Origin of the sequence: Neotabrizicola shimadae (genome assembly GCF_019623905.1) — a bacterium.
GTDB lineage: Bacteria > Pseudomonadota > Alphaproteobacteria > Rhodobacterales > Rhodobacteraceae > Neotabrizicola > Neotabrizicola shimadae.
In genome coordinates this window covers 1624382-1681430 of record NZ_CP069370.1, presented here as the reverse complement: position 1 = coordinate 1681430, position 57049 = coordinate 1624382, and the positions used below count along the sequence as shown (strand labels likewise).

Annotated in this window: 50 protein-coding genes and 1 tRNA gene (2 of these 51 cut by a window edge); 23 read left to right on the top strand and 28 right to left on the bottom strand. The window is 67.4% G+C overall.

Translation table 11 applies throughout. The features are described 5' to 3' along the window. The 6 genes in view from JO391_RS08085 to JO391_RS08060 are tightly spaced (at most 5 nt apart) and all read right to left on the bottom strand, a layout consistent with a single transcriptional unit that may run on beyond the window. On the bottom strand, nucleotides 1-681 hold the 5' portion of the coding sequence (locus JO391_RS08085; RefSeq protein WP_259444858.1) for an aromatic ring-hydroxylating oxygenase subunit alpha. It extends 537 nt beyond the left edge of the window; only the first 681 of its 1218 coding nucleotides appear in the window; the start codon lies at nucleotides 679-681; its stop codon lies off the left edge, out of view. Beyond that, nucleotides 678-1817, bottom strand: coding sequence for an aromatic ring-hydroxylating oxygenase subunit alpha (locus JO391_RS08080; protein ID WP_220663980.1), 1140 nt, complete (start codon nucleotides 1815-1817; stop codon nucleotides 678-680). Before JO391_RS08080 ends, JO391_RS08085 begins: the two co-directional genes overlap by 4 nt. Further along, on the bottom strand, nucleotides 1817-3001 hold the full coding sequence (locus JO391_RS08075; RefSeq protein WP_220663979.1) for an aminomethyl transferase family protein: 1185 nt from the start codon (nucleotides 2999-3001) through the stop codon (nucleotides 1817-1819). Before JO391_RS08075 ends, JO391_RS08080 begins: the two co-directional genes overlap by 1 nt. Nucleotides 3002-3006: 5 nt before the next feature. Beyond that, a complete protein-coding gene (locus JO391_RS08070) occupies nucleotides 3007-4557 on the bottom strand; it encodes a phytoene desaturase family protein (protein WP_220663976.1) in 1551 nt (516 codons plus the stop codon). After that, a complete protein-coding gene (locus JO391_RS08065; protein WP_220663974.1) occupies nucleotides 4544-6160 on the bottom strand; it encodes a phytoene desaturase family protein in 1617 nt (538 codons plus the stop codon). Before JO391_RS08065 ends, JO391_RS08070 begins: the two co-directional genes overlap by 14 nt. Beyond that, complete coding sequence (locus tag JO391_RS08060) at nucleotides 6157-7509, bottom strand: aspartate aminotransferase family protein (protein WP_220663972.1); 1353 nt, start codon at nucleotides 7507-7509, stop codon at nucleotides 6157-6159. Before JO391_RS08060 ends, JO391_RS08065 begins: the two co-directional genes overlap by 4 nt. Before the next feature lie 127 nt (nucleotides 7510-7636). On the opposite strand from JO391_RS08060, the gene JO391_RS08055 reads away from it, so the two are divergent. Continuing rightward, on the top strand, nucleotides 7637-8302 hold the full coding sequence (locus tag JO391_RS08055) for a TetR family transcriptional regulator C-terminal domain-containing protein (protein WP_220663970.1): 666 nt from the start codon (nucleotides 7637-7639) through the stop codon (nucleotides 8300-8302). A 102-nt stretch (nucleotides 8303-8404) separates the two neighbouring features. Here JO391_RS08055 and JO391_RS08050 read toward each other — a convergent pair whose 3' ends face one another. Continuing rightward, nucleotides 8405-8749: a hypothetical protein gene (locus JO391_RS08050; protein WP_220663968.1), complete on the bottom strand. Its 345-nt coding sequence runs from the start codon at nucleotides 8747-8749 to the stop codon at nucleotides 8405-8407. 318 nt (nucleotides 8750-9067) lie between these two features. On the opposite strand from JO391_RS08050, the gene xseA reads away from it, so the two are divergent. Beyond that, complete coding sequence (gene xseA / locus JO391_RS08045) at nucleotides 9068-10636, top strand: exodeoxyribonuclease VII large subunit (protein WP_220663966.1); 1569 nt, start codon at nucleotides 9068-9070, stop codon at nucleotides 10634-10636. 3 nt (nucleotides 10637-10639) lie between these two features. Here xseA and JO391_RS08040 read toward each other — a convergent pair whose 3' ends face one another. Then, nucleotides 10640-11041 carry a hypothetical protein gene (locus JO391_RS08040; RefSeq protein ID WP_220663964.1) on the bottom strand — a complete coding sequence of 134 codons (402 nt, stop codon included), beginning with the start codon at nucleotides 11039-11041 and terminating at the stop codon, nucleotides 10640-10642. A gap of 49 nt (nucleotides 11042-11090) precedes the next feature. After that, complete coding sequence (locus JO391_RS08035) at nucleotides 11091-12134, bottom strand: alkane 1-monooxygenase (RefSeq protein ID WP_220663962.1); 1044 nt, start codon at nucleotides 12132-12134, stop codon at nucleotides 11091-11093. Between the two features lie 159 nt (nucleotides 12135-12293). Between JO391_RS08035 and ftsY the strand changes: the two genes are divergently transcribed. Then, nucleotides 12294-13304 (top strand): signal recognition particle-docking protein FtsY, encoded by a 1011-nt coding sequence (ftsY, locus tag JO391_RS08030; protein WP_220663960.1) that lies wholly within the window; start codon nucleotides 12294-12296, stop codon nucleotides 13302-13304. Between the two features lie 32 nt (nucleotides 13305-13336). Here the strand turns inward: ftsY and JO391_RS08025 are convergent, their stop codons facing one another. The 5 genes from JO391_RS08025 to JO391_RS08005 are packed head-to-tail and all read right to left on the bottom strand — an operon-like array spanning nucleotide 13337 to nucleotide 17403. Then, nucleotides 13337-14515 (bottom strand): molybdopterin molybdotransferase MoeA, encoded by a 1179-nt coding sequence (locus tag JO391_RS08025; protein ID WP_220663958.1) that lies wholly within the window; start codon nucleotides 14513-14515, stop codon nucleotides 13337-13339. Then, nucleotides 14515-14991, bottom strand: a complete 477-nt coding sequence (gene moaC, locus JO391_RS08020; RefSeq protein ID WP_220663956.1) for a cyclic pyranopterin monophosphate synthase MoaC — start codon at nucleotides 14989-14991, stop codon at nucleotides 14515-14517. Before moaC ends, JO391_RS08025 begins: the two co-directional genes overlap by 1 nt. Beyond that, on the bottom strand, nucleotides 14991-15803 hold the full coding sequence (gene trpC, locus JO391_RS08015) for an indole-3-glycerol phosphate synthase TrpC (protein WP_220663954.1): 813 nt from the start codon (nucleotides 15801-15803) through the stop codon (nucleotides 14991-14993). Before trpC ends, moaC begins: the two co-directional genes overlap by 1 nt. 8 nt (nucleotides 15804-15811) lie before the next feature. Further along, nucleotides 15812-16825, bottom strand: a complete 1014-nt coding sequence (trpD, locus tag JO391_RS08010) for an anthranilate phosphoribosyltransferase (protein ID WP_220663953.1) — start codon at nucleotides 16823-16825, stop codon at nucleotides 15812-15814. Further along, on the bottom strand, nucleotides 16822-17403 hold the full coding sequence (locus JO391_RS08005; RefSeq protein ID WP_220663952.1) for an anthranilate synthase component II: 582 nt from the start codon (nucleotides 17401-17403) through the stop codon (nucleotides 16822-16824). The genes trpD and JO391_RS08005 overlap by 4 nt, the downstream gene beginning before the upstream one ends. A 136-nt stretch (nucleotides 17404-17539) precedes the next feature. Here JO391_RS08005 and JO391_RS08000 point away from each other — a divergent pair, with 136 nt between their 5' ends. Further along, entirely contained in the window at nucleotides 17540-19450 is a 1911-nt protein-coding gene (locus tag JO391_RS08000; protein WP_259444857.1) for a divergent polysaccharide deacetylase family protein, read from the top strand. A gap of 96 nt (nucleotides 19451-19546) precedes the next feature. On the opposite strand, the gene trpE is transcribed toward JO391_RS08000, so the two are convergent. From trpE to fabI, 7 genes are all read right to left on the bottom strand, one after another. Continuing rightward, a complete protein-coding gene (trpE, locus tag JO391_RS07995) occupies nucleotides 19547-21058 on the bottom strand; it encodes an anthranilate synthase component I (protein WP_220663951.1) in 1512 nt (503 codons plus the stop codon). Nucleotides 21059-21065: 7 nt separating this feature from the next. Then, nucleotides 21066-22943, bottom strand: a complete 1878-nt coding sequence (locus JO391_RS07990) for a peptidyl-prolyl cis-trans isomerase (RefSeq protein WP_220663950.1) — start codon at nucleotides 22941-22943, stop codon at nucleotides 21066-21068. Nucleotides 22944-23154: 211 nt separating this feature from the next. Next, complete coding sequence (locus JO391_RS07985) at nucleotides 23155-24336, bottom strand: aminotransferase (RefSeq protein WP_220663949.1); 1182 nt, start codon at nucleotides 24334-24336, stop codon at nucleotides 23155-23157. Between the two features lies 1 nt (nucleotide 24337). Continuing rightward, nucleotides 24338-24829 (bottom strand): DUF2127 domain-containing protein, encoded by a 492-nt coding sequence (locus JO391_RS07980; RefSeq protein ID WP_220663948.1) that lies wholly within the window; start codon nucleotides 24827-24829, stop codon nucleotides 24338-24340. Continuing rightward, complete coding sequence (gene gpt / locus JO391_RS07975; RefSeq protein ID WP_220663947.1) at nucleotides 24829-25335, bottom strand: xanthine phosphoribosyltransferase; 507 nt, start codon at nucleotides 25333-25335, stop codon at nucleotides 24829-24831. The genes JO391_RS07980 and gpt overlap by 1 nt, the downstream gene beginning before the upstream one ends. Nucleotides 25336-25347: 12 nt before the next feature. Next, on the bottom strand, nucleotides 25348-25962 hold the full coding sequence (locus JO391_RS07970; protein WP_220663946.1) for a LysE family translocator: 615 nt from the start codon (nucleotides 25960-25962) through the stop codon (nucleotides 25348-25350). Next, nucleotides 25959-26789: an enoyl-ACP reductase FabI gene (fabI, locus tag JO391_RS07965; protein WP_220663944.1), complete on the bottom strand. Its 831-nt coding sequence runs from the start codon at nucleotides 26787-26789 to the stop codon at nucleotides 25959-25961. Before fabI ends, JO391_RS07970 begins: the two co-directional genes overlap by 4 nt. Nucleotides 26790-26898: 109 nt before the next feature. On the opposite strand from fabI, the gene pdxH reads away from it, so the two are divergent. The 3 genes from pdxH (at nucleotide 26899) to JO391_RS07950 (ending at nucleotide 28612) form a co-directional block, all read left to right on the top strand. Continuing rightward, nucleotides 26899-27516 carry a pyridoxamine 5'-phosphate oxidase gene (gene pdxH / locus JO391_RS07960; RefSeq protein ID WP_220663942.1) on the top strand — a complete coding sequence of 206 codons (618 nt, stop codon included), beginning with the start codon at nucleotides 26899-26901 and terminating at the stop codon, nucleotides 27514-27516. 113 nt (nucleotides 27517-27629) lie between these two features. After that, nucleotides 27630-28160, top strand: coding sequence for a cold-shock protein (locus tag JO391_RS07955; protein WP_220663941.1), 531 nt, complete (start codon nucleotides 27630-27632; stop codon nucleotides 28158-28160). Further along, nucleotides 28130-28612: a DUF192 domain-containing protein gene (locus JO391_RS07950; protein WP_220663940.1), complete on the top strand. Its 483-nt coding sequence runs from the start codon at nucleotides 28130-28132 to the stop codon at nucleotides 28610-28612. The genes JO391_RS07955 and JO391_RS07950 overlap by 31 nt, the downstream gene beginning before the upstream one ends. 565 nt (nucleotides 28613-29177) lie before the next feature. On the opposite strand, the gene JO391_RS07945 is transcribed toward JO391_RS07950, so the two are convergent. Next, nucleotides 29178-29852 carry a class I SAM-dependent methyltransferase gene (locus JO391_RS07945; RefSeq protein ID WP_220663939.1) on the bottom strand — a complete coding sequence of 225 codons (675 nt, stop codon included), beginning with the start codon at nucleotides 29850-29852 and terminating at the stop codon, nucleotides 29178-29180. A gap of 891 nt (nucleotides 29853-30743) precedes the next feature. On the opposite strand from JO391_RS07945, the gene JO391_RS07940 reads away from it, so the two are divergent. Continuing rightward, nucleotides 30744-30820, top strand: a tRNA-Pro gene (locus JO391_RS07940). Nucleotides 30821-31025: 205 nt separating this feature from the next. Here JO391_RS07940 and JO391_RS07935 read toward each other — a convergent pair. After that, nucleotides 31026-32402, bottom strand: a complete 1377-nt coding sequence (locus JO391_RS07935; RefSeq protein WP_220663938.1) for a M20/M25/M40 family metallo-hydrolase — start codon at nucleotides 32400-32402, stop codon at nucleotides 31026-31028. Nucleotides 32403-32572: 170 nt separating this feature from the next. Here JO391_RS07935 and JO391_RS07930 point away from each other — a divergent pair, with 170 nt between their 5' ends. The 4 genes from JO391_RS07930 to ispG all read left to right on the top strand — a co-directional run bounded on the left by JO391_RS07930 (nucleotide 32573) and on the right by ispG (nucleotide 37066). Then, nucleotides 32573-33133 (top strand): 5-aminolevulic acid synthase, encoded by a 561-nt coding sequence (locus tag JO391_RS07930; protein WP_220663937.1) that lies wholly within the window; start codon nucleotides 32573-32575, stop codon nucleotides 33131-33133. A 141-nt stretch (nucleotides 33134-33274) separates the two neighbouring features. After that, entirely contained in the window at nucleotides 33275-34501 is a 1227-nt protein-coding gene (hemA, locus tag JO391_RS07925) for a 5-aminolevulinate synthase (RefSeq protein WP_220663936.1), read from the top strand. A gap of 118 nt (nucleotides 34502-34619) precedes the next feature. After that, on the top strand, nucleotides 34620-35867 hold the full coding sequence (locus tag JO391_RS07920) for a helix-turn-helix domain-containing protein (RefSeq protein ID WP_220663934.1): 1248 nt from the start codon (nucleotides 34620-34622) through the stop codon (nucleotides 35865-35867). A 71-nt stretch (nucleotides 35868-35938) separates the two neighbouring features. Beyond that, nucleotides 35939-37066, top strand: a complete 1128-nt coding sequence (ispG, locus tag JO391_RS07915; protein WP_220663932.1) for a flavodoxin-dependent (E)-4-hydroxy-3-methylbut-2-enyl-diphosphate synthase — start codon at nucleotides 35939-35941, stop codon at nucleotides 37064-37066. Nucleotides 37067-37158: 92 nt separating this feature from the next. Here the strand turns inward: ispG and JO391_RS07910 are convergent, their stop codons facing one another. After that, complete coding sequence (locus tag JO391_RS07910; RefSeq protein WP_220663930.1) at nucleotides 37159-37899, bottom strand: DsbA family protein; 741 nt, start codon at nucleotides 37897-37899, stop codon at nucleotides 37159-37161. Nucleotides 37900-37979: 80 nt separating this feature from the next. On the opposite strand from JO391_RS07910, the gene JO391_RS07905 reads away from it, so the two are divergent. The 5 genes from JO391_RS07905 (at nucleotide 37980) to JO391_RS07885 (ending at nucleotide 45383) form a co-directional block, all read left to right on the top strand. Next, nucleotides 37980-39125: a pyridoxal phosphate-dependent aminotransferase gene (locus JO391_RS07905; protein ID WP_220663928.1), complete on the top strand. Its 1146-nt coding sequence runs from the start codon at nucleotides 37980-37982 to the stop codon at nucleotides 39123-39125. A 62-nt stretch (nucleotides 39126-39187) separates the two neighbouring features. Further along, on the top strand, nucleotides 39188-40405 hold the full coding sequence (locus JO391_RS07900; protein ID WP_220663926.1) for an N-acetylmuramoyl-L-alanine amidase: 1218 nt from the start codon (nucleotides 39188-39190) through the stop codon (nucleotides 40403-40405). Nucleotides 40406-40550: 145 nt separating this feature from the next. Further along, on the top strand, nucleotides 40551-43112 hold the full coding sequence (locus JO391_RS07895) for a penicillin-binding protein 1A (RefSeq protein ID WP_220663924.1): 2562 nt from the start codon (nucleotides 40551-40553) through the stop codon (nucleotides 43110-43112). Nucleotides 43113-43327: 215 nt separating this feature from the next. Continuing rightward, nucleotides 43328-44455: a peptide chain release factor 2 gene (gene prfB, locus JO391_RS07890; RefSeq protein ID WP_220663922.1), complete on the top strand. Its 1128-nt coding sequence runs from the start codon at nucleotides 43328-43330 to the stop codon at nucleotides 44453-44455. 154 nt (nucleotides 44456-44609) lie between these two features. Next, nucleotides 44610-45383 (top strand): DUF2189 domain-containing protein, encoded by a 774-nt coding sequence (locus tag JO391_RS07885; RefSeq protein WP_220663920.1) that lies wholly within the window; start codon nucleotides 44610-44612, stop codon nucleotides 45381-45383. Nucleotides 45384-45440: 57 nt separating this feature from the next. Here JO391_RS07885 and JO391_RS07880 read toward each other — a convergent pair whose 3' ends face one another. The 4 genes from JO391_RS07880 to JO391_RS07865 all read right to left on the bottom strand — a co-directional run bounded on the left by JO391_RS07880 (nucleotide 45441) and on the right by JO391_RS07865 (nucleotide 48792). Next, on the bottom strand, nucleotides 45441-45974 hold the full coding sequence (locus JO391_RS07880; RefSeq protein WP_220663918.1) for a bactofilin family protein: 534 nt from the start codon (nucleotides 45972-45974) through the stop codon (nucleotides 45441-45443). Next, nucleotides 45964-47295 (bottom strand): M23 family metallopeptidase, encoded by a 1332-nt coding sequence (locus JO391_RS07875; RefSeq protein WP_220663916.1) that lies wholly within the window; start codon nucleotides 47293-47295, stop codon nucleotides 45964-45966. The genes JO391_RS07880 and JO391_RS07875 overlap by 11 nt, the downstream gene beginning before the upstream one ends. 193 nt (nucleotides 47296-47488) lie before the next feature. Further along, a complete protein-coding gene (locus tag JO391_RS07870) occupies nucleotides 47489-48319 on the bottom strand; it encodes a ferritin-like domain-containing protein (RefSeq protein WP_220663914.1) in 831 nt (276 codons plus the stop codon). Continuing rightward, entirely contained in the window at nucleotides 48316-48792 is a 477-nt protein-coding gene (locus JO391_RS07865) for a peroxiredoxin (protein WP_220663912.1), read from the bottom strand. The genes JO391_RS07870 and JO391_RS07865 overlap by 4 nt, the downstream gene beginning before the upstream one ends. Nucleotides 48793-48952: 160 nt before the next feature. Between JO391_RS07865 and JO391_RS07860 the strand changes: the two genes are divergently transcribed. From JO391_RS07860 to JO391_RS07835, 6 genes are all read left to right on the top strand, one after another. Beyond that, on the top strand, nucleotides 48953-52312 hold the full coding sequence (locus JO391_RS07860) for an AsmA-like C-terminal region-containing protein (protein WP_220663910.1): 3360 nt from the start codon (nucleotides 48953-48955) through the stop codon (nucleotides 52310-52312). After that, nucleotides 52309-53340, top strand: a complete 1032-nt coding sequence (queA, locus tag JO391_RS07855) for a tRNA preQ1(34) S-adenosylmethionine ribosyltransferase-isomerase QueA (RefSeq protein ID WP_220663908.1) — start codon at nucleotides 52309-52311, stop codon at nucleotides 53338-53340. The genes JO391_RS07860 and queA overlap by 4 nt, the downstream gene beginning before the upstream one ends. A gap of 224 nt (nucleotides 53341-53564) precedes the next feature. Then, complete coding sequence (locus tag JO391_RS07850; protein ID WP_220663906.1) at nucleotides 53565-54815, top strand: MFS transporter; 1251 nt, start codon at nucleotides 53565-53567, stop codon at nucleotides 54813-54815. A 57-nt stretch (nucleotides 54816-54872) separates the two neighbouring features. Then, nucleotides 54873-55442: a DUF924 family protein gene (locus JO391_RS07845; protein WP_220663905.1), complete on the top strand. Its 570-nt coding sequence runs from the start codon at nucleotides 54873-54875 to the stop codon at nucleotides 55440-55442. A gap of 96 nt (nucleotides 55443-55538) precedes the next feature. Beyond that, nucleotides 55539-56936: a dihydrolipoyl dehydrogenase gene (gene lpdA / locus JO391_RS07840; RefSeq protein WP_220663904.1), complete on the top strand. Its 1398-nt coding sequence runs from the start codon at nucleotides 55539-55541 to the stop codon at nucleotides 56934-56936. 95 nt (nucleotides 56937-57031) lie between these two features. Further along, nucleotides 57032-57049, top strand: partial view of an MFS transporter gene (locus tag JO391_RS07835; RefSeq protein WP_220663903.1) — the 5' end (the start) only. Its footprint extends 1143 nt past the window's final position; the window shows 18 of its 1161 coding nt (coding positions 1-18); the start codon lies at nucleotides 57032-57034; the stop codon falls past the right edge of the window.

The window sequence follows — 57049 nt, the reverse complement described above, 5'->3', positions numbered from 1 at the left end:
ATCGCGGTAGTCGCGGCCATACAGGTCCTGCAGCGCCGGGTGAGCAAGGGGGACATGATAGCCCTCGTTGTCCACGTCGCGGATGGACTTCCAGTTGACCGGCAATTCGGTCGTCCAGTCCGGCACATCGACCGGAAGAAGACCCTCGCTGCGATAGGCCGCAAAATCCGCGTCATAGGGCGCCAGAAGCTCGGCCACCTTAGGTTGGGGGCCGGGGTGGAACCGGATGAACAGGAAGCCGTGGAAGATGTCCAGCTCCACCGGCTTCAGCCCGAACTTCGCCTTGTCCAGGTTCGAGAAGGTGGCGGGCTGCGACACGCCGCGCAATGTGCCGTCGGTGTTGTAGACCCAGCCGTGGAACGGGCAGACCAGAGCGCCCCGGCAATGACCCTGCACCCCCTCGACCACCCGCGCGCCCCGGTGGCGGCAAAGGTTGTGGAAGGCCCGGACCACCCCGTCCTGGCCACGCATCACGATGGCGCGTTCGCCCAGAAGCTCGAACCCCAGCCAGTCGCCCGGCGCAGGGATGTCGTTCTGATGGCCCGCGACCTGCCAGTGGGTCAGGAACAGCTTCTGCTTTTCCAGCTCGAACAGGGCAGGGGAGTGATAGGTCCAGGCCGGAAGTCCCCGGCGGTCCCAGTCATTCGGCACGGACAGGCCCTGCATTGGGTGGTCGGTCATGGCGACGTCTCCATTTCACGCAGCACCCAGCGGTCGAAATCGCGGATCGCGTATTCCTCTGGCATCAGGCGGCCGGCGCTGTAGGCAGGCGAGTGCAGGCCGCGCTGGTTCAGTTCCACCACCTCGGCATCCTGCGCCAGCACGATCTTGGCGAAGGCCGCCACTTCGGCGGCGTCAAAGCGCGGCTGATCCAGGGTTTCCTGCGGGAAGTACCATTCCGCCGTGACCCGGGTCAGTTCCGGCCCCAACGGCTCGAACGCGATGGCGCGAACGTAATCGACATGGGCGACGATGAAGACGGTGGGGTAGAGAGTCACGAACAGGAAGCCCGCCTCACGCTGCGACCGCGTCAGGCCGGGGAATTCCGGCCCGCAGGGCGCGCCCGACAGAGTCCATGTCGCGGCACCGGGGCGCAGCGTCGGGCGCAGATCATCCTCGGGCGTCCAGTCCGGTTCCTCGTTCTGGCTCATGATGCCCTTCTTGTAGATCGGCACCAGGTCGCTGAGTTCGAGGTGAATGCTCGCGCAATGCAGGCATTCGTTGTAGTTCTCCCAGAGTATCTTCCAGTTCCCCCTCACTTCGTTGACCGAGCGGTGGCCGGTCACCAGGCTGTCCATCGGCCAGTTGTCCAGCGCGGAAAGCCCGGTGTCGGGCTCAAGGTCGCCTGCCTGCGGATCGAGGTTGAGGAACATGAAGCCGTTCCAGACCTTCACCGAGACCGGCGCAAGGCCATGCTTCGAGCGGTCGAAATCCTGTGTCGGGTTTGCATGGCCAACCGCCACCAGGCGACCGTCGCGGGCGGCATAGGCCCAGGAGTGATACTTGCAGGTGACAAGCTTGCCCATCGGCTGCTCGGCCTTCGCGCAAAGCTCGGCGCCGCGGTGACGGCAGACATTGTGGAAGGCCGACACATCGCCCTCGGCCGTGCGGCACAGGATGACGCTCGCCTCGCCCACTTGCCGGCGCTGCATCGTTCCGGGTTTCAGGTCGTTCAGGCGGCCGGCCCAGACCCAGTTGCGCGCCCAGATCGTGCGCAATTCGCGTCGGTACCAGTCCGCGTCGAAATAGGCATGGGCCGGCAATGTTGCCGGGCAGTGATCCATGATCGGCGATTGCGGATGTCGGTGCTCGGTCATCAGAACCTCCCCGGCGGTGTGGAGCGCTTGCGGTCGGGGTTGAAGAACGGCCGCTCGACAATCGTCACCGGCAACATCAACTTGACATATTGCAGCTCGCGCAGGGCGTAGATTTCAACCCAGAGATTTCCGCCCGCCAACCACTTCCGTTCCACATGCGCCAGCGCCAGGTTACGCTTGGTGATGGGCGACCAGGCGGCGGCGGTGATGAAGCCCGCTTCGGTCTTCTTGTTGTGATAGATCAGCGAACCCTCGGCGCTGACATTGCCCTCTATGTCCAGGCCCACCAGCGCCCATTTCGAGGACTTGGCCTCCTTCTCGGCCAGAAGCGCGCGCTTGCCGGTGAAGTGCCCCTTGGTCCAGTCGATCATCCAGTCCAGCCCCATTTCCAGGGGCGAGCGCACGCGATCCTCGCGAACCGCCTGGTGGGCAGGCACGAAATCCATGTTGGTGATGATGAACCCGGCCTCGATCCGGGCCAGGTTCAGCGCATTGGTGCCGATGGGCCGGATGCCCCAGGGCTTGCCTGCCTCGAACAGGTGATCCCACAGCTTCAGCGCCAGTTTCGGCGCAATCCAGAGTTCATAGCCCAGATCGCCGGTAAACCCGGTGCGCGAAACCGTGAGCGTGCCGCCCTCGAAGTCGAAGGAGGCCATGCGGAACGGCTTCAGGGTCCAGACCGGAAACCCCGCCGCCTCCAGCACGGCCGCCGTGCACGGGCCTTGCAGGGAAAGCGCCGCGATATCTTCGGTTTCCTCGACGATCTTCACGTCAAACCCGAAGGCGGAATCCAGCAGCCACGGCAGATGCCGTTCCTGGCAGCAGATGCGGTAATCGTCTCGCCCCAGCCGGAACAGGGTCCCGTCATCCACCAGTTTTCCGGCATCGTCACACCAGACGGTGTAATGCACCCCGCCCACCGACAGCTTGGCCGCGTTCCTGACCGTCAGGCGGTTCAGGTAATCGGCCGCATCCGGCCCGGTGATACGGTACTTCACCATCGGGCAAAGGTCATAGACCGAGGCCGCGTTGCGGATGGCGGTGTATTCCATCGCCTCGTCGTCGTAGACCAGCGCGGTGGTATAGCCCGCCCAGTGCCCCCACTCGTTCAGCTTGTTCGCCGCCGCTGTGCGCGCATGGAACGGCGTCTGCAGCAGGGGGGTGCGGAAATGTGTCTTGGCCATGGGTTTCATGCCCGCACCTCGCGGATGATGCGCTCGGCGGCGTTCCAGCCCGCCGCGCCGGAAATGCCGCCGCCGGGATGGCTGCCGGCCGAGGCCAGCCACAGGCCGGGAAGCGGAGTCTGATACTGCGCGATGCCCGGCACCGGGCGCAGGAACAGCATCTGCTCCACCGCCAGCTCGCCATGGTGCCAGTTGCCGCCAATCATGCCGAAGCGCTCCTCGATCTCCCAGGGCATCAGGAATTCGACATGGGCGATGCTGTCGCGCAGGCCGGGGGCGTGGTCTTCCAGCACCGCCAGAGCGTTCTCCAGCATCGCCGCCTTCGCTGCTGCCCGGTCCTTCGGATCATGCGGCGCGAACTGAACCACGGCCGACAGGACATGTCCGCCCTCGGGGGCATGGCCACTCTCGAAGGCAGAGGGCACCACCACCTCCATCACCGGCCTGTCGGGCACCTGCCCGTATTTCACCGGGTTGAACGCCAGTTCGACGGCGTTCAGCGTCGGCGCCAGCACAAGCCGCGACCGCAGGTCGGCACCGCGGAAGTCGGGCTTGGCGGTCAGCGCCAGATGCAGCTTGGCAGCGGCACCCCGCGATTTCTGGTGGCGCACATCGTTGATGAGGCCAGTGTCCAGATGCCGCGGCCCGGCCAGATGCAAGAGCGTGGTCTTGGGACTGATGGCCGAAACGACCAGCCCGGCGTGCAGCACCTCCCCATTCGACAAGCGCACCCCCGCGACCTGTTCCGCCTCGAACACCAGGCGTTCAACCCGCGCGTCGCGCAGCACCGTCACACCCTTGGCGGCCACCGCCTTGGCCATGGCTTCGGCAACGGAACCCGTGCCACCGCGCGCCCAGGCCAGCGCCGCTTTCTGCCCGTTCACCTCGCCCGCCAGCCGGTTCAGCAGAAGGATCAGCGAGTTGGGCGAGCGCGGCCCCATCCAGGCGCCAAGCGTCGCGTCAAACCCCAGCACCGCCTTCAGCCGGTCGTCGGTCAACTCGTCCTGCGCCACGTCCCAGATGTTGATCAGGATCATGCGAAGGAATTCGCGGAACTGGTCCTTGCCCAGCATCCGCACGCCCAGGCCCAGCTTGGCCAGCTTGGCCCAGTCATTGCCGCCATTGGCCGACAGCCGCGGCGGGGGCAGGGCCTTGAATGGCTCCAGCACACTGGCAAAGGCCATCAATTGCGCACGAAGCGCCTCCCAGGCCAGGCGGTCCTGGGCGCTGACGTCGCCCGTCAGCCGCGCGCCATAGGCGCCCTCCATCACCAGGTGGTCGCCCGTGCCCGATACCGCCGTTGTGGCGATGGGCAAAAGGCTCAGGCCCTGCGCCGACAGGTCCATCGCCCGTGCCACCCGCGCATCCAGCAAGTTCACCAGATGGGCCAGCCCCGGCGCACGGTAGCCCGGTGCGAAGTTCCAGCCCGCCGCCCCGCCACCAAGGGCGCCCGAAGCTTCCAGGACGGTCACCTTGCGGCCCGATCCGGCCAGCCGGAAGGCACAGGCGAGGCCGTTGGTGCCCCCGCCGATCACGATCGCATCAGAGGACGGCATAGGCTTCACTCATGTCTTTGGCAGGCGCGTGCATGTCGCGCAGAATCTCGGCCGCAGCGTTGCGCCCCGGCGCCCCCATGACCCCGCCGCCCGGATGGGTGGAGGACCCGCATATCCACAGATCCTTGATCGGACTGCGATATTGCGCATAGCCAGGCACCGGCCGGTTGAAGAGCAACTGGTCGAAGGTCAGCTCGCCCTGGAAGATGTTGCCCTCGGTCAGCCCGACTTCGGCCTCCAACTCGCGCGGGGTGCGCACCTCGACGTGCAGGATCGAGTCCCTGAACCCCGGCGCATACTTCTCGATCTGGTCGATGCAGGTCTTGCCAAAGGCGTCGCGGTCCGCATCCGTCCAGTCGTTCCCCTCGATCTTGGGCGGGGCATACTGCACGAAGCACGACATGAAGTGCTTGCCCGGCGGGGTCATCGTCGGGTCGATCATCGTGGGGATCATCATGTCCTGGAACGGATCGGCGCTGAAATGCCCGGCTTTCCAGTCGTCATAGGCGCGTTCCATCTTCTCGATGGAATCGGTGAAATGCAGGTCGCCCCGGATGTTGGGTGCGCCTTCCGGCAGGGCCGGGAAATGCGGCGCCCGGTCCAGCGCGATGTTCAGCTTGCCCGAGGACCCCCGGATCTTGAACGCCTTGACCCGCTTCACGAAGGACGAGGGCAGTTCCCGTTCGTCCACATGTTTCAGGAAGGTCCGCTTCACATCCATGTTGGACACGATGCGCTTGCCCCTGATTTCGTCGCCATTGGCAAGCGCCACGCCTACCGCGCGACCGTCCTTCACCAGGATCTGCTCCACGCCCGATCCGGTGCGGATCTCGCCGCCCTTGGCCTTCAGGCTGGCCGCCAGCGCCTTGGTGATCGACCCCATGCCGCCCCGGGCAAAGCCCCAGGCGCCGACGTTGCCATCCACGTCGCCCATGTAGTGATGAAGCAGCACATAGGCCGACCCCGGCGACATCGGACCCAAGGCGGTGCCGATGATGGCCGAAACCGCGAGATAGGCCTTGATCACCGGATGCTCGAAATAGCCGTCCAGGAAATCGCTGATCGACATGGTCCAGAAGCGGATGGTGTCCTCCATCTGCCGCTCGGACATGCCGAACAATTGCTTGCCCAGCCAGGCCAGTTCGGAAATGTCGCGCGGGCGGAAGCTGGACGGATCGGCGGGCGTGCGCAGCAGGGTGGGGCGGATGAACCGGCAGTGCCGCAGCACGTCGCGGGAATAGCGGTCATAGGCTTCAGCATCGCGCTTCGAATGGCGGGCGAATTCCCGGCGGTTCGCGTCATGGTCGCGGAACATGCCCAGGTAGTCGCCACCTTCCATGAACACCGCACCGCCTTCATAGGGCAAAACCTGCAGCCCATATTTCGGCAGTTCCAGATCCCGCATGATCTCGGGGCGGAACAGGGACGACACATAGGAACAGTTGGAATAGGTGAAGCCCGGATACAGCTCGCGCGAAACCGCCGCGCCGCCGATCCAGTCGTTCTTCTCCACCACGCAGACCTTCAGCCCCGCCCGCGCCAGGTAGCAGGCCGCGACAAGGCCGTTGTGCCCCGCGCCCAGGATCACCGCATCATAAGTCATTCTGCCGCCGTGTCCTCGATGTGCTGGAGCGTCAGGTCCACCGCCATGTCGACCGCCTTCAGCGTGTCGGTCAGGCAGGTTTCGTCCAGGCCATGCGCCTCGCACATGAACCAGGGCTCGCGACTGTCGGGTTCGCAGATCACGCCCAGATCGTGCAGATAGTACGCCATCTGGTCGTAGAACGAGTAGTCCGAGGTCTTCCAGTCGCGGTAGTTGTCCGGTGGGGTTTCCGCGAAGAACAGGCCGAACATCGAGGGATGCCCGGTATAGGAATGCACGATCTTGCGCGCGTTCAGGATGTCGGAAATCCCCGCCTTCAGCCGCTCGCCGTAGTTGGCAAGCGTCTCCAGCGCCGGGGTTTCATCCAGGATGCGCAGGCATTCTTCCGCCGCCGCCAGCGAAACCGAATGGGCCGTGTACGTTCCCCCGTGCGAGGCCCCGCCATAGCGGAACGTGCGCATCACCTCTTCGCGCCCCGCCACGACCGAGATCGGATAGCCGTTCGCCACCGCCTTGGCGAAGGTGGTGATATCCGGTGTCACCCCCATGATGCCCTGGATGCCACCCTTGCCGACGCGGAAGCCCGACTTCACCTCGTCGATGATCAGCATCACGCCATGCTTCGTGCAAAGCTCACGCGCCAGTTGCACATAGGCAGCCTGCGCCATGATCGAACAGCAATTTCCCTGGATCGGCTCGATCAGCATGGCGGCGAATGTGTCGCCATGGCGGGCGAACACATCCTCCAGCCGCTGGAAATCGTTCATCGGTGTGATGTGGGCCAGCTTCTTCACCGTCTGGGGAATGCCCTTGCCGTAAGGAACAAGCTCCGGGTCGGTGTTCGACCCCAGGTCCCATTCCTCCATGTTCGACATCCACATCGCAGCGTCGAACAACCCATGATAGCCGCCTTCCACCAGCAGATAGCTCTCGCGCCCCGTATAGGCGCGGGCCAACCGCAGCGCCGCCATCACCGCCTCGGTGCCCGAGTTCGAGAATCGTACCAGCTCCGCCGCCGGCACCATCTTGGAAATGCGGTCGGCCACGATCAGCTCGCGCTCGGTCGACAGGGCAAAGACCCCGCCCACTTCCATCCCCCTGCGCGCCGCCTCGTCCACGCGGTCGTCGGCATAGCCCAGGATCGCCGGGCCGTAACCCAGCCGGTAATCGACATAATTGTTGCCGTCGATGTCCCAGGTCCGCCCGCCCTTGCCGTGATGGACATAGATGGTCCGGTCGTCGCCCCAGTAGCGGAAGGTCGACGACACCCCCAGGGGCAGCCGCTTCACGGCGCGCTGGAACTGGGCGTTGGACTTCGAAAGATCGCGGTGCGGGATGGGCATTGCCATGTCAGGTCCTCCTGGATTCAGGGTCGCAGGGTTTTGACTGGTCTGTCAATCAGGTTTTCGCTGGCCCTTCCCAACGTCACAGATTACGCTACATGTCAGCGCGCCTTCCGTTTGTGCAGGACTGTTCATGGACATCGCCGCCGAGAGTGCCGAAAAGCCCGAAGCCCCGCCGCGCAAGGCCAGCCGCGAGGCGCGTCGCGTTCAGTTGATCGAGGCGACGATCGAGGTCCTGGCCTCGAAGGGCTATTCCCGAATGACCTTGACCGACGTGGCCAAGCTGGCCGGCCTGAGCCACGGCCTTGTCAACTTCCACTTCGAGACCAAGGAAAAGCTCCTCGCGGAAACCTTGCGCTATCTTTCGGACGAGTATCGCGAAAACTGGATGGCCGCCCTTGCCGGGGCAGGGCCGGGGCCCGCGGAACGCCTGCACGCCATCCTCGCGTCTGACTTCAACTCGGCGATCTGCACCCCCGCCCGCCTGGCCGCCTGGTGCAGTTTCTGGGGCGAGGCGCAGAGCCGGCCGATGTATCAGGAAACCTGCGGCGCAAAGGATCTGGACTACGATGCGCATCTCGTAGCGCTTTGTACCGAGATCTGTGCCGAGGGCGGCTACAGCTGCGACCCGGTTCGCGCCGCTCGTGTGCTTCGCCTGTGCACCGAGGGTGGCTGGCTCGACCTGATGACGATGGTCACGCCCTATTCGCAGGCCGAGGCGCAGGCGACCGTGATGGCCGCGGCGGCGGCCTTCTTCCCGCAGCACTTCACGGACGCGGGTCTGAAGCCGGGCGCCTGACGGCGCACCGCCGGAGCATCGGCAAAACAACAGGCCCGGCCCCCGCAAGGGGACCGGGCCACAGGCCGCGCGCGAGGCAAGCCTTGCCGCGCGCGGAAGGCATCAGTTCGACAGGCCGAGGATTTTGTTGATGTCGGCCTTGCCAGCCGGCGTCGTCGGGTCGACGCACATCAGCTTGACCAGTTGGTCCAAGGTCAACGTGGTCACGTCAAAGTCGCCGTGGCCATAGTCGCTCAGCATCACGTGGGCCTGCTCCTGAAGCTGCCCCAGGGGCGTGTTCGGGCACTGGTTGATGTCGAAGTGCGTATCCTGGGCGAAACCGACGGTGGCGGCCAGGACAAGCGCGGCAGCAGCAATGATGGTACGCATCTTCTTCTCCCTCTTGTTGCGCGATTTCTCGCAAGGCACACATTGCTCCATAAGTTCGCAAAGTGCCTTGATCTGCATCACCAATCCCCCATAAATGCCTTGATTGTAATCATATTAATAAATCAGAATCCGTGATAACGAGGCGCGTGGTAGGCGCGAATCACCTTCAAGTAATTGATAAAAGTAGGAAAATCATGGCTCGGCGCCCAAACTCGCCGCGCCACACCCATTTCTGTCCCACGCAACGCGCAAGCCCGCTGCCTCAGGTCGGATCGGCGGCAGGCAAAACCCAGACCGGTCGCGTCGGCGCCGCCAGGCTCAGGTCCGGCCCACACCGGCTTGGCCTTCCCGGCCGAACCTCTTAGTCTCTGCGCCGGAACCTTGTCGGCGGTATCAATGGCCCTTTTCGAAGACCCCATCCCGCATGAGCCTTCTTCGGGCAACCAGCCGGAATTCACCGTCTCCGAGCTTTCCGGCGCCGTGAAGCGGGTCATCGAGGGAGAGTTCGGCCTTGTCCGGGTGCGCGGCGAAGTCGGGCGCGTGTCAAGGCCGAGTTCGGGCCATCTCTACTTCGACCTCAAGGACGGCCAGGCCGTTCTGGCCGCCATCGCCTGGAAGGGCCAGGCCACCCGTCTGCGCCAGCCGCCGGAAGAGGGGCTGGAGGTCGTGGCGACCGGGCGGCTCACCACCTTCCCCGGCCAGTCCAAATACCAGATGATCGTCGAGGATCTGGCATTGGCCGGCGCTGGCGCGCTGATGGCCATGCTGGAAAAGCGCAAGGCGCAACTGCAGGCCGAGGGCCTGTTCGATCCCGCCCGCAAGAAGCCCATCCCCTACCTGCCGCGCGTGATCGGGGTCGTCACCTCGCCCTCGGGTGCCGTGATCCGCGATATCCTGCACCGCCTGCGCGACCGCTTCCCGCGCCCCGTGCTCATTTGGCCGGTGGCCGTACAAGGCGCGAATTGCGCGGCCGAGGTCGCCGCCGCCATCCGCGGCTTCAACGCCCTGCCCGAGGGCGGCCCGATCCCGCGTCCCGATGTGCTGATCGTCGCGCGCGGCGGCGGCTCCATCGAGGATCTCTGGGGCTTCAACGAGGAAGCCGTCGTCCGCGCCGCCGCCGAAAGCCGCATCCCGCTGATCTCGGCCGTGGGCCACGAAACAGACACAACGCTCATCGACTTCGCCGCCGACCTGCGCGCACCCACCCCCACCGCCGCCGCCGAACTGGCGGTTCCCGTGCGGCTGGACCTTGTGGCCACGCTTGATGGCTTCTCCGCCCGCCAGAGCCAGGCGCTGGCCGCCGCCATGCGCCGCCGTGATGAACGCCTGCGCGATCTGACCCGCGCCCTGCCGCGCCCCGAGGCCCTGGTGCAGGCCCCGGCGCAGCGGCTCGATCTTGTCTCGGGCCGGCTGGCCCAGGCCCTGGCCACCCGCATCGCCCGCGCGCGCGGCCGCTTCGACCCTGCCGCCGCGCTCCTGCGCCCGCGCATCCTCGCCGACCTCTCCCGGCGTCTCCAGGACCGACTTGCCGAACGTGGCCGCAGCCTCGACGCCACCCAGGACCGCCGCGCCGAACGCGCCCGCGACCGTCTGGCCGCGCTCTCCGCCCGTCTGGACGGCGGCCTCGCCCGCCTTGTCACCGGCGCCGCCCGCGACGTTGCCCGCGCCCGTGCCGACCTGGCTGCCCTGGATGCCCGGCGCGAGGCGGCACAGGCCAGCCGCCTCGCCCGCCTGAGCGACCGGCTGGATGCCCTGGACAGGATGCGCACCACGCTCGGCCCGACCGAGACGCTGAAGCGCGGCTTCGCCATCGTCCGGGGCGACGGCCATGTTGTCACCGGCAAGGGTGCCGCCGAACGCGCCACCGCGCTGGAGATCGAGTTCCACGATGGACGCCTGTCCCTCGCGCCCAAGCCCCCCCGCCGCAAAGGCGGCGGCGAAGCGGCGCAGGGCAGCCTGTTCTAGGCCTCAGGCCCCGACCTCCGGGCCGGGGCAGCTCATCGGCTCGGGGCTCTGCGCCACTTCCTTCAGGCGCGCGCCCTCGGGGTCGCCGTCGAACCGCGCCGTCAAGCGCCCGCCGTCGTCGAAGAACTGCCAGCAGGCGGGCTCCGGGTCGTCCTCGTACAGAAAGCAGATCCGCCCCGCGGTCTCTTCCCAGATGCCCCGCACGCAGTCGTCCCCCTCGAATGCCCAGATCACCCGGTTTCCCGGCAAGTACTGCTCGGTGCCATAGACCTTGCCGTCCACCGCATAGGTCATCGTCCGGCCCGTTGTCCGCGCCTCGAACTCGCCGCCGGTCAGCGGCGCCTCGCCCGCCCCGGCCACCAGCGGAATCAGCAGAAGCGCAAGCGACAGGTTCAGGGCGTGCATCTCGGTCTCCTTTGCCGGCCACGCTATACCACCGCAGCCGGTCAGGGTTTCAAGCTTCCGTGCGCCAGGCCGCAAGACGCGGCCGCACGAGTGATTTCCACAAGGGCGGCACCAGCGCGATCGAACAGGCCACGGGCAGGGGCCAGGGCAGCATCGGGGCCTCCTCAGGCGCGGGCAGGCGCAGGGCAGGGTAGGGCCGGGCAGGATGCGCATGGTGATCCGAATGCCGTGGCGCGTTCAGCATCAGGGCCGAGCTGAACCAGGCCCGCGCGTTCCAGGAATGACGTGGCCCCACCGGCTCCAGCCGGCCATCCGTGCGCCGCGCCCGGCTCAGCCCATAGTGCTGCACATAATCCGACAGCAGCAGTTGGAGCTGCGCATGAACCGCCAGTCCGGCCCAGACCGCGACACCGACCCAGCCCGCAAGCACGAAGGCCAGCCCCAGCACCCCCGCCGCCCCCAGCACATAGACGGTGTAGGGCGTGATCCTCTGTCCGGGCCGCAACGCCCGTTCCGCCAGCCAGCCCGCGCGGAACGATCCCGACCAGGCCCGCAGCGCAAAGCGGTAGAATCCTTCGCCCGCCCGCGCCGTATTGGGGTCTGCCGCACTGCCCACATGCCGATGATGCACCAGCCGGTGGGCCGAGGCATGGTGGCCGAACAAGAGGCTCACATAGACCGCCACCCCCAGCCCGAACAGCCCGCGCGCGCGCCGGTGGATCAGCTCATGCGCGGCGGGAACAGAGACCTGGCCGAACCAGAGCCCGAAGCCCAGGAACAGCGCCAGCCGCTCCCAAAGCGCCAAGCCCCCCGGCCCGGCGATCAGCCAGACGGCCAGCGGCAGCGCCGCCAGATGCAGCCCCCCCAGCAGGACCAGCAGCGCATCGCCCGCAGGGAACTCGGCCCCCTCGGGTGCGTCGGCTGCCACAAGCGGGATCACCTGGTCGATCAGCATGACCAGCACCGTCATGTAGCCCAGCCCCGCCAGTGCCAGCCAGCCGCCCTGCACCAATCCCGCGACCAGCAGGGGCAGGGGGGCCAGCGCCACAACGGCAAAGGCGGCAACGGGCAGGGGCGGCAAGGTCCGTCTCATGCGAATCCCGGGCGAAAGGGCCACGCCGTCTTCCTGCCCCAGCCCCGCCTTCCATGCCAGCCCCCGGAATGCCGCGCCGCAGGGACCACCCGCGCCGCGCCCCCTTCCCATGTCCCGCCCAAGGGATTAGGTGACGAAAAACCCCCGGAGGCCCGGCCGATGTCCTTCTTCAAGAAACTGCGCGAACGCATGTTCCGGTCGTCGGACAAGATCGGCGAGGGGTTGGAGGCGATGGTCGCCGAAGAGACCCCCTCCGCGCCCGCGACCCTGCCTGAACCCGAACCCGCCAGGCCCGGCCTGATCGGTCGCCTGTTCGGCCGTGGCGAGGACGAGCCGAAGCGGCTGTTCGACGATGCCATGCTGGAAAACCTGGAAGAGCTGCTCATCCAATCCGACATGGGCGTGGACACGGCTCTGCGCGTCGCCGCCAACATCGCGGAAGGCCGCCTTGGCCGCCGCGTCTCGGCCACCGAACTGCGCGAGGCCCTGGCCGAGGAAGTCGCCCGCATCATGGAACCCGTCGCGCGCCCCCTGCCGATCTATCCAAAGCGGCCCCAGGTGGTGCTGGTCGTCGGCGTGAACGGCTCGGGCAAGACCACCACCATCGGCAAGCTCGCCAGCCAGTTCCGCGCCGCCGGCAAGTCGGTGGTGATCGCCGCCGGCGACACCTTCCGCGCCGCAGCGGTGGAACAGCTGCAAATCTGGGGCAACCGCGCGGGCGTCCCGGTTCTGACCGCGCCGGAAGGCTCCGACCCTGCCAGCCTCGCCTTCGATGCGCTGACCAAGGCGCAGGAAACGGGCGCCGATCTGCTGCTCATCGACACCGCCGGACGACTGCAGAACCGCGCCGACCTGATGGAGGAACTGGCGAAGATCGTCCGCGTCTTGCGCAAGAAGGACGAAACCGCGCCGCACAATACACTTCTGGTGCTGGATGCCACCACCGGGCAGAACGCGATCAACCAGGTCGAAATCTTCCGCAAGATCGCCGATGTCTCGGGCCTCGTGATGACGAAACTCGACGGCACAGCCAAGGGCGGCGTGCTGGTGGCTCTGGCCGACCGCTTCGGCCTGCCGATCCATGCCATCGGCGTGGGCGAGCAGATCGACGACCTCGCCCCCTTCGACCCGCAGGATTTCGCCCGCGCGCTGGTGGGCATCGACGGCTGATGCTTGCCCGGACGGCCTGATCGGCCCGCAGCCTAAAGCGGCAGGTAATCCACCACATCCCCCGCCGCGCGCGGCCCATCGCCCGCAGGCCGGATCAGCAAGGCATCGGATTCGGTCAGGATGCGCAGCAGGGCCGAATCCTGCGACACGAAGGGCGCAATGCCCGGCAGGCCCTCGCCGGGCGAAAGCTTCGCCCGCATGTAATGCGTGCGCGGGCCGGTCGGTCCCACCGCCTCGGCCAGCCGGGCGCGGGCAATGCGGGGCAGGGGATCGGCCTGGCCCAGCATGGTGCGGATCATCGGCACCATGAACAGATGGCCGCAGACGATGGCCGAAACCGGGTTGCCCGGCAGGCCCAGCATCGCAGCACCATTCAGCCGCCCCGCCATCAGCGGTTTACCGGGCCGCATCGCGATCTTGTAGAAGCTGCGTTCCAGCCCCATCTCGCCCGCAACCTTGCCCACAAGGTCATGGTCGCCCACAGAGGCGCCGCCCACCGTCACCACGAGGTCGGCGCCTTCGGCCAGACCCAGAACCACGCGCAGATCGGCCTCGGTGTCCCGCGCGATGGGCAGAAGCCGCACTTCCGCCCCCTCGGCCTCGGCCATCGCCTTCAGCGCAAATACGTTCGAAGCGACGATCTGGTCGGCGCGCGGGGCCTCGCCCGGCATCACCAACTCGTCCCCCGTGGGGATCACCGCCACCGCCGGCCGCCGCGTCACCGCCACGCTGCCGATGTTCATCGCCGCCAGCAGCGCCAGGTCCGCCGGGCGCAGCCGGCGCGGAGGCAGCGCGTCGCCCGCCCGGAAATCCTGCCCGCGCGCGCGGATGTTGGTCGAAGCATCCAGCCGATCGCCCAGGGTGATCCGGTCGCCCTCTGCTGTCACATCTTCCTGGATCACCACGCGGGTCGCCCCGTCGGGCACCGGGGCGCCGGTGAAGATGCGCACCGCCTCACCGGGGCCCACGCGGCCCGCGAACACATGCCCCGCCGCCGCCATTCCGATCACGCGGAACGCCATGCCCGGTGCCACATCGCCGGCCACCGCATAGCCATCCATCGCCGAGGCATCAAAGGGCGGCTGGTCGCGCCCGGCCAGAGCCGGCGCCGGCATCACCCGTCCGGCGGCCTGGGCCAGCGGCACCCGTTCGGGCTCCAGCGGCCTGCACAGCCCGAGGACGCGCGCGGTGGCCTCTTCGACCGAAATCATCACTCCGCCTCGTAACGGCCCGATTTCCCACCGTCTTTCAGGATCAGACGTATGCCCTCGATGCGCATCGCCTTCTCCACCGCCTTGACCATGTCATAGACGGTGAGCGCCGCAACCGAAACAGCCGTCAGCGCCTCCATCTCCACACCGGTCTGGCCCGAGGTCTTGACCGTCGCCTCGATCCGCACACCCGGCATGGCGGCATCCGCCACCAGATCGACCGTCACCTTCGTCACCGGCAGGGGATGGCAAAGGGGAATAAGCTCGGCCGTCTTCTTCGCCGCCATGATCCCCGCCAGCCGTGCCACGCCCAGCACGTCGCCCTTGGCCGCCCGACCCTCGGCAATCAGCGCCAGCGTCGCGGGCGTCATCACCACCTCTCCCGCCGCCGTGGCGATGCGATGCGTCACGGGTTTGTCCGAGACGTCCACCATCTGCGCCCGGCCCTCGGCGTCGAAATGCGTGAGCCCCGCCATCAGATGTTGCCATGCGCGGTCAGCGGCGCCGCCAAGAGCGCCCGCGTCGCCGCCTCCACGTCGTCCTGCCGCATCAGGCTTTCGCCGATCAGGAAGCAGCGCGCGCCATACCGCGCCAGGTCGGCCAGGTCGGCCGGGGTGTAAAGCCCGCTCTCCGACACGATCATCCGGTCCTCGGGCACCAGCCGCGCCAGCTTGCGCGTCGTCTCCAGCGTCACCTCGAACGTGTGCAGGTTGCGGTTGTTGATGCCGATCAGCCGAGACTTGAGCCGGCTCGCCCGCTCCAGTTCGGCCTGGTCATGCACCTCGATCAGCACATCCATGCGCTGATCGAACGCCGCAGCTTCCAGTTCCGCCGCCTGCGCATCCGAAAGCGAGGCCATGATGATCAGGATGCAGTCCGCCTTCAGCGCTCGCGACTCCACCACCTGCCAGGGGTCATAAAGGAAATCCTTGCGCAGGCAGGGCAGGGTGGTCGCATCATGCGCCTGGGTCAGAAAGTCGTCATGCCCCTGGAAGGACGGCCCGTCGGTCAGCACCGACAGGCAGGTCGCCCCCCCGGCCTGATAGGCCTTCGCCAGCGCCGGCGGGTCGAAATCCGCCCGGATCAGCCCCTTAGACGGGCTGGCCTTCTTGATCTCCGCGATCAGGCCATAGCCCTTGCCCGCCGCTTCCGACAGTGCCCGCGCAAAGCCGCGCGGTGCAGGCGCCTCGGCAGCGGCGGCGGCCATGCTTTCCAGGCTGTGCCGCGCCTTGCGCGCCGCCACCTCCTCCAGCTTGTAGGCCTTGATGCGGTCCAGGATCGTCGTCATTGTCTCACTCAGTTCTGCGTCAGGCGCACCAGGGCCGCCAGTTTCGCCTTTGCCGCGCCGCCGTCGATGCTTTCGGCCGCCAGCGCCACGCCTTCCTTCAGGTCCCCCGCCCGGTCCGCCACCACCAGTGCCGCCGCCGCATTCAAGAGAACCGCATCGCGATAAGCCCCCGCCGCCCCGTCCAGAAGCGCGCGGAACGCCACGGCATTCTCGGCCGGCGTGCCCCCCAGGATCGCCTCGAACTGATGCACCGGCAGGCCCGCCTCTTCGGGGTGCAGATCGAACTCGCGCACCGCGCCATCTTCCAGCGCCGCCACCTTCGTCAGCCCGGCGATGGAAATCTCGTCCGTCCCGTCCATCCCGTGCACCAGCCAGGCCTTCACCGACCCCAGGACCCGCAAGGTCTCGGCCATGGGGCGGATCAAATGCGGCGCAAAGGCCCCTGTCAGCTGCCGCTTCACCCCCGCCGGGTTGGTCAGCGGACCCAGGATGTTGAAGATCGTCCGCGTTCCCAGTTCCTGCCGCACCGGCATGACATGGCGCGTCGCCGGATGATGCATCGGCGCCATCATGAAACCGATCCCGGCCTCGGTGATGCAGCGTTCCACCACCTCGGGGCCGACCATCACGTTCAGCCCCATCTCGGTCAGCGCATCCGCCGCGCCCGACTTCGACGACAGGTTGCGATTGCCGTGCTTGGCCACCGTCACGCCCGCGCCCGCCACGACAAAGGCCGTCGCGGTCGAGATGTTCAGCGTGCCCCGGCCATCGCCGCCGGTCCCCACGATGTCCATCGCCCCCTCGGGCGCACGCACCGCATGGCATTTGGCACGCATCACGCTGGCTGCGGCGGCATATTCGTCCACCGTTTCGCCGCGTGTGCGCAGCGCCATCAGAAAGCCGCCCATCTGCGCCGGTGTCGCCGCGCCCTCGAACAGCGCCTCGAAACATGTCTCGGCCTCGTCGCGCGTCAGCGGTCGCGTCGCCGCCACGCCGATCAGCGGCTTCAGTTCGGCGCTCATGCCGCCACCTTGGCGCTGTCCAGGAAGTTGCGCAGCAACTGGTGCCCGTGCTCGCTTGCGATGGATTCCGGGTGGAACTGCACGCCCTCCACCGGCAAGTCGCGGTGGCGCAGGCCCATGATCGTGCCGTCCTCCAGCCAGGCCGTTACCTCCAGGCTGGTGGGCAGCGTGGCGCGGTCCACCACCAGCGAGTGATAGCGCGTGGCCAGGAACGGCGAAGGCAGGCCGCGGAACATGCCCTGGCCGGAATGGTGCATCGTGCCCATCTTGCCGTGAACGATCTCGTGGCAGCGCACCACCTTGCCGCCAAAGGCCTGGCCAATGGTCTGGTGCCCCAGGCACACCCCCAGAAGCGGGATGCCCGCTTCGGCCGCGGCCAGGGTCAGCGGCAGGCAGATGCCGGCCTGATCGGGGTCGCAGGGCCCGGGCGACAGCACGATGGACGAAGGCCGCAGCGCCATGGCCGCCTGCACATCCAGCGCATCGTTGCGCCGCACCACAACATCTGCGCCCAACTCGCCCAGATAATGCACCAGGTTGTAGGTAAAGCTGTCGTAGTTGTCGATCAGAAGCAGCATCTTGCGGGGCCTGGCCGGAAAGGGGATGAAGGCCGCCGAGGGCCGGGTTATACATGGTCAGAGCCGCCGGGGGGCGTCAAGGGGAAGCAGGGCTTCCCGCCGCCCCCGAACGGGCAGAACGGCAAGGAGGCAGGGCGTGGCGCGCGGGTTGTTGGGCGGAATGGTTCTGGGCGGGGTCGTGGGCGCTGCGGGTCTCGCGCTCTTGTCGCAATCCCTGCCGTTGCCGCAGGGCGCCACCTCCGGGACGGCCCCGGCCACGCAGCCCGCCGAACCCGACGCCACCCAAACCGTTGTCGCGCCAGAACCCGTGACACCCGAACCCGTGACGCCCGAACCCGTGACGCCAGCCGAACCGCCGGCCCCGGAAGACGCGCCCGATCCCGCGACAGAGACCGCACCCGAGGCCGTGCCCGCGCCGCCCACCCCGGCCGAGCCCGCTCCGGACGCCGCGCCTGCGCCCGAGACATCTGCCGAAACCGCTCCGGCTGTTACCACCGACACCCCGTTGGAACCTGCGCCCGCACCGACGGAAACCGGTGCGGAACCGGCCCAGCCGGCAGGTGAAGCCGCGCCCGCAGCGACAGCGCCTGAAGCTGCGGCACCCGAAGCGATCGCTCCCGAAGCCGCGCCCGCCCCGGAAACCGCCACAGCGCCCGCAGACGCAACCGCTGCCCCGCCAGCCGAAAGCGCAGCGACGGAGCCGCCGCCGGAAACGGCGCCAGAGGCTGCAACCGAACCCGCCCCCGATGCGGCCACAGCCGCCGACGCGCAGGCAGAAACCCTGCCCAAGGTGCTCCAGATGGCCGAAGCGCCCGCCGCGCCCGAACCGGCGCCTGCAGATGCGGCCACTCTACCTGCCGCCGATGCCGCGCCCGCCCCGGACGCGGTGGCCGAGCTGGATGCCGCAACGCCGGCCGAAAACGCCGTTCCGGTCGAAGTCGCGCCCGCCCCGACCATGCCAAAGCTCACGGACAGCGCGCCCGACCTGCCGGCCGGCGAAGTCGCCGCCGCCGTCCTGGGCGATCTGCCGATGGCCGAGCCGCCCCAGCCCGGCACCACGACCACCATCGCCGTGCTTCCCTCCGACATGTCGGACAGCGAGGCCGTGCCCGAAACCGCGGACGGCCCGCCCCCCCCGCCGCTCACGCCCGAGGAAGAGGCGTTGCTCCAGCCCGCCCCGGCCCCCGCGGCCGAACCCGCCCCGGCGCTGATCGTGCCGGACGAGCCGCCGGTGGCAGGGCAGGGCAGCCTCGCCCCCGATCCCGGCCTTCCCATGGCGGGGACAGAGGCCGAGACCGGCCGCTTGCCGCAGATCGGCACCGAACCCGCCGCGCCAGACGAGGCGGCGCCGCCCGCCGAACCCGCGACCGACACGCGCCCGCTCGTCCAGTTCGCGCGCCCCTTCACGCGCGAACTCGGCAAGCCCCTGTTCTCGATCCTGATGGTCGATCCCGGCGGGCCAGATGTGGACCGCACCACCCTCGCCGCGCTGCCCTTCCCGGTGACCTTCGTCATCGACCCGATGGCCCCGGATGCCGCCACCGCCGAAGCCATCTACCGCGCCGCCGGGCAAGAGGTCGTGATGGCCGCCACCGGCATCCCCGAAGGCGCCACCGCCGCCGACCTCGAACAGACCTTCCAGGCCCATGCCGCCGCGCTGCCGCAGTCTGTCGCCGTCATCGACCTGCCCGAAGGCGGCCTTGGCGAAAACCGCCCCCTCGCCACCCTGGCCGTCCCGGTGGTCGAAGCGCAGGGCCGCGGGCTCATCACCTATGATGTCGGCCTGAACGCCGGCGACCAGGTCGCGCGCCGCGCCGACATGCCCGCCGCCACGATCTTCCGCCGCCTCGATGCCGAAGGGGAATCGAAACCCGTGATGCGCCGCTACCTCGACCGCGCCGCCTTCAAGGCCGCGCAGGATGGGCAGGTCATGGTGATCGGTTCCACCCGGCCGGAAACCGTGGCCGCCATCCTGGAATGGACGGTCGAAGGCCGCGCCACCACCGTCAGCCTCGCCCCCGCCAGCGCCGTGCTGCTGGCGCAGTAAGGCGCTCAGACGCCCCGGCGCAGGCCGGGGCCCCGATGATCCAAGGCCCTCGGGTTGGCTTGTTTCGCCGGCTGCCCGGAGCGAGGCGTTGGCGCCTCAGCCGTTGCCCCGGTTCACGAACATGGCCGTGTCCTCGGCCGCCCGGCGCAGCGCGCGGGACTTGTTCACGGTTTCCTGGAACTCGGCTTCCGGGTCGCTGTCATAGACCACGCCGCCCCCTGCCTGGGTATAAAGCACCCGGTCCTTGATCACCGCCGTGCGCAGCGCGATACAGAAGTCCATCTCGCCATTGGCCGCGAAATAGCCCACGCCCCCGCCATAGACACCGCGCTTTTCCGGTTCCAGCTCGTCGATGATCTCCATCGCCCGCACCTTGGGCGCGCCCGACACCGTGCCCGCCGGCAACCCTGCCAGCAGGGCCGACAGCGCATCCTCGCCCTCGGCAATCTCGCCCACCACGTTCGACACGATGTGCATGACGTGGGAATAGCGTTCGATGATGAACTTCTCGGTCGGCCGCACCGTCCCGATCTTCGCCACCCGCCCCACGTCGTTGCGGCCCAGATCCAGCAGCATCAGATGCTCGGCCAGCTCCTTCTTGTCGGCCAGGAGGTCCAGCTCCAGCGCCTTGTCCTCTTCCGGCGTGACCCCCCGCTTGCGCGTCCCCGCGATGGGGCGCACAGTCACCTGGCCATCGCGGAGCCGCACCAGGATTTCCGGCGAAGCCCCCACCACCTGGAAGCCCCCGAAATTGAAGAAGAACATGAAGGGCGAAGGATTCGTCCGTCTCAGCGAGCGATAGAACGCAAACGGCGGCAGCGGGAAATCCTGCGCCCACCTTTGCGAGGGCACCACCTGGAAGATGTCGCCGGCGCGGATATAGTCCTTCGCCTTCTCGACCGCCGCCTTGTACCCCTCGTGGGTGAAGTTCGACCGCGCCTCGCCCACTGGCGCCGCGCTGCCCAGGTCGCGGCTCGCGGTGGCCGGCGCGCGGTCCAGATCGCGCAGCGCATCCATCACCCGCTCGGCCGCCTGCGCATAGGCCGCCCGCGCCGAAAGGCCAGAGGCCGCCCAGGCCGGCGCCACCACCGTCACCTCGCCCTTCACCCCGTCCAGCACCGCCACGACCGAGGGCCGCATCAGCACCGCATCGGGCAGGCCAAGCGGATCGGGGTTCACATCCGGCAGATGCTCCACCAGCCGGATCATGTCATAGCCCAGGTAGCCGAACAGCCCCGCCGAAATCGCCGGCAGGTCGGCCGGCAACTCGATCCGGCTTTCCGCGATCAGCGCGCGCAAGGCGTCCAGCGGCGCGGCCTCCTGCGCCACGAAGGCCGCCGGATCGAACCGCGCCTCGCGGTTGATGCGGGCAGAGCTGCCACGGCACTGCCAGATCAGGTCGGGCTTCATGCCCACCACCGAATAGCGCCCCCGCACTTCGCCACCGGTCACCGATTCAAGCATGAAGGTGTCGGTCCGCGCCTCACCCAGCTTCAGCATCAGGCTGACCGGCGTGTCCAGGTCGGCCGCCAGCCGTGCCCAGACCACCTGATTGCGGCCCTCGGTCCAGGCGCGCTCGAACTCTTCGAAACTCGGCGAAAGCGTCATCGGATGCTCAGTTGATCTGGCCGTTCACGGCAGTAATCACCGCCTGGTTCAGCGTCAGCCCCATTTCGGTCTGCACGGCGCGCACATAGTCGCTCAAGGCATCCTGCGCGATGGCCTGCTCGAACTGCGCGCCGATGGCCTGCACCAAAGCCTGAGCGTCTGCGCTTTCCGGGTCGGGCCGCACGATCTTGTCCAGCCGCACCACCGCCGCGAAGTCCGGCCCCGACACCACGGTCAGGTCGCCCTCGGTCATGCCGAACAGCGTGGTCACGAAATCGGCCGGCATCGCCTCGACCGAACCTTCGCGCGACAGCCCCCGCGTCACATCCAGGATGCCGAAGCTGCCCATGTCGCCCCCGGCCTTCACCGCCGCCACGATCTCCTCGCCGCGCGTCTTCAGCGCCCGGGCCATCGCATCGGCACGCCAGGCCGCCACGACCTGCTCGCGCGCCTCATCGAAGGGAATCGGCGCTGCCGGCACCACCTCGTCCAGCCGCGCAGCGAACAGACCGCCATCCGACAGCATCACCGCCTCGGGGAAATCGCCCGCGGCCAGCTTGGCCGCCGCATCGCGGAACTCGGGATAGGCCGCGATCTTCTCGTCGGTCTGCGCGCCCGGAACGAAGTCGATGGTCGCCAGGTCCATCCCCTGTTCCTTGGCCAGATCCTCCAGCGTCACGCCGCCCGCCAACTCGTCGTCGATCGCCTCCACCTTGTCGCCGATCGCACGGCGCGCCGCATCGGTCTGCTGCTCGGCCGCCAGCGTCTCGCGCGCCGCTTCGAAGGGCGTGTTCTCCGCCGCCAGGATCCCGTTCATGCGGATCAGCGCCGGGCCAAGATCGGTTTCCACCGGCCCGATCACACCGGGCTCGGTCATGGCAAAGACAGCATCCGCCGCCGGGCCCAGATCCTCGCGCGTCACGTCGCCCATGTCGATGTCGTCCAGCGTCAGCTGCCGTTCGGCCACCAGCGTCTCGAAGGGCGTGCCGGCATCCAGCTTCGCCTTGGCCGCATCGGCATCCGCCTGGGTCGGATAGACCAGACGTTCCACCAGCCGCCGTTCGGGAATGTCGAACTCTTCGATCCGCTCGTCGTAGACCTTCTTCAGCGCCGCATCGTCCACCGGCATCGATGGCGCCAGCGTCTCGGGGAACAGCGCCGCAAAGGTGATGCGCTTGGCCTCGGGCTTGGTGAACTTGTCGATGTTGGCGTCGTAGAACGCCTTCAGCTCCTCGTCCGAGGCTTCGGGCGGCGGTGCGGCCAGGTCCAGCTCGTTCAGGCGCAGCACGGTGATGTCGCGCCGTTCGCCCACCCAATCGGCCATGGCCTTCGTCGCGGCCTCGGGCGCGGCAAAGCCGCCAACGATGGCGCCCTGCAGCACGGTGCGCGCCTCGTCCTTGCGGATGCTCGCCTCGAAGTCCGGCTCGGTCAGGTTGTTCTGCTGAAGCGTGAACTTGTAGGCGTCCCGGTCAAAGGTGCCGCCGGCCCCCTGGAAGGCAGGGATCTTCATGATCGCCTGCGCTACGGTGGCATCGCCCACCGAAAGCCCGATCCGCGCCGCCTCTGCATCCAGCGCCGTGCGCCCGACCAGGGATTGCAGCGCGCGCTGGTCCAGCCCGATCTGCTGCGCCATCTCGAAGGTCACGGGCGAGCCGATCTGGCTGGAAAAGGCGTTCATTTCCTGCCGCACGGCGTTGAAATAATCCTGCGCGCTGATCTCCTGGTCGCCAACCGCCCCGACGGCCTGGTTGTTCGACGAGAAGTTCGTCACGCCATATCCGCCAAGGCCCACGAAGGACAGGGCAAGGATCCCGTAGACAAAGAAGTGCGAAACCTTGCCGCCCTTCTTTTTCATCGCATCGGGGTCGTTCGGCGGATTTGCCATCGGGATCGGCCTCGGGCTGGCTGGAACTGTTGCGCTTCTCTAAGGTGCATTGCCGGGGCGGGCAAGTGCCGCGGTCTGGTGCCTTGCTGACGGGGAATGCGCCCAAGACGGTCGCTCGCGCCTTCCCTCCCCCTCGTGGGGAGGGGCAGGGGAGGGGGGAGGGGCAGGGGAGGGGGGCTTCTGGAAGATGAGCCTCCCGGAACCAGCCGCCTCAGCGCACCGGCAAGGCCGCCAGCCGCGCCACCAGCGCCGCAATCCCGGCCCGGTCCACATTGGCAAAGGCAATCCGCATCTGCCGCTTGCCCTCGGGCGCCTCCTCGGGCTGGAACATCGTGCCCGGCAGCATCAGCACGCCCGCCTCCTGCACCAGCCGCTTCGCCACCACGTCCGACGCATCCGAAAACGGATGCTCGGCATAGGCGAAATAGGCGCCACAGCCCAGAAGCCGCCAGCCGGGAAGCCTGGCGAACCCCTCCACCAGTGCGGCGCGGCGCGACAGGATCTCGGCCCGCTCGCCTGCAACCCACTGGCCCAGGTTCTGCATCCCCCACAAGGCCCCGATCTGCCCCAGCTGTCCGGGGCAGATCGCCACCGTGTCGAGAAACTTTTCCACCTCGGCCAGCCGTTCGGCACTGGCCACGATGGCGCCCACGCGGTGCCCGGTCAGCCGGTAGGCTTTCGAGAAGGAGTAAAGGTGGATGAACACATCCGCCCAGTCCGGATCGGCGAACAGGTCATGCGACCTGCCTGAGCGGCTGTCGAAATCCCGGTAGGTCTCGTCCACGATCAGCGCCAGCCCCCGCTCCCGCGCCAGGTCACGGAAGGCCGCCAGGGTCTCCGCCGGATACTCCGCCCCGCCGGGGTTGTTCGGGCTCACCAGTATCAGCGCGCGGGTGCGCGGGCCGATCAGCCGCGCCGCCGCCTCGGCCTCGGGGATCAGGCCCGGACCGCAGGGCAGGGGCACCGCCCTCACGCCCGCCATGTCGCACCACATCTTGTGGTTGAAATACCAGGGCGTCGGCAGGATCACCTCGTCCCCTGCACCCGCCAGGGTGGACAGCACAGCGCAGAACGCCTGGTTGCAGCCCTGGGTGATCGCCACCTGGCCCGCCGCGATCTCGCCGCCATAGCTCGCCGACCACTGCGCCGCGATCTCGGCGCGCAGCGCCGGCAGGCCCAGTACGGGCCCGTACAGATGCGCGTCGGGATTGTTCAGCGCGGCTTCGGCAATCGCCCGCCGCAACCCCTCGGGCGGCACCTCCACCGGCGCGGCCTGGCTCACGTTGATCAAGGGCCGCTCCGCCGGAAACACCACCCCCTGGATCCAGCGCCGCGCCTCCATCACCGGGGGCGGAAAGGTCGCGGCCATGGCGGGGTTCAACGGATTCAGCATGTCAGGCTCCCTTGGCGATGGTGGCTTCTCTTGCTTGGTACTCGGTCCAGATCAGCGCCACCACGATCAGGTCGAACAGCGTCAGCCCCACCAGCGGCCAGGACATCCCCAGGCTCAGCCGGTACAACTGATACAGGATGAACAGCGCCATCACCGCCAATGCCAGCGGATAGGCCCAGAGATAGCCGCGCCACAGCGCCGCCACCACTGCCAGCTTCACCAGCCCGTGGCTCGCCAGATACAGCGCAAAGAACTGCTGCGACTGGATCGAGAACCCCTCCGCCGCGCGCATCAGCGCCGCGGCGATCCGGTCCGCCGTCGGCACCGAAAGCTCGTGGCCAGAAATCCACCCAGCCGCCAGGGCAAACTCCCCATGCGGCACCGCCCACAGCGCCAGCCCGGCCAGCAGTTCCGCCACCGCCGTGGCCGCCTTAACGCCCAGGCTCAGCTCGAACGCCTCGTGCAATACCTGCGCGCGGCGCGGCGAGCCCATCAGTCCCGGCCGCGGAACGGCTGGACGTATTGCAGCGCCATGTCCCAGGGGAAGAAGATCCAGGTATCCTGGCTCACCTCGGTCACATAGGTGTCGACCTGCGGCTTGCCCTGCGGCTTGGCATAGACCGTGGCGAAATGCGCCTTGGGATACAGCCGCCGCACCAGTTCCAGCGTCTTGCCACTGTCCACCAGGTCGTCCACGATCAGGATGCCCGTCCCGTCGCCCATCAGCTCGGCCTGCGGCGCCTTGATGACGCGGGCCTCCACCTGGCTCTGGTGGTTGTAGGATTTCACACTGATCGTGTCGATCACGCGGATGTCCAGCTCGCGGCACACGATCGCCGCCGGTACCAGCCCGCCGCGCGTGATCCCCACCACCGCCTTCCAGGCCCCGCCATCCGGCCCCCGCCCGTCCAGCCGCCAGGCCAGCGCCCGGCTGTCCCGGTGGATCTGGTCCCAGCTGACATGGAACCCCTTTTCATGTGGCAGGCGGTCGGACGACATGGGCAGAACCTCTCAGCTAACGGCGATCTTCAGGCCAAGTATCGCAAGGATGCCGCCAAAACTGCGGTCGATCCCGGTCTTCATGCGCGCATAGGCCCGGCGCGGGCCGTCGAACGAAAAGAGCCGCGCCACCAGCGTGTTGCAGGCCACTTCGTTCAGGAACACCGCCACCAGCAGCGCCGCCAGCCAGGGCCAGCTCGTCCCCGGCGGCACCGTGCCCACGAAGACAGCGCCGAAGAACACGGCAGGCTTCGGGTTGGCCAGCTGCGTGGCAATGCCCAGCCACAAGGCCGACAGCGCCCCGCGCGGCACATCGCCCTCGGTGGGCGTGGCCAAAGGCTCCGGAGCATGGCGCCACATCGAAAGCGCGATCCACAGAAGGAACAGACCGCCTGCGATCTTGAACCCCCACAGCAACGCCGGCGCCACCTGGAACAGAACCGCAAGGCCGAACAGCGCCGCCACCGCCCAGATCACGGCGCCCAGGCCCAGACCCATCGCCAGGAAAAGCCCGGTGCGAAAGCCCTCCGTCACCCCGGTCCGGGCCGACATCAGGATCGCCGGCCCCGGCGAGGCCGCCGCCACCAGATGCAGCGCCCAGGCCGCCAGAAAGGCGGCAAGGCTCACTGCCCGCCCTCTTTCTTGCCGGTCACGATGTCGATGTCCGGCGCGTCGATCGCCTTCATGCCCACCACATGATAACCCGCATCCACATGCAGGCATTCCCCGGTGGTGCCCGAGCCCAGATCCGACAGCAGGTACAGCGCCGCCTTGCCCACCTCTTCCTGCGTGACGTTGCGCCGCAGGGGCGAGTTCAGCTCGTTCCAGCGCATGATGTAACGGAAATCGCCGATGCCGCTGGCGGCCAGAGTCTTGATCGGCCCCGCGCTGATCGCGTTCACGCGGATGCCGTCCTTGCCCAGATCCTCGGCGATGTATTTCACCGAACATTCCAGCGCCGCCTTGCACAGGCCCATCACGTTGTAATGCGGCATGACCTTCTCGGCGCCGTAATAGGTCAGCGTCAGAAGCGACCCGCCGGGGTTCATCATCGCCGCCGCCCGCTGGCAGACCGCCGTGAAGGAATAGACCGAGATGTCCATCGACATCAGGAAATTCTGGCGGCTCGTCTCGACATAGCGGCCGCGCAGTTCGTTCTTGTCGGAAAATCCGATGGCATGAACCAGAAAGTCAATCGACCCCCAGATTTCCTTCAGCCGGGCAAAGACCGCGTCCATCGACTCTTCCGAGCCGACGTCGCATTCGATGATCTCGCTCATGCCGATCGAGGCGACCAGCGGCTCGACCCGCTTCTTCAGCGCCTCGCCCTGGTACGAAAACGCCATTTCCGCCCCCGCGTCGGCACAGGCTTTCGCGATGCCCCAGGCGATGGACTTGTCGTTCGCAAGGCCCATGACAAGCCCGCGCTTCCCCTTCATCAGTCCCGTTGACATTCCGCTTCCCTCGCCCACCTTGCGGTTTTGACAGTGACGTGTAGGCGATCCGGCAGGCTCCATCAAGGGCGGCACGGGCCGGTTTGACACAACATCAAGGGGCTGGCCGATGGACAGGGGCGGTATCTTCGCGGGCGATAACCCGTTTCAACTGGCGCGCGACTGGTTGGCCGAGGCAGAAGCCTCCGAGCCGAACGATCCCAATGCCATCGCTCTGGCCACGGTCGATGCCTCGGGCCTGCCCAACGCCCGCATGGTGCTGCTGAAGGAGATCGAGGTCGAAGGCCCCGGCGGCGGCGCCTTCGTGTTCTACACCAACTACGGGTCGGCCAAGGCGGCCGAGATCGAACAGGCCGGCAAGGCCGCCTTCGTGATGCATTGGAAGTCGCTGCGCCGCCAGATCCGCGTGCGTGGCCTCACCTCGCGCGAGGAGGGGCCGCAGGCCGATGCGTATTACGCCAGCCGCAGCCTGAAAAGCCGGCTGGGCGCCTGGGCCAGCCAGCAGTCGCAGCCCCTTTCGTCGCGCGCCGCGCTGATGGCAGAGGTGGCGAAGATCACCGCCGCCAAGGGTCCGAACCCGCCGCGCCCGCCGTTCTGGGGCGGCTTCCGCCTGCAACCGGTCGAGATCGAATTCTGGGCCGACGGCGCCTTCCGTCTGCACGACCGTTTCCGCTGGCGTCGTGAAGGCATTGAAAAACCTTGGGAAATCACCAGACTCAACCCATGATTTTCGCGCTTCGCGAACGGTAATCCATCATGTGTTCAGGATTTCTCTTGAATCCGGCCCACGCTTCGCGGCATGTGATGGCGCAGGCGTGCTTTGTGGGGATCGGCGCGTAGATGACGGAAGAAGAGAAGGCCGTGCAGGTGCTGCATGGCCGGGTAAAATGGTTCGATCCGGCCAAGGGCTTCGGGTTTGTCGTTGCAGACGACATGCCCGGAGACGTGCTTTTGCACGCCAATGTGCTTCGGAACTTCGGCCAAAGCTCGGTGGCCGATGGCGCCCGCATCGTCGTGAAGGCGCATATGACGCCGCGCGGCGTGCAGGCCTTTGAAGTGGTCTCGATCGAACCGCCGCCGCTGGCCGCGCCGCCCGGCGAAGAACACATCGCCCCCGATCCCGAAGAGCTGGCCAATCTTCCCCTCGAACCCGCGCGGGTCAAATGGTTCGACAAGGCCAAGGGCTTCGGCTTCGCCAATGTCTTCGCCCGTCCCGAGGACGTGTTCATCCATATCGAGGTGCTGCGCCAGTCCGGTCTTGCCGACCTTCAGTCGGGCGAGGCCGTGGCGCTGCGCATCATCGAAGGCAAGCGCGGCCGCATGGCCATTCAGGTGGTGCCATGGGAATCCGCAGCGCGTCAGCGGGACTGATCCTTTCGCTTCTCGCGACCGCCCCCGCGCTGGCTGACGCCTGCGCGGCGGACAAGGTGGAACTGCGCGCCCCCTCTGGCTCGGTCAGCCGATTCCATGTGGAAGTGGCCGACACGCCCGACGAACGCGCCCGGGGCCTGATGTTCCGCGACAGCATGGCCAAGTCGGCGGGAATGCTCTTCGTCTATGACAAGCCCCAGCCGGCGACCTTCTGGATGAAGAACACCCTCATCCCACTGGACATGGTGTTCATCGACGAAACCGGCACCGTCACCCGCGTCCACGCCAAGGCAAAGCCGGAAGACGAGACGCTGATCGAAGGCGGCAAGGCCGTGCGTTTCGTGCTGGAAATCAATGGCGGCCTCGCCGCGCCGCTCGGCATCACCGAAGGTGCCGTCCTGCGCTCGCCCTTCGTACCCCAGGCCACGGCCGCCTGGCCTTGCGACCCCTGAGGTGCAGGAAAGACCCGAGGGGCAGGAAAGACCTGTGACGCGCGCGATGGCCCGGACCTTCCCGAAGAGCCCGCTATCGTTTGCTTCCGTCACAACCCCTCGCCCCCTGTCAAAGGCAGCGCACCCGGACGTCCACGTCAGGGTCTGGACAATGCCGGCCTGTCCGGCCCTCCTGTCCGGCCCTCCTGGCCGGTGATGCCGCCGTCTGGGTTCGGGGAATGGACCGGGCGGCCCCGTAGGTTTTGGCCCAGGCCCCGTTCAAACGCTCCCGTCTGCCGTCGGTCGCGTCCATGGCATCGCTTCAACCCAGCCAGAGTTCCCGGCGGACTTGGGAGCAAAGGTCCGGCTCAGCCGGATCTTGCGGTCCGCTGGATCCTGAAGAAGGCGCCGCGTCGCTGTCCATTCTGAAATCCTTGGAGATTCCCGCGCGGACCGGCGCCGCCACAGGGCCGTTTGCATGGGCGAAGAGCGACCTTTTCAGCTTCAACTCTGCACCTCCTCGATACAAGATCTGAGGAGGAGCTGTGCCGCCGCTTGTCAGGACCGCTTGAAGACGCCCCGACTCCTATCCGCCGCGAGAGGCAAGCAGGCTCAGTACCGGCAGCGCACCTTCCATCTCGCCGTCAAAGCCGATGCGGATTCTCGTCAGCCCAAGGTCGGCCAGCACCGCAAGAAGGTCCTCCCGCTCCAGCCAGAAGGTCAGGTCCTCCTGCCCGCCCTCCCAATACGCAGGGATGTTCGTCCGGTAGTCCGCGATGCGGTAGCTGCGCGCGTGCAATCGGACGCTCCTTCCCCGCCAGTCTTTCTGCCTGTCCTGTGCCGGTCGGAAATGCTGGGCTTGAGCATGGCCCTGCGCCAGAAGCTCGGGCCGGAAATGGTGGGTCCAGAGGAAAAGATGGTCGGTTCGCGCCGCCGCTGCCGACAGGAAGCCCAGAGGATCCTGCATGTGGTAAAGGACGCCCGAGGCGAAGATCAGGTCGAAACGCCGGTCGCAGGCCGCAAGGTAGCCTGGCCCGTCTCCCAGAAGATAGTCCGCATCGAACCCGTAGATCTCGCGCACGCACAGGCATTTCAGATAGTTGAAGGTATTGGCCTCAACCGAAGTCACCTCGCCCGCCCCGTGGGCTTTCAGCAGCCGGGTCTGGTAGCCCTCAAACGGGCCGATCTCGCAGACCGACCGCCCCGCCAGACCACCCGGCAGTTCCCCGGCGACCCAGGCGATGCGCGCATCGTCGAACATCTCGGCCGATCCTGTGCCCGCGATTCCAGGCAGATGCGACTTCCAGCTTCCAGCGAATATGTCCGCCACGGTCTGCCCAGAGGGCGGCCGAGGCTCGTATCGAGGCACAAGTCCGCTGGTTGCCGAGCGGGCAAGCCTGCGCGACAGCCGCGACATGAACCGCCGGGCCATCGCCGGCAGGGCGGAAAGGTGAACCCTTCCTTCTGCCCCAGGCCCGTCCGGTCCAAGTCCCTTTCCCGTCACCACGGGCAACCTCCATGGCTCCAAGCAGCCGGTCCGGCCAGACGATCACAGCTTCCAGTCAAGAAGCCACGCGAGTCCCACTGGCCCGACGCAGCCCGGAAGAGTCTCCGGTCCAGGTAAACTGAACCGCCCTGTGGCCTGTTTTCGCATTTGAGGATCGCCCGGTGAGGCCATGAGATCAAGGGTCTTTGCTCTCAATGGCGCGTGGGCGGGCGTCCGTCACTTGCCCGTCGGCCGCCGTCCATGGTGGCACATGGCGGCAAAGGTGGGGTACATCCTGCGGTCAGGGACGACCGTCTTCAATTCTCGGAACGTGACGGAACGGCCATGGCGCGTGGCGGGATCAAGGGCCAGGCGCAGGCCGTCGGTGACACCCCCTTGTCCTGCCTGCCGACCGCAGGCCGACTTGCGCGGAAGCCACCGCGTGCCCCGAACCTCCTGTCGCGGCCGGCGATCTCGATCGTCCCGACCGACTTGGTCCAAATGCTCACCCGAGGGGTGGTCCTTGAACCGCAACCTCGTCGCCCTGCAAGTCAATGATTCATGTGGAAAATGCAGGTTGAGTTCCACTGTTTAAGTCAGAGATTTACCACGGAGTATGGGATAGGTTCTTCCCTTCCCGCGCGCCTGCGGCTAGGAACGGCCTGTCGGGGCGTAGCGCAGTCTGGTAGCGCGACGGTTTTGGGTACCGTAGGTCGGAAGTTCGAATCTTCTCGCCCCGACCATTCCCTTTCCGGTAGCTGCACGGCCCTTCTGGCCTGCCAATGTGCGGCAGGCTTGGCAGGCTCGGCAGGAAAGGGCCAGCCCGCCGCCCTCACCGGGGGCTGTCCCTGTGCCCGGCGCTTGCGGGCAAATCTTAAGTCCAGGTTAACACGCTTCGGCAAGCCATTGAAATAATTCACTTCGTGAAAGCGTCCGAGCTCGGACGCCTCACCCCTTGGCGATCCGGTCCAGCACCCGCGCCCAGGACCGGATTCCCTTGTGGAAGCACTCCACATCGTACTTCTCATTGGGCGAATGGATCAGGTCATCGTCCCGGCCAAAGCCGATCAGCATGGCATCCATCCCCAGGTAGGTCTTGAAATACCCCGCAATCGGGATCGACCCGCCGCAGCCCACATAGGCCGCCGGCACCCCCCATTCCTCGGTCAGGGCCCCCCGCGCCGCCTCGAAGGCCGGGTCCGAAATTTCCATCACCCCGGCCGGGCTGTTGCCATGCCCATGGAACTCCACCTTGCAATCCGCCGGCAGCTGCCCCCGCACCCAGTCGCGGAACGCCGCCCGCAGCTTGTCGGGGTCCTGCCGGCTGACCAGCCGGAAGCTCACCTTGGCATGGGCCTCAGACGGCAGCACCGTCTTGAACCCCGCCCCGGTATAGCCACCCCAGATGCCGTTCACCTCGGCTGTCGGGCGCGACCACAGCATCTCCAGCGGCGTGCGGTCCTTCTCGCCTGCCGGCACCGAAAGCCCCACGTCCCCCAGGAACTTCGCATGATCGAAGGACAGGGCCTGCCACTGCGCCCGGATCGCCTCGGGCAGCTCGTCCACATCGTCATAGAAGCCCGGCACCTGGATGCGGCCATTCTCGTCTTGCAGCCCCGCCAGGATCTTCGACAGCACCCGGATCGGATTGATCGCCGCCCCGCCATAGCCGCCGGAATGCAGGTCCATCGCCGGCCCGGTGATGGTGATCTCTTCCCCCAGAAGCCCGCGCAGCATGGTGGTGATCGCCGGCACCCGGTCCTCGTGCAGCCCGGTGTCGCAGATCAGCGCCAGGTCGGCCTTCAGCTCGGCTGCATGCTCCTGCATGAAGGGGATCAGCGAGGGCGAACCCGACTCTTCCTCGCCCTCCAGGAAGATCGTCAGCCGGCAGGGCAGGGTGCCGTTCACCGTCTTCCAGGCACGCAGCGCCTCCAGGAAGGTCATGAGCTGCCCCTTGTCATCCGCCGCCCCCCGCGCCCGGATCACCTTGCCCTTGGGCGTGTCCTGGATTTCCGGGTCGAAGGGATCGCGGTGCCACAGGTTCAGCGGGTCCACCGGCTGCACGTCATAATGCCCGTAGAACAGAAGGTGCCGCCCGCCCGTTCCGCCCTGCGCCACCACCATCGGATGTCCCGGCGTCGGCACCGAGGCCGCCTCGAACCCAAGGCCCTTGAGGTCCTCCACCAGCCAGTCCGCGGCCCGCGCGCAATCCTCCTTGAAGGCCGGGTCGGTCGAGATCGAAGGGATGCGCAGCAGTCCCATCAGCCGCTCGAGCGACTCGGGCAGGTCGCGGTCGATGCGATCAAGTACGGGGGCAAGGCTCATGGGGTGCTCCTTCGGCTTGGGTCTGGGCTCTTGCGATCCGGGCGGGCGAACCCAATCTTCGGCGCGATCCCGCCCGCATATCGCCGGGCGGGACCCTATCAGCCTTTGGTCCCCTGTCCAGTGCCGCGGAGCTCGGCTATATCCTCCTTGATCTGATTGCGGAATCGTCCATGCGCACCCTTGCTCTCGCTGTCTGCCTTGCCGCCCTCGCCGTTCCGGCCTCTGCCGAAACGCTAACCGGGTCCAAGGCGAAGAAGGCGCTTTATCCGGCCGGCAAGGCCGAAGTGATCGTCCTGCCCGAGGCCAACCTGCCCGCGAATGTCGCCACCGCCCTGCAACAGGTCGGGGCCGCGCAGCCCTATTATGGAGCCTTTGCAATCTCGCCCGACGACGGCCCGCTGACCGAGGCGAGCTCGATGGCCGTGAACTTCCACGACATCCAGGCGGCCTCTGCCTTCGCCATCGCCGACTGCAACAAGAAGAAGAAGGGCAAGGCCGACTGCATCGTCGCGGCCGTGATCCAGCCGAAGGGCTGGAAGGACAAGGGCTTCCAGCTCTCGTCGCAAGCGACCGAGGGGTTCAAGGACGGCTATCCCCGCAAGGACGGCGCCTTCGCCATCTCGCCCAGCACAGGCGGATGGGGCGTGGGCAAGGGGGTCGAAGCCGCGCTTGCCGATTGTGCCGCCCGCAACCCCGAAGTCACCGACTGCACGGTGGTGATCCAGAACTGAACCGCATCGGGGCAGGGCGGCGTTTTGTCCCCTTTCCCCGGCCCCGCGATTGACCCAAGTCAAGGTCGCGTCTTCCCACGCTCTGCAAGGTGCCGCCACCGCAGATGCCGTCCGAAGACAGGCCCGAGCCCGGAGAGCCAGATGAGCCGCTACGATGCCGCCCTCGACAAAGCCCTGAACCGCCTGCACGAGGAAGGCCGTTACCGCACGTTCATCGACATCGAACGCAAGAAGGGCGCCTATCCGCTCGCCACCTGGAAGCGCCCGGACGGCTCCACCAAGGAAATCACCGTCTGGTGCGGCAACGACTATCTGGGCATGGGCCAGCACCCGGTGGTGCTTTCGGCCATGCACGAAGCGCTGGATGCCACCGGCGCGGGTTCGGGCGGCACGCGCAACATCTCGGGCACCACGCTGTATCACAAGGCGCTCGAGGCCGAACTGGCCGACCTGCACGGCAAGGAGGCCGCGCTGGTCTTCGGTTCCGCCTATATCGCCAATGATGCCACGCTCTCGACGCTGCGGACGCTGTTGCCCGGCCTCATCATCTATTCCGACGCCCTGAACCACGCCTCGATGATCGAGGGCGTGCGCCGTGGCGGTGGCGAAAAGCGCATCTTCCGCCACAACGACGTGGCCCACCTGCGCGAGCTTCTGGCCGCCGACGACCCGGCCGCGCCCAAGCTGATCGCCTTCGAATCGATCTACTCGATGGACGGCGACTTCGGCCCCATCGCCGCGATCTGTGACGCTGCCGAAGAATTCGGCGCCTTGACCTATATCGACGAGGTTCACGCCGTCGGCATGTACGGCCCGCGCGGTGCGGGCGTCGCCGAACGCGATGGCCAGATGCACCGGATCGACATCATCAACGCCACGCTGGCAAAGGCCTACGGGGTTTTCGGCGGCTACATTGCTGCAAGTGCGAAGATGGTGGATGCGGTGCGCAGCTATGCCCCCGGCTTCATCTTCACCACCTCGCTGCCCCCCGCCATCGCGGCCGGCGCGGCGGCTTCCGTGCGCCATCTCAAGACCGCCCAACACCTGCGCGACGGCCAGCAGCTGAACGCCCGCATCCTGAAGATGCGGCTCAAGGGTCTGGGCCTGCCGATCATCGACCATGGCTCGCATATTGTGCCCGTGCATGTCGGCAACCCCATCCATTGCAAGATGCTGTCCGACATGCTGTTGGAAGATCACGGGATTTACGTCCAGCCGATCAACTTCCCGACCGTCCCGCGCGGCACGGAACGGCTGCGTTTCACGCCCTCTCCGGTGCATGGCGCCGACCACATCGACCGCCTCGTGAAGGCGATGGACGCGCTCTGGCAGCACTGCGCGCTGAATCGTGCCGAGGCCAGCGCCTGACTATCCTTCTGCGCATGCAAATGCGCTTGCCTTGTGCTAGCTTTCGCTGAATACGACAAAGAGCGGGTTGGCGTCAGACCGACTCGGGGGACAACTGGGCAGTGATGGGGCAGGCCGGATGATCGGTTGGAGGGGCAGACCTTCGACGCCGGATGAGGCGGACAAGCCAAAGGGCTTTGACGACTTCGATCTTCGACTTGGCGACCTCATGCGCGGCGAACGGGCAACTCTCGGCAAGTCGCTCCTGGACGTCCAGCGCGAGTTGAAGATCAAGGCGACCTACATCGCGGCGATCGAGAATGCCGATATCTCGGCCTTCGAAACCCCCGGTTTCGTCGCGGGTTATGTTCGCTCCTACGCCCGCTACCTTGGCATGAACCCGGACGAGGCCTTCGCCCGCTTCTGCCGCGAGGCGAACTTCCAGCCCGCGCATGGCATGTCGGCCGCCGCCTCCTCGCCGGCCATCGCCGCCGCGCGGGTGCGCCCCTCGGTCGAGGTGCGCGATCCCTTCGCCGACCCGAACGCCACCTTCATTCCGCGGGGCGAAAGCCTCTTCGCCCGCATCGAACCTGGCGCAGTCGGCTCCGTCCTCGTGCTGGTCGCGCTGATCGGCGCGCTTGGCTATGGCGGCTGGTCGGTGCTGCAGGAAGTGCAGCGCGTCCAGCTGGCCCCGGTGGAACAGGCCCCCGCCGTGGTGGCCGACATCGACCCCATCGGCAATGTCCAGGGATCGGCCCCGCTGGTCCGTTCGGCCCCCGAAGCCACCGATACCGCCGCGCTCGATCCCGCGCTTGACCCGGCCCGCCCCGATGCGCTGGACCGGCTGTACCGGCCCCAGGCGCTGGACGTGCCGGTGATGACCTCACGCGATGGCCCCATCGCCGCCATCAACCCGCGCGATGGAACCGCAGCCGCGCCGAACGCCATCGAGTCTGCCGTGGCCGAAGCCGCCGCCCAGGATCCGGCAACGGGCGAGGTCCAGGTCGTTGCCGATGCAAAGGCTCCGGTGGAGCTTCTGGCCGTGCGTCCCTCCTGGGTGCGCGTGCAGGCTGCCGACGGCACCGTGCTGTTCGAAAAGATCCTCGACGCCGGCGAGCGCTATGCCGTGCCGCAACTGGAAGAACCCGCGAAACTGCGCGCCGGCAACTCCGGCTCGGTCTATTTCGCGGTCAACGGCCAGACCTACGGCCCGGCAGCTCCCGGCGCCCAGGTCGTCAAGAATGTCGAGCTTTCGCCCCAGGCCCTGACCGAGAAGTTCGCCGTCGCCGACCTGTCGGGCGATGTCGACCTGGCGAAGTTCCTCGCCGTGGCCGATGCCAGCGCCGTGAACCCCTCGGCAGATCCCGCCGCAGCCCCTTCGGAATGACCGCAGCGTCGTTGCGGCGGGCGGCTCGCGGGGCTATCTAGGGCAGGAACCCGAACCCGAGGTCCGGCCCCATGTCGCTCAACCCCATCCGCCCCTGGCGCAACATCGAACGCCGCCCCTCGCGCCAGATTCGAGTGGGCAAGGTTCTCGTGGGCGGTGATGCACCGATCTCGGTGCAGACCATGACCAACACGCTCACCACCGACGTGAAGGCCACGCTGGACCAGGTCCAGCGCGCCGCCATCGCCGGCGCCGACATCGTGCGCATCTCGACCCCCGATGTCGACAGCACCCGCGCGCTCCGCGAGATCGTCGCCGAAAGCCCGGTCCCGATCGTCGCGGACATCCATTTCCACTACAAGCGCGCGATCGAGGCGGCCGAAGCCGGCGCCGCCTGCCTCCGCATCAACCCCGGCAACATCGGGGATGCAAAGCGCGTGGCCGAGGTGGTGCGCGCCGCCAAGGATCACGGCTGTTCCATCCGCATCGGCGTCAACGCCGGCTCGCTGGAAAAGCACCTCCTGGACAAATACGGCGAGCCTTGCCCGGATGCCATGGTGGAAAGCGGGCTCGACCATATCAAGCTGTTGCAGGACAACGACTTTCACGAATTCAAGATTTCGGTGAAAGCCTCCGATGTCTTCCTGGCCGCCGCCGCCTATCAGCAGCTCGCCCAGGCCACCGATGCCCCCATCCACCTTGGCATCACCGAAGCCGGGGGCCTGATCTCGGGCACGGTCAAATCCGCCATCGGCCTTGGCTCGCTTCTCTGGTTCGGCATCGGCGATACCATCCGCGTCTCGCTTTCGGCCGATCCGGTGGAAGAGGTGAAGGTCGGGTTCGAAATCCTGAAGAGCCTCGGCCTGCGCACGCGCGGCGTGCAGATCATCTCCTGCCCTTCCTGCGCACGTCAGGGCTTCGACGTCATCAAGACGGTCGAGGCGCTGGAAAAGCGGCTGGAACACATCAAGACACCGATGAGCCTCAGCATCATCGGCTGCGTGGTCAACGGTCCCGGCGAGGCGCTGATGACCGACATCGGCTTCACCGGCGGCGGCGCGGGCAAGGGCATGGTCTACATGGCGGGCAAGCAAAGCCACACCATGGGCAATGACCGGATGATCGACCACATCGTCGAACTGGTCGAAAAGAAGGCGGCCGAGATCGAGGCAGCCGAACGCGCCGAGGCGGCAGAGTAGCGGGGCTGGGCGCTTCCCCGCGCCCGAACCGCGACGCCAGGCCTCAGACCTATCGCGAAAATTCGCTGGCTCGACCCAACCGAACCCGGGCCTCAGCCCTCGCGTGCGCCCGCCACGATCTGCCGCATCCCGTCCAGCGGCACATAGCCGCGCACCATGGTCTCGTCGATCACGAAGGTCGGCGTTCCCGAGATCTCCAGCGTGTTCGCAAGCTCGTGGTTGGCCGCGATCACCGCCGTCACCTCGTCGCTGTCCATCCGCGCCAGGATCGGCGCCGGGTCCAGGCCCAGCTTGCCGGCCACGGTGGTCAGAGACTCCGCCGTTGCATCGCCGCGCAGGGTAATCAGCGCATCATAGGCCTGCTTGTAGGCCGCATCGCCATGCAACTGGCGCACCGCGATGGCAAAGCGCGACGACAGCACCGACTGCTCGCCCAGGATCGGGAACTCCTTGACGACATAGCGGATGTTGCCATCCGACTTCACCAGCTCGTCCACCTCTTCATAGGCCTTGCGGCAATAGCCGCAGCGATAGTCCATGAACTCGACAATGGTGATGTCACCGTCCGGATTGCCGCCCACCCAGGAATTCGCGTCCTTGAAGATCGCCTCGGCATTGGTCCTGACCATCTCAACATCGCGGCTCGCCGAGGCCTTCTCCTCGCGTGCTTGCAACTCGTTCATCGCCTCGACCAGCACCTCGGGGTTTTCCAGCAGATAGGCGCGGATTTCCTCGCGCAGCTCATCCCGCTCGACATCGGTCATCTCGGCCGCCGCAGGCAGGGCAACGGTGCAGGCCAGCAGGGCGGCGGGAAGAATGCGGCGGATGAACATCAAATCCTCGGGCTTTCAGGGCAGGCTTGACCTTCGTCCGCCCGCCGGGTCTATGGCGGCGGAACCATAGGGGGGGCGCCATGCGGATGTCCAGCCGGGGTCAGGTCGATCCCTTCATTGTGATGGATGTGATGGAGGCCGCGCGCCGGGCCGAAGCCGCCGGCCAGCGCATCATCCACATGGAGGTGGGCCAGCCCGGCACGCCCGCCCCGGCGCTTGCCCGCACCGCCCTGGCCCGCGCCATGGAACGGGACTCGCTCGGCTACACCGTGGCGCTTGGCCTGCCTGAATTGCGCGCGGGCATCGCGGGCCTTTGCCGCCGCTGGTACGGGGTGGACATAGACCCCGCCCGCGTCATCGTCACCGCGGGATCTTCCGGCGCCTTCCTCCTCGCCTTCTCGGCGCTGTTCGATGCGGGCGACCGCGTGGGCGTGACCGAACCGGGTTATCCCTCCTACCGCCAGATCCTGCGCGCCATGAGCCTTCAGCCCGTCGGCATCCCCACCCATGCCGCCGACCGCCACCAGCCCCGGCCCGAAGCCATCGCCGCCGCGCATCCGCTCGCGGGCCTGATCCTCGCCTCGCCCGGCAATCCCACCGGCACCATGCTGCCGCGCGAAACGCTGGCCGACCATGCCGCTGCCGCGCAGGCCGCGGGCACGGCCCTCATTTCCGACGAAATCTACCACGGCCTGCACTACGATGCCCCCGCCGTCTCGGCGCTGGAGGTGACGGACGAGGTCGTCGTCATCAACTCCTTCTCCAAGTATTTCTCGATGACCGGCTGGCGCATCGGCTGGATGGTGGTGCCCGAGGCGATGGTGCGCACCGTCGAACGGCTGGCGCAGAACCTCTTCATCTGCCCGCCCCATGCATCCCAGGTCGCAGCCCTCGCCGCGCTGGACGCGACCGAGGAACTGGAGGCCAACCGCGCCGTCTATGCCAGGAACCGCGCGCTCTTGCTGGACGGCCTGCCGAAGGCCGGTTTCGACCGCATCGCGCCGCCCGATGGCGCCTTCTACATCTATGCCGATGTCTCGCATCTGACGCCGAATTCCCGCGCCTTCGCCGCCGAAATGCTGGAAGGCTGCGGCGTGGCCGCGACGCCGGGGCTCGATTTCGATCCTTTGCGCGGGCACGGCACATTGCGGTTCTCCTATGCCCGCGCCACAGCCGACATCGAAGAGGGGCTGGACCGCCTGACCCGCTGGATGGGCCGCCGCTGAGCGTTTACTTTCCCCGTCCCGCCGGGAATAGTCGGGCAAACGGGCAGGGCAGGAGGGGCAGGATGCGGCGGCTCAGGACGGCGATTCAGGCGCTTTGCCTTGCGCTTCTGGCCGCAACCCCGGCTCTGGCGCAAAGCCAGGACCTCTCTGCCCTTGCGCGCCTCGACCCCGCCGCCTCGCAGGTCGCCGATACCGCCACCGGCATCGACGTCACGCTCGCCATCTCGCAGCCCGTGCCCTGGCGCATCCGCCTCCTGGACGCGCCGCCCCGCCTGCTTCTCGACATGCGCGAGGTGGACTGGACCGGCCTCGACCGCCTGCCCGAGAGCTCTGCCCATGTCGTGGCGCTGCGCGCGGGCGTGCTGCGCCCCGGCTGGTCGCGCCTGGTGATGGAGCTTGATGGCCCCTATGCCGTCGCGACCTCGGTGATGGATACCTCCGGCCCCACCACCGTCCGCCTCTCGCTCATCCCCACCACCGCGCAGGATTTCGCCGCCAGGGCGGCACTGCCCGAACCCGACGACTGGGCGCTGCCGAAACCCGCCGACCTGCCGCCCCCCGTGGTCGGCGGCAGCGGCCCGGTGCTCGTCATGCTCGACCCCGGCCACGGCGGCCTCGACCCCGGCGCCGAAGCGGGCGACCAGAAGGAAGCCGACATCGTCCTCACCTTCGCGCGCGAGCTGAAAGAGGTGCTGGTGCGCGACGGCGGCTTCCGCGTGGCCCTCACCCGCGACGAAGATGTCTTCGTCCCGCTGGAAACCCGCCTCACCCTGGCCCGCCAGGCCGGCGCGCAGCTCTTCCTCTCCCTTCACGCCGATGCCCTGGCCGAGGGCGAGGCCGTTGGCGCCACCGTCTACACCCTGGCCGAAGATGCCAGCGACGCCGCCGCCGCCGCGCTTGCCGAACGCCACGACCGCGACGACCTGCTCGCCGGCGTCGACCTCTCGGATCAGGACGACACCGTGGCGCTCGTGCTGATGGACATGGCCCGCACCGAAACCGCGCCGCGCACCGAACGGCTGGCGCAGGACCTCGTCACCGCCATCAAGGCCGCCCAGATCAAGATGCACCGCCACCCCCACCAGGAGGCGGGCTTCTCCGTGCTGAAATCCCCCGACATGCCCTCGGTGCTGATCGAGATCGGCTTCCTCTCCTCCGAATCCGACCGCAAGCGCCTGAACGATCCCGCATGGCGCGCCCGCATGGCTGCCGCCATCCGCGACGGGCTCAAGACCTGGGCCGCCCAGGACGCCGCGCTCTCCGCCGCCCGCGCCCCTTGACGCCCCCCCCGGACCGGCGGCGGCTCGCGCATCCTTGACCCCTTTGTGACCGCTTGGTTTTGACCCCGCCCCGCCCCCCGGCTATAAGGCCCCATCCAATGCGGGCCCAACCTCCCGCCCGCCATTCCGCCATGGGAGCCCGCCGTTGATCCGGTTCGTCACGTCCTTCTTCGGTGCGCTCTTCACCTTCGTGACGCTCGGCCTCTTCGCCGTCGCGCTCAGCATCGGCGCGATCCTCTACATCTACTCGCGCGACCTGCCCAGCCACGAAAGCCTCGCGCAATACGCGCCGCCCACCATCAGCCGCATCTACTCCGGCGAAGGCCGCATCATCGACGAATTCGCCCAGGAACGCCGCCTCTTCGTCCCGATCGAGGATATCCCGCCCCTGGTGAAGGACGCCTTCATCGCGGCCGAGGACAAGAACTTCTACCAGCACCACGGCTATGACGTGACCGGCATGGCCGCCGCCTTCCGCGATGCCGTCATCAGCCGCGGCCAGAACCTGCGCGGCGCCTCCACCATCACCCAGCAGGTGATGAAGAACTTCCTCTTGTCCGGCGACCGCACGGGCGAACGCAAGGTCAAGGAAATCATCCTCGCCTCGCGGCTGGAAGAAACGCTCTCCAAGGACAAGATCCTCGAACTCTACCTGAACGAGATCTTCCTCGGGCAGAACTCCTATGGCGTGGCCGCCGCCGCCCAGACCTATTTCAACAAGCCGCTGACCGAACTCACGCCGGCCGAGGCCGCCTATCTGGCGACCCTGCCCAAGGCGCCGTCGGAAATGCACCCGGTGCGCAACAAGGACCGCGCGCTGGAACGCCGCGCCTATGTTCTCAACCGCATGGCCGAAGACGGCTACATCACCGCCGAGGTCGCCGCCGCCGAAGCCGCGACGCCGCTTCTCACCGTGCAGAACGGCGATTTCCCTGCGTTCCGCCAGGCCCTGCCGCCGCGCAGCTACTTCACCGACGAAATCCGCCGCCAGCTTTCGGGCACCTTCGGCGAAGAGGAATTCTTCGGCGGCGGCCTGTCGATCCGTGCCACGGTGGACAGCGAGCTTCAGGCCCAGGCCGCCAAGGCGCTTCAGGCGGGGCTCGAAAAATACGACCGCGGCATCGGCGTCTGGCGCGGCACCGGCAAGACCATCGACCCGGCGAAGCTCGGGTCCCAGGCCGACTGGCGCGCGGCGCTCGCCGAAACCGAAGTCCCGCGCGACATCGTCGGCTGGTATCCCGCTGTCGTGCTTGAGGTCGGCGAAAGCTCGGCCCGCATCGGCATCGAGGGCGTGGAAGAAGACGAGGACGGCCATTTCATTCCCGCCGACGATGTCACCTGGGCGCGCAAGCGCCTGGCCGATGGCAAGCTCGGCCCCAAGGCCAAGCGCGCGGGCGACCTCGTCGAGGTTGGCGATGTCGTCCTGGTCCGTGCCGTCACCAATGACGACGACGGCAGCTTCGTGCGCTGGTCGCTTCGCCAGGTGCCCGAGATCGAGGGCGCCTTCATGGCGATGGATGTGAACACCGGCCGCGTGCTCGCCATGCAGGGCGGCTTCTCCTACCAGTCCTCGGTCTACAACCGCACCACCCAGGCACAGCGCCAGCCCGGCTCGTCCTTCAAGCCCTTCGTCTATGCCGCGGCGCTGGATTCCGGTTTCACTCCGGCCACCATCGTGGTTGACGCGCCGATCGAGGTGAACACGCCCCAGGGTCTCTGGCGCCCGAAGAACGCCTCCAACAAGTTCTACGGCCCCACGCCGCTGCGCACCGGCATCGAACAGTCGCGGAACCTGATGACCGTGCGGATCGCGCAGGAAATCGGCATGGAAACCGTGGCCGCCTATGCCGAACGCTTCGGGGTCTACAACCCGATGAAGCCCTTCCTCGCCAACGCGCTCGGTGCGCAGGAAACCACGCTGTTCAAGATGGTTGCTGCCTATGCCATGTTCGCCAATGGCGGCGAGCGGGTGGAACCCACGCTGGTCGACCGCGTGCAGGACCGCTTCGGCCGCACCATCTATCGCCACGACGCCCGCGAATGCGAGGATTGCCAGCTTGCCAGCCTCGACGCCGGCGCCGGGCTAGACATCATCTCGCGCCGCGAACGGGTGATGGACCCGATCACCGCCTATCAGCTCACCTCCATGATGGAAGGCGTGGTCCAGCGCGGCACCGCGGCCAGCATCAAGCTGCCCGTGCCCGTGGCGGGCAAGACCGGCACCACCAACGATGCCAAGGACGTCTGGTTCATCGGCTTCACCTCGAACATCGTGGCCGGCTGCTACATCGGCTTCGACCAGCCGCGCAGCCTGGGTGACCGCGCTTCGGGTGGCGGCATGTGCGCGCCGGTGTTCCAAAGCTTCATGAAGACCGCGATCAAGAAATACGGCGGGACCGAATTCCGCGTGCCGCCGGGCGGCTACTTCCTCAAGATCGACCGCTTCACCGGCGCCCGGCTCTCCGACGATGCCTCGGGCGCCAACGTCGTGGCCGAATACTTCCGCGAGGGCGAAGAGCCGGTCTTCGGCGCCGCGGCCCTCGTGGACGGCGGCTTCGCCATGGGCTCCAACCTGCCGCTTTATGCCTATGGCGAAGGTGGCAGCGATGAAGGTGACATGTCCGTCACCACCTCCACGGGCGAAACCGCCGTGATCCCCAAGAACAAGGCCAGCTACGGTACGATCTCCTCCGGCGGTCTCTATTGACGCTGCCGCCCCCCGCACTCCGGCCTGAATGAAGCGCCCCCCTCCCCCTCATGGGGAGGGGCAGGGGAGGGGGGACATCGCGAAAGCTGCGCAACCCGCAGGCCCAGCCCCCTGGCCCGGGCCACCGCCTTGCGGCGCTCTTCTCCGCGCCGTATATCAACCCCGCCGCCACGGTCCCGCCGTGGCGGCGCCGTTTCCTGAAGGAAGACCGTCCGATGCGCGCCGAAACCCAGAACACCGTGGATGCGATCCGCAAGTCGCTGGCCTTGCTTGGCCAACGCCTTGACTGGGAAACCGCGCCGCACCGGCTGGAAGAGTTCGATGCCCTGATCGAGGCGCCGGATCTCTGGAACGACCCCGCCAAGGCGCAAAAGCTGATGAAGGACCGCCAGTCCCTGATCGACGCGGTCTCGACCTACCGGCTCATCGACTCAGGCCTCAAGGACAACGTCGAACTCATCGAACTGGGCGAGGCCGAGGGCGATGACGAGATCATCGCCGAGGCCGAAAAGTCGCTGAAGGACCTGGCCGAAACCGCCGCCCAGAAAGAGCTCGAGGCGCTCCTGGATGGCGAGGCGGATGGCAACGACACCTTCCTTGAAATCAACGCCGGGGCAGGGGGCACGGAAAGCTGCGACTGGGCCTCGATGCTCGCCCGCATGTATGTCCGGTGGGCCGAAAAGAAGGGCTACCAGGTCGAGATGCAGTCCGAAACGCCCGGCGAAGAAGCCGGCATCCGCTCGGTCAGCTACAAGATTTCGGGCCACAACGCCTATGGCTGGCTGAAGTCGGAATCCGGCGTCCATCGTCTTGTCCGCATCTCGCCCTACGATTCCGCGGCGCGGCGGCACACCTCCTTCTGCTCGGTCTGGGTCTATCCCGTGGTGGACGACAACATCGAGATCGAGGTGCAGGACAAGGACATCCGCATCGACACCTACCGCTCCTCCGGCGCGGGCGGCCAGCACGTCAACAAGACCGACTCGGCGGTGCGGATCACCCACTTCCCGACCGGCATCGTCGTGACTTCCTCGCTGAAGTCCCAGCACCAGAACCGCGACATCGCCATGCAGGCCCTGAAATCGCGGCTCTATCAACTGGAGCTCGACAAGCGCAACGCCGCCATCCAGGAAGCCCATGACAACAAGGGCGACGCCGGCTGGGGCAACCAGATCCGCTCCTATGTGCTCCAGCCCTACCAGATGGTGAAGGACCTGCGCACCGGCGTGGAAACCTCCGACACCCAGGGCGTGCTGGACGGCGACCTCGACCGCTTCATGGCCGCCACGCTCGCCCTTGGCGTCCACGGCAAGAGCCGCGACGAGGCCCAGGCCGAGGCGTAAGCCGCGGACAAGTGTTAAGTCCAAGTTAATTAGCGCGCGCAACCCATTGAAATCATGGGGAGGTGGCAAGCGTCCGAGCTCGGACGCCCCCCGCGCCTGCCCGCTTCCCAAAAGGCCCCCTCCCGCCCTAGACTACCGGAAAAGGGAGGGAACCATGACCACCACACCCGCGGCCGGCCCGGCCGCGCCCGAAATCCTGGCCGTCGAGACCAGCGACCTCGCCTATGCCCTCCGCCGGGGCTGGCAGGACTTCCGCACCGCCCCCCTCTACGGCCTCTTCTTCGCCAGCGTCTACGTGGCCGGCGGCTGGCTCATCGTCTGGGCCATGACGACCCAGGGCCAGATCTGGTGGACCCTGCCCGCCTCCGCCGGTTTCCCCATCCTCGGCCCCTTCATCGCCTGCGGCCTCTACGAGGTCTCCCGCCGGCTCGAGGCCGGCGAGGCCCTGGACTGGCCCGGCGTCCTGAAGGCGATCTTCCGCCAGAAGGACCGCCAAATCCCCTCCATTGCCGCCGTCATCGTGGTCTTCTTCCTTTTCTGGAACTTCCTGTCCCACATGATCTTCGCCCTGTTTCTGGGCACGGCCACCATGACCAACGTCTCCTCCTCGCTGGCCATCTTCGCCACGCCGCAGGGCCTGACCATGCTGGCCGTCGGCACCCTGGTGGGCGCGGTCTTCGCCACCGTCCTCTACTCCCTCACCGTGGTCGCCCTGCCCATGCTCCTGGACCGCGAGGTGGACTTCGTCACCGCCATGCTCACCAGCCTCGACCTCGTGCGCACCAGCCCCCTGGTCATGCTGGGCTGGGGCGCCTTCATCGCCGTGGCCCTGTTCCTCGGCATGGCGCCCTGGTTCCTCGGCCTCTTCGTGGTGCTGCCCGTCCTCGGCCACGCCAGCTGGCACCTCTACCGCCGCACCATCGCCTGACCCAATGGAAAGGGGCGCCCGAAGGCGCCCCCACGATCCCGACGTCCGACAGAAGGCTTACAGCCCGTCGCCCGGCTTCACCGCCGGCTGCGCGGGCGCGGCCAGTTGCGGCTGCGGCGCCGGCGCGGCCAGCCGGCCTGTCGACAGCGGGTCTTCCTGCCGCTGGACCGAACCTTCGAAATGCGCCCCGCTCTCGATGGCGATGGTCTTGTGGATGATGTCGCCCTCGACCCGCGCGGTCGAGGTCAGCCGCACCTTCAGCCCGCGCACCCGGCCGATGACCCGGCCGTTCACGACGATGTCGTCAGCCACGATCTCGCCGCGAATCGTCGCGGTCTCGCCCACGGTCAGCAGATGGGCGCGGATGTCGCCCTCGATCGTGCCTTCCACCTGGATGTCACCGGTGGTGCGGATGTTGCCCACCACGCTCAGGTCCGAGGAAAGCACAGACGGCGCCGCCTTGCCCTTGGAGGCGACGGGCGCATAGTCCATCGCAGGCTTGCTGGCCGCAGGCACAGCGTCCGGCGACTTGGTCTTTTCCGGCTCGCCCGGCTTGCCTGCGGTTTCGTTGATGCGGCTCTTAGAAAACATTGGTTCCAGCCTTGATGAAGGTCATCGGATTCTTTGCCGCCCCGTTCACGCGCACCTCATAGTGCAGGTGCGTGCCCGTCGAGCGGCCCGAATTGCCCATATCACCGATCTTGTCGCCGCGCGATACCCTTTGTCCCACGTCGACCCGGATCTGCGACAGGTGGCCATAGCGCGTCTCGATCCCGAAGTCGTGCTTGATCTTCACCAGCCGGCCGTAACCGTTCTCCCACCCGGCATAGGTCACCACGCCATCGGCGGTAGCCAGCACCGGCGAGCCGTAGCTGCCCGCCATGTCCACGCCCTCGTGCATCCGGCGGCCCCAGCCCTTGGGATCCTGGCGCACACCGAAGCCGCTGGTATAGCGGAACGAGGTCTTCAGCGGCAGCACCAGCGGCACCTTGGCGGCCGCGATGCGGTACATGTTCACTTCGTCCAGCTTGTCCAGCAGCGCATTCGCCCGCATCTCGTCAGGCGAGGGCGCCGCGCCAGAAGTGGACAGCGACAAGGGCCCAAGCGGCCCACCCTGTCCAGAATAACCGCGCCGGACCGAGCTCAGCAGACTGTCGGGCGACAGGCCCGCGGCGGCGAACATCTTGTCCAGCGGCTCCATCGAGACGGTGATCGCGTCTTCCAGTTGCGCGAATATCTCGGCATTGCGGGCCAGAATCGCATCGCGTTCGGCAGCAACGGCATCCACCTTGGCCACGGCGTCGCGTGCAGCACCTTCCATCAGGTCACGCTCGCCCGCCGTCTCGTTCAGCGCGGTGGACAGGAAGGCCAGTGTCTCGGCTGTATCCTGCGCCTGTTCCGCCGCCGTCACCACGTCCTGGGCATCGGTCTCCTGCAGCGCCGCCAGTTCCGTCCGGGCGCTGTCGCGTTCCTGGATGGTGCGGCTCAGCGTGGCCTGGATCACTTCGATCCCGGTCTCCAGCTCGCGCCGCCGGTCTTCCGATGCCAGAAGCCGGGTCTGCATCTTCGATACTTCGGCCAGCGCCAGATTGAACCGCTCCTGCGCGCGCACCGCCTCGTCGGCGCGGCGATCGCGGTCCATAGACAGGGCGCTCAGCCGTTCCTCGAACCGCGCCTGGCGCAGCTGCTGCTGCGTCCGGGCAGAGCCCGCGTTCACGAAATCCAGAAGCAGGATCGAGGTCGCAACCACCGTCCACAGCAACATGACGCCGCCGCCGGCGATGGCGACGGCCTGGGTTGCGGGGCGAAGACGGACAAAGCGGGTATCCCGGTCGGACTTCAGGAAAAGGCGCTGTTCGGGAAGAATGCGCTCAAGAGCAGCATTGATCCGATAGGCGATATGCATCGGCACGGGGTGGATTCCGTTCGTGTGTGGTCGAAGAACAAAACGAATTTCCCCGGTCCCCGAGGCGCCTTCTGATTAGCCAGAGCCTTGGACACTCGCAACGAATTTGACCGGCAGGGGGCGGAACCCCGCCTTTTCGGGCCGAAGTTCGGCGGGATTTCGCCGATGGATTGGCGCCGCTCTCACGAATGACGGTTCGTCAGGCCTGTTCCTCCTGCGGCGCGTCCGCTTCGGCCAAGGGCCAGTAGAAGTCGGGCGGCAGCCCGGCTTCGGCGCGCTTCTCCTCGTTGAAGGGCGGCTTCAGCGCCCCGTGGAAATAGGTCCGCACCAGCCGGTGAAACTCGTCCTTCGGGTCGGTGCCGGACCGGCCGCACAGCCAGTTGAACCATTTCGAGCCATAGGCGACATGGCCCACTTCTTCCGCATAGATCACCTCAAGCGCCGCCACAGCCTCGGTCTCGCCGGCCTTGCGAAAGATTTCGATCATGCCGGGCGTCACATCCAGGCCGCGCGCTTCCAGAACCATCGGCACCACGGCCAGCCGGCCAGACAGATCGTCCACCGTGTCCTCGGCGGCGCGCCACATGCCGGCATGGGCGGGCAGGGCGCCATAATGGCTGCCCATGGCCTCCAGGCAATCGCAGATCAGGTTGAAGTGCTTGGCTTCCTCATCGGCCGCCTTCACCCAGTCGTCGAAGAAGCCGGCCGGCATCCCGGCCTCGGTGAAGCGCGCAACGATGTCCCAGTGCAGGTCCACCGCGTTCAGTTCGATATGGGCCAGCGCGTGCAGCAGGGCAATGCGCCCCTGGGGCGAGCCGGGCCTGCGCCTCGGCACCTCGCGCGGCGGCAGCAGCTCGGGCCGGTCAGGGCGCGCCGGGCGCAGCGGCGGCTCGGCCCGGCCAACCGGGATCGGCGTGCCGGCCTGGCGCGCGGCGAACCAGGCGGCCGCATGGGCGCGGCCAAGCGCCGTCTTGGCGCGCCCGTCGGCGGTGTTCAGAACCTCGACCGCCATTTCTGCGAGGCTGGTCATGCCATGGCCTCGACGGCGGCCAGCACCTCGGCGGCATGGCCCTTGACCTTGTCCACCTGCCAGACCTGCCGGATCACCCCGTCGCCGCCGATCAGCACCGTCTGGCGCAGCACACCCTGCACCATCTTGCCGAAGAACAGCTTCTCGCCGAACAGGCCCCAGTTTTCCATCATCGTCCCGCCATGGTCCGACAGCAGGGGCATGGTGATGCCCATCTTGGCGATGAACCGGTCATGCGCTGCCGCCTTGTCCTTCGACAGACCCAGCACCTCGGCCCCCTTCGCCTTGAAGCGCGGATACAGTTCCTGGAACTCCATCACCTCGTTCGTGCAGGTGGGCGTGCCGTCCTTGCCATAGGCGAACAGCACCACCGGCGCCGGGCGCAGCGACGACAGCGTCAGCGTACCGCCGCCATCGCGGGGCAGGGTGAAGTCGGGCGCGGGCTTGCCCGCCGAGATGTCCAGATTTGTCATGGGCGGCTCCTTGCCTCCGGTTGCGGGGATGCTTCCCGTCCCGGCTTAATTCGGGCACAGTAAAAGGCAATTCCGCGCCAGCCGGAAGTGGGCCGCCGGGACGGGCGGACGAGGCAGAAGATCGGGCGGACGGCGCGTCCTCCGCCACAGGACGGACAGAGTGAGCGCGAAGACGGAAGAGCATCTCTCCGCCCCGGCCCCGGCAGACGCACGCCCCCGGCGGTCGCGCGCGGCGCGCGGCATCGCCATCGTCGTCCTTGCCATCTGGGCGCTGCTCATCGGCCTGGGCTACGCCGCGCTCGCCCTCACCGGCCGCACCTTGCCAGTTCCGGTCTGGGCCGTGGCCGAGGTCGAATCCCGCCTGAACACCCTGCTTGGCCCCGCGCTCGGCGGCGCCGTCATCTCGCTCGATGGCCTCGACGTCGCCATCGACCGCCGCTTCGTGCCCGCGCTGCACATCTCTGACCTGCGCGTCATGCCGCCAGGCGGCGGCACGCTTCTTGTCCTGCCCTCGGCCACGGCTACGCTCGACCCGGAGGCGGCGCTGGAAGGCGCGCTGCGCCTGCGCCGCCTGTCGGTCAGCGGCGCCGAGGTCGAGGTCACGCGCTTTGCCGATGGCAGCTTCAACTTCACCTTTGGCGCAGGCGCCGCCGTCCCGCCGATCTCCAGCCTCGAACAGCTCTTTGCCGCCGTCGACCGCGCCTTCGCCCTGCCGGCCCTGTCGCGCGTCGAACGGGTCGAGGCCGAGGCCCTGGGCGTTACCCTCGATGACCGCCGCGCCGGCCGGCGCTGGCAGATCGGCGACGGCCGCTTCGTGCTGGACAACCGCCCCGACGAGCTGGGCGCCGAACTGTCCTTCTCGCTCGTCCAGCCCGGCACCGCCCCCGCCCGCGCCACACTCGCCGCCAGCATGTCGCGCGGCGCCGACACCGCGCGCATCCGTGCCACGGTGGACAATGTCGCCGCCCGCGACCTGGCCGCCCAGACCAGTCCGCTCGCCTGGGCCGCGGCGCTGGATGCGCCCATCTCGGGCCAGGTCTCTGCCACGCTCGATGCCCGCGGCCTCACCGCCTTCGAGGGCCAGCTCGACATCGGCAAGGGCGCGCTGCGCCCCACCGATGCCACCACCCCGGTCCGCTTCGACCGGGCCGACCTGCGCCTCAGCTTCGATGCCGAGACCGGCCGCATCGTCCTCTCCGACCTTTCGGTCGAAAGCGATTCCCTGCGCGCCGAGGCTTCGGGCCAGGCCTTTCTCCTGGATGCCGGCGGCCGGCGCATGACCGGCCCCCTCACAGGCGCCCGGCCGGCGGCCTTCCTGGGGCAGATCGTGGTGGGCAGCGTGATGGTCGATCCCGCCGGCCTTTTCGAAGCCCCCGTCAGCTTCTCGTCCGGCGCCATGGACATGCGCCTTTCGCTCGATCCCTTCCGGCTCGATGTGGGCCAGCTCAGCCTGGTCGAGGGCGACGAATCCATCTCCGCCCGCGGCCATGCGACCGCCGCCCCGGACGGCTGGCGCGTGTCGCTCGATGCCGGCATCAACCACATCGGGGTGGATCGCCTGCTGGCGCTCTGGCCCGTCCATCTGGTCCCGCCCACCCGGCAGTGGCTCGCCGACAATGTCGCGGTGGGCGAACTCTTCGGTCTGCGCGCCGCCGTCCGCACCGCACCGAAAACCGCGCCGGTGGTCTCGCTCGACTATGAATTCCGCGACACCGCCGTCCGCTTCATCAAGACCTTGCCGCCCATCACCGATGCCTGGGGCCGTGCCGGCATCAAGGATTTCACCTATACCATGGTGGTGAACCAGGGCACCGTCACCCCGCCGCAGGGCGGGCCGATCACGGTGAAATCCGGCACCTTCACCATCGGCAACATCACCGAACGCCCGGCCCGCGCGCAGATGCAGATGCAGACGGAAAGCTCGATCACCGCGGCGCTTTCGGTGCTGGACGAACCGCCCTTCCGTTTCCTCACCAAGGCCGGCAAGCCGGTGGATCTGGCCGAAGGCCGCGCCACGCTCAGCACCTCGATCGAGATGCCGTTGAAAAAGGGCCTCCAGCCGCACGAGGTCAGCTTCCTCATGCAGGGCCAGCTCACCGGCGTCAGCTCCTCCAAGGTCATCCCAGGCAAGCTGGCCACCGCCGATGCGCTCACCATCCTTGCCGATCCGCGCGGCATGCGCATCGCCGGCGCCGGGCGCCTGGGGCAGGTGCCCTTCGACATCACCTACAACCAGGGCTTCGGTCCGCCCGGCGTCGCCGAACGCCCGCATATCGAAGGCACGGCCACCCTGTCGCAGGCGGCGGTGGACGAGTTTTCGCTCGGCCTGCCCGCCAACACCGTCTCGGGCGAGGCGCAGGGCGCCCTCACCGTGGACTTCCCCCTGAACGCCCCGGCCATCGTCACCATCGGCTCCGATCTCAAGGGCCTGGGTCTTGCCGTTCCGGCCATCGGCTGGCGCAAGCCCGCCGCCGAAACGGGCCGGCTCGATGCGGTCATCGAGCTTGGCAAGCCTCCGCTCGTGCGCAGTCTCTCGCTGTCGGGCGGCGGGCTTGTGGCCGAAGGCGGAACGGTCACCACCAACCCCGATGGCGGCATCGGTCGCGCCACCTTTACCCGCGCCACGCTGAACGGCTGGATCGACGCGCCGGTCACGCTCGTCGGGCAGGGCAGGGGCCGCCCGCCAGCGGTGGAAATTGACGGCGGCACCGTGACCGTCTCGCGCATGTCGGGGGCGGGCCTGGGCGCCGGGGGCGGTGCGGGTGGCGAAAACGTGCCCATAACCCTGCGCCTCGACAAGCTTCAGGTCTCCAAGGGCCTCGCCGTGACCGACCTGCGCGGCACCTTTTCCACGCGGGGCGGTTTCAACGGCGACTTCACCGGGCTGATGAACGGCAAGGCGCGGCTGCGCGGGGCGGTGGTGCCCTCGAAAAATGGCCCCGCCGTGCGGGTCCAAAGCGACAACGCCGGAGCCATGCTCCAGGCGGCCGGCATCTTCGACAGCGCGCGCGGCGGCAGGGTTGACCTGCGCCTTACCCCGCGCGCCGGGGCCGGCCAGTATGACGGCACCGCCACTCTGAACGACTTCCGCGTCATCAACGACAATATCCTGGCCGAGCTTCTGAACGCGATCTCCGTGGTTGGCCTGATCGAACAGCTCGGCGGCGGGGGCATCGCCTTTTCCACCGCCGAGGCCCGGCTGGACATCACGCCCAGTTCCGTCACGGTGATCGACGGCGCGGCGACCGGCGCCTCGCTTGGCGTCACCCTGTCGGGCAGCTACCGCCTGAAGGATTCCGCGCTCGACATGCAGGGCGTGATTTCGCCGATCTACATGGTCAACGGCATCGGCCAGTTCTTCACCCGAAAGGGCGAAGGCGTGCTTGGCTTCAACTACACCGTCACCGGCACGGCCGGCTCGCCCAAGGTCGGGGTCAATCCGCTTTCGATCCTCACGCCCGGCGGCTTCCGCGACGTGTTCCGGCAAATCACCTCCGGCCCCCAGAAGAAGACGCAATGAAGCTTGACGATTTCGATTTCGACCTGCCGGATCATCTCATCGCCACCCGTCCCGCGCGCCCACGCACCTCGGCCCGGCTGCTTCTGGCCGAAGGCGATGCCATTTCGGACCGGCATGTGTTCGATCTGCCCTCCATCCTGCGCCCCGGCGACCGGCTGATCCTGAACAATACCCGCGTGATTCCGGCCCGCCTGACCGGCATGCGCCTGCGGGAAGGGGCAGGCGCCAAGGTCGAGATCACGCTGATGGAGCCCTCCGCAGAAGGCTGGCGCGTGATGGCCAAACCGCTGCGCAAGCTCAATCCCGGCGATGTGGTGCGCTTTTCGGATGACCTGTCCGCCACCGTGGCCGAACGCGGCGCCGAGGATGCGCGGCTGGTGTTCGACCGCACGGGCGAGGATTTCGACGCCGCGCTGCGCGCCGCAGGGGCCATGCCGCTGCCGCCCTACATCGCGACCCGCCGCGCGCCGGATGCTCAGGACAACGAGGATTACCAGACCGTCTTTGCCCGCCGCTCTGGCGCCGTGGCGGCCCCGACCGCCAGCCTGCACTTCGATGCCGCTCTTCTGGAAGCGCTTCGTGCCATGGGCGTGGACTTCACCGAAGTCACCCTGCACGTCGGCGCCGGCACCTTCCTGCCGGTCAAGGTGCAGGACGTGACCACCCACCGGATGCACGCCGAATGGGGCGAGGTCACGCCCGAAGCCGCGGCCGAAATCAACGCGACAAAGGCCGCCGGCGGGCGGGTGATCCCGGTCGGCACCACCGCACTGCGCCTGATCGAAAGCGCCGCGCGCTCGGGCCGGGTCGAGCCCTGGACAGGCGAAACCGACATCTTCATCTATCCCGGCTTCCGCTTCCACGCGACGGACGGGCTGATGACGAACTTCCACCTGCCGAAATCCACGCTCCTGATGCTGGTCTCGGCGCTTATGGGCAAGGACCGCATCGACCGGATTTATGCCCATGCGGTGAACACGGGCTATCGCTTCTTCTCCTACGGCGATGCCTCGCTGCTCCTGCCCTGATCCGCCGCTTCCCTCGCCCCGGCGCAGGCCGGGGCCTCGATCCGCTCACGTCACGGCAAATGTTAAGTCCAAGTTAACGCGGCTCCGCAAGATATTGATATCATTGGCATGAGGCAAGCGTCCGAGCTCGGACGCCTCTGCCGGGGCCGGGCGATGGCCCGTCGGATTCCGGCTGTCCGAATCCCCGGCCCCGGCTAGGATCGCCCCAGCCAAGGAGACCCCCGATGCTTCGCACCCTCGCCGCCACCTGGCCCCTCCTCCTCGGTCTCATGCTCCTCATGGTGGGCAACGGCGTCCAGGGCTCCCTCCTCGGCATCCGGGGCGCGCTGGAGGGTTTCTCGACCTTCCACCTCTCCGTGGTCATGTCGGCCTACTTCGCCGGCTTCCTCGGCGGCTCCCGCCTCGCCCCCCGCCTGATCCGCCGCGTCGGCCACGTCCGTGTCTTCGCGGCCCTCGGTTCCATGATCTCGGCCATCCTCGTCCTCTATCCCCTGGCGCTGGACTGGGTCGCCTGGTCCGCCCTCCGGGTCGTCATCGGCTTCTGTTTCGCGGGCATCTACGTGACCACCGAAAGCTGGCTCAATGCCATGGCCACCAACGAGACCCGCGGCCAGGCCCTGTCGGCCTACATGATCGTCCAGATGCTGGGCATCATCGCGAGCCAGGTCCTCTTCGGCTTCGGCGACCCCGAGGGCTTCGCCCTGTTCATCATCCCCTCCGTCCTCGTCTCGCTCGCCTTCATGCCGCTCCTCCTCGCCGACCTTCCGGCGCCCGAGTTCGAGGACACCCGCCCCATGCCCTTCCGCCGCCTCTTCCGCATCTCCCCCCTCGGCTGCGCCGGGATGCTGCTGACCGGCGGCATCTTCTCGGCCATGTTCGGCATGGCCTCGGTCTGGGGCGCGATGCGGGCACTGACCGTGGGCCAGATCGCGGGCTATGTGGGGGCGCTCTACGTGGGCGGGCTCCTGTTCCAGTATCCCGTGGGCTGGCTCTCCGACCGCATCGACCGCCGCCAGCTGGTTCTGGCCCTCTCGACTCTCGGCGCGCTGACCATGCTGGCCGCCTTCGCGGTCAAGCTGCCCTATCCCGCGCTCCTGGTCGTGGCCGCGATCCTGGGCGGCATGATCAACCCGCTCTATTCCCTGCTCATCGCACACACCAACGATTTCCTCGGCCGCGAGGAAATGGCAGCCGCCTCTTCGGGGATGCTGTTCCTCAACGGCTTCGGCGCGGTGTTCGGCCCGCTGGTCGCCGGCTGGGTCATGCATGTGGTGGGCTCTGCCGGCTACTTCCTCTTCATCGGTCTTCTCTTCGCGGCCCTTGCCGCCTACACCGCCTGGCGGATGCGCCGGCGGGTCGGCCCATCCGAGACCGGCGGCTACGCCGGGCTTGCACCCCTTGCCCAAAGCGTGGCTGTCGAGGCGGTGCTGGACCAGCAGGCCCGTCCCGCGCAGCCGTCGGATAAAGCCGCCTGACCGTTGCCCCGGGCGTCTTTCCCTGCCACGGTGAAAGGACGATTGCAGGAGTACGGCATGTCTGGACCGATCGAAGTGTTGGACTTCTGGCTGGGCGAGATTGGCCCGAAGGGATGGTACGCCGGCGGAGAGGAGATCGACGGGCAGTGCCGCGACCGCTTCCAGGAGGTCTGGCAGGCGGCGCATGAGGGGCACCTGGACCACTGGGTCGATGGCCCGGCAGGCACATTGGCCTATCTTGTCGTGACCGATCAGTTTCCGCGCAACATACATCGTGGTTCGGCCCTTGCCTTCGCCACCGATGCGCGGGCCCGCACGGCGGCCCGGCGGGCGGTTGAGGAGGGCTGGGACCTGCTGGTGCCCGAACCGGAGCGGCAGTTCTTCTACCTTCCGTTCGAGCATTCCGAGGCGCTGGCCGACCAGGGCATTTGCGTCGCTCTCATGGAGGAGCGGCTTCCATCAGAGCCCGACAACCTGCTGCACGCCCGTGCGCACCGCGAGATCATCGCTCGCTTTGGCCGGTTCCCTTTTCGCAACGCGGCCCTTGGCCGCGAAAGCAGCCCCGCGGAAGAGGCCTTCATGGCGGAAGGGGGTTACATGGCGGTTGTGCGAGCGCTAACATCATGAGCCATGCGCCCGGTGCAAGGCGCTGCGGCGCAGCGTGCGTTGCTTGGGCTTTTGGGATAGTTTAAGGGTAAACCAGTTTCGCCGAGGGAGGGAAGCATGGCTGCCAGGGAATTCGACGTCGTGGTGATCGGAGCGGGGCCGGGCGGCTATGTTGCCGCAATCCGGGCCGCGCAACTGGGCAAGAACGTCGCCATCGTCGAGCGCGAGCATCTGGGCGGCATCTGCCTGAACTGGGGCTGCATCCCGACCAAGGCACTGTTGCGCAGTGCCGAAGTCTTTCACCTGATGCACCGCGCCAAGGAATTCGGTCTGAAGGCTGACGGCATCGGCTATGACCTTCCCGCGGTCGTCGCCCGGTCGCGGACAGTGGCCAAGCAGCTGTCTTCCGGCATCGGCCACCTGATGAAGAAGAACAAGGTCACCGTGGTGATGGGCGAGGCCACGCTGCCCGCGAAGGGCCGCGTCAGCGTCAAGACCGACAAGGGCACCGAGGAGTTGACCGCCCCGGGGATCATCCTGGCGACAGGCGCGCGGGCGCGCGAACTGCCGGGGCTGGAGGCGGACGGCGATCTGGTCTGGTCCTACAAGCACGCGCTGGTGGCCAAACGGATGCCGAAGAAGCTTCTGGTCATCGGGTCAGGCGCAATCGGCATCGAATTCGCCAGCTTCTTCAATACGCTCGGTGCGGATGTCACGGTTGTCGAGGTGATGGATCGCATCCTGCCGGTGGAAGATGCCGAGATCTCGGCCTTCGCAAAGAAGAGCTTCGCCAAGCAGGGTATGAAAATCCTGGAGAAGGCGGCGGTCAAGAAGCTGGACCGCAAGCCGGGCGTAGGGGTGACGGCCCATATCGAATCGAACGGCAAGGTCGAGACGATGGAGTTCGACACGGTCATCTCGGCCGTGGGGATCGTCGGCAATGTCGAGAACCTGGGTCTGGAAACGCTTGGCGTGAAGATCGACCGGACCCATGTGGTGACCGACGAATACTGCCGGACCGGCGTTGAGGGGCTTTACGCCATCGGCGACATTGCCGGGGCGCCCTGGCTTGCCCACAAGGCCAGCCATGAAGGTGTGATGGTGGCCGAGCTCATCGCGGGCCGGCATCCGCACCCGATCAAGCCCAACTCCATCGCGGGCTGCACCTATTGCCATCCGCAGGTGGCGAGTGTCGGCCTGACTGAGGCCAAGGCCAAGGAAGCCGGCTATACCGTGAAGGTCGGGCGCTTCCCCTTCATCGGCAACGGCAAGGCGATTGCCATGGGCGAGGCCGAGGGCCTTGTGAAGACCGTTTTCGATGCCAAGACCGGCGAGCTTCTGGGCGCACACATGATCGGCGCGGAAGTGACCGAAATGATCCAAGGCTACGTCATCGGCCGCACGCTGGAAACGACCGAGGCTGAACTGATGGAAACGGTCTTCCCGCATCCCACGATGTCCGAGATGATGCACGAAGCCGTACTGGACGCTTACGGCCGGGCATTGCATATCTGACGCGCCGGCATCCGACAGAAAGCCTGGGCAGGGGTGTTGCACGGTGCTCGTGCGACGGTGTGCTGGCGTACCTAGACGAAGGTGAAGAGGCTTTCATGCGCGCGGCCTTGACC

Coding starts and splice junctions, on each gene's coding strand:
- JO391_RS08080 (WP_220663980.1), bottom strand. CDS start 1,817: ATGACCGAGCACCGACATCCGCAATCGCCGATCATGGATCACTGCCCG.
- JO391_RS08075 (WP_220663979.1), bottom strand. CDS start 3,001: ATGGCCAAGACACATTTCCGCACCCCCCTGCTGCAGACGCCGTTCCAT.
- JO391_RS08070 (WP_220663976.1), bottom strand. CDS start 4,557: ATGCCGTCCTCTGATGCGATCGTGATCGGCGGGGGCACCAACGGCCTC.
- JO391_RS08065 (WP_220663974.1), bottom strand. CDS start 6,160: ATGACTTATGATGCGGTGATCCTGGGCGCGGGGCACAACGGCCTTGTC.
- JO391_RS08060 (WP_220663972.1), bottom strand. CDS start 7,509: ATGGCAATGCCCATCCCGCACCGCGATCTTTCGAAGTCCAACGCCCAG.
- JO391_RS08055 (WP_220663970.1), top strand. CDS start 7,637: ATGGACATCGCCGCCGAGAGTGCCGAAAAGCCCGAAGCCCCGCCGCGC.
- JO391_RS08050 (WP_220663968.1), bottom strand. CDS start 8,749: ATGCAGATCAAGGCACTTTGCGAACTTATGGAGCAATGTGTGCCTTGC.
- xseA (WP_220663966.1), top strand. CDS start 9,068: ATGGCCCTTTTCGAAGACCCCATCCCGCATGAGCCTTCTTCGGGCAAC.
- JO391_RS08040 (WP_220663964.1), bottom strand. CDS start 11,041: ATGCACGCCCTGAACCTGTCGCTTGCGCTTCTGCTGATTCCGCTGGTG.
- JO391_RS08035 (WP_220663962.1), bottom strand. CDS start 12,134: ATGAGACGGACCTTGCCGCCCCTGCCCGTTGCCGCCTTTGCCGTTGTG.
- ftsY (WP_220663960.1), top strand. CDS start 12,294: ATGTCCTTCTTCAAGAAACTGCGCGAACGCATGTTCCGGTCGTCGGAC.
- JO391_RS08025 (WP_220663958.1), bottom strand. CDS start 14,515: ATGATTTCGGTCGAAGAGGCCACCGCGCGCGTCCTCGGGCTGTGCAGG.
- moaC (WP_220663956.1), bottom strand. CDS start 14,991: ATGGCGGGGCTCACGCATTTCGACGCCGAGGGCCGGGCGCAGATGGTG.
- trpC (WP_220663954.1), bottom strand. CDS start 15,803: ATGACGACGATCCTGGACCGCATCAAGGCCTACAAGCTGGAGGAGGTG.
- trpD (WP_220663953.1), bottom strand. CDS start 16,825: ATGAGCGCCGAACTGAAGCCGCTGATCGGCGTGGCGGCGACGCGACCG.
- JO391_RS08005 (WP_220663952.1), bottom strand. CDS start 17,403: ATGCTGCTTCTGATCGACAACTACGACAGCTTTACCTACAACCTGGTG.
- trpE (WP_220663951.1), bottom strand. CDS start 21,058: ATGACGCTTTCGCCGAGTTTCGAAGAGTTCGAGCGCGCCTGGACCGAG.
- JO391_RS07990 (WP_220663950.1), bottom strand. CDS start 22,943: ATGGCAAATCCGCCGAACGACCCCGATGCGATGAAAAAGAAGGGCGGC.
- JO391_RS07985 (WP_220663949.1), bottom strand. CDS start 24,336: ATGCTGAATCCGTTGAACCCCGCCATGGCCGCGACCTTTCCGCCCCCG.
- JO391_RS07980 (WP_220663948.1), bottom strand. CDS start 24,829: ATGGGCTCGCCGCGCCGCGCGCAGGTATTGCACGAGGCGTTCGAGCTG.
- gpt (WP_220663947.1), bottom strand. CDS start 25,335: ATGTCGTCCGACCGCCTGCCACATGAAAAGGGGTTCCATGTCAGCTGG.
- fabI (WP_220663944.1), bottom strand. CDS start 26,789: ATGTCAACGGGACTGATGAAGGGGAAGCGCGGGCTTGTCATGGGCCTT.
- pdxH (WP_220663942.1), top strand. CDS start 26,899: ATGGACAGGGGCGGTATCTTCGCGGGCGATAACCCGTTTCAACTGGCG.
- JO391_RS07955 (WP_220663941.1), top strand. CDS start 27,630: ATGACGGAAGAAGAGAAGGCCGTGCAGGTGCTGCATGGCCGGGTAAAA.
- JO391_RS07950 (WP_220663940.1), top strand. CDS start 28,130: ATGGGAATCCGCAGCGCGTCAGCGGGACTGATCCTTTCGCTTCTCGCG.
- JO391_RS07945 (WP_220663939.1), bottom strand. CDS start 29,852: ATGTTCGACGATGCGCGCATCGCCTGGGTCGCCGGGGAACTGCCGGGT.
- JO391_RS07935 (WP_220663938.1), bottom strand. CDS start 32,402: ATGAGCCTTGCCCCCGTACTTGATCGCATCGACCGCGACCTGCCCGAG.
- JO391_RS07930 (WP_220663937.1), top strand. CDS start 32,573: ATGCGCACCCTTGCTCTCGCTGTCTGCCTTGCCGCCCTCGCCGTTCCG.
- hemA (WP_220663936.1), top strand. CDS start 33,275: ATGAGCCGCTACGATGCCGCCCTCGACAAAGCCCTGAACCGCCTGCAC.
- JO391_RS07920 (WP_220663934.1), top strand. CDS start 34,620: ATGATCGGTTGGAGGGGCAGACCTTCGACGCCGGATGAGGCGGACAAG.
- ispG (WP_220663932.1), top strand. CDS start 35,939: ATGTCGCTCAACCCCATCCGCCCCTGGCGCAACATCGAACGCCGCCCC.
- JO391_RS07910 (WP_220663930.1), bottom strand. CDS start 37,899: ATGTTCATCCGCCGCATTCTTCCCGCCGCCCTGCTGGCCTGCACCGTT.
- JO391_RS07905 (WP_220663928.1), top strand. CDS start 37,980: ATGCGGATGTCCAGCCGGGGTCAGGTCGATCCCTTCATTGTGATGGAT.
- JO391_RS07900 (WP_220663926.1), top strand. CDS start 39,188: ATGCGGCGGCTCAGGACGGCGATTCAGGCGCTTTGCCTTGCGCTTCTG.
- prfB (WP_220663922.1), top strand. CDS start 43,328: ATGCGCGCCGAAACCCAGAACACCGTGGATGCGATCCGCAAGTCGCTG.
- JO391_RS07885 (WP_220663920.1), top strand. CDS start 44,610: ATGACCACCACACCCGCGGCCGGCCCGGCCGCGCCCGAAATCCTGGCC.
- JO391_RS07880 (WP_220663918.1), bottom strand. CDS start 45,974: ATGTTTTCTAAGAGCCGCATCAACGAAACCGCAGGCAAGCCGGGCGAG.
- JO391_RS07870 (WP_220663914.1), bottom strand. CDS start 48,319: ATGACCAGCCTCGCAGAAATGGCGGTCGAGGTTCTGAACACCGCCGAC.
- JO391_RS07865 (WP_220663912.1), bottom strand. CDS start 48,792: ATGACAAATCTGGACATCTCGGCGGGCAAGCCCGCGCCCGACTTCACC.
- queA (WP_220663908.1), top strand. CDS start 52,309: ATGAAGCTTGACGATTTCGATTTCGACCTGCCGGATCATCTCATCGCC.
- JO391_RS07850 (WP_220663906.1), top strand. CDS start 53,565: ATGCTTCGCACCCTCGCCGCCACCTGGCCCCTCCTCCTCGGTCTCATG.
- JO391_RS07845 (WP_220663905.1), top strand. CDS start 54,873: ATGTCTGGACCGATCGAAGTGTTGGACTTCTGGCTGGGCGAGATTGGC.
- lpdA (WP_220663904.1), top strand. CDS start 55,539: ATGGCTGCCAGGGAATTCGACGTCGTGGTGATCGGAGCGGGGCCGGGC.